General features: G+C 29.8%; 53 protein-coding genes (2 of these 53 running past the window's edge). 31 read left to right on the top strand and 22 right to left on the bottom strand.

Annotated features, from left to right (window positions below):
* Nucleotides 1-387, bottom strand: the 5' portion of a protein-coding gene (locus tag FDT66_RS04200; RefSeq protein ID WP_138535260.1) for a 1-acyl-sn-glycerol-3-phosphate acyltransferase. It extends 153 nt beyond the left edge of the window; 387 of the gene's 540 nt are visible here — the first part of the coding sequence; the start codon lies at nt 385-387; its stop codon lies off the left edge, out of view.
* Between the two features lie 92 nt (nt 388-479).
* Here FDT66_RS04200 and rmuC point away from each other — a divergent pair, with 92 nt between their 5' ends.
* The 3 genes from rmuC to FDT66_RS04185 all read left to right on the top strand — a co-directional run bounded on the left by rmuC (nt 480) and on the right by FDT66_RS04185 (nt 2,450).
* Nucleotides 480-1,823, top strand: a complete 1,344-nt coding sequence (rmuC, locus tag FDT66_RS04195) for a DNA recombination protein RmuC (RefSeq protein ID WP_138534906.1) — start codon at nt 480-482, stop codon at nt 1,821-1,823.
* Nucleotides 1,824-1,910: 87 nt separating this feature from the next.
* Nucleotides 1,911-2,150 (top strand): hypothetical protein, encoded by a 240-nt coding sequence (locus FDT66_RS04190; RefSeq protein ID WP_138534905.1) that lies wholly within the window; start codon nt 1,911-1,913, stop codon nt 2,148-2,150.
* Nucleotides 2,151-2,264: 114 nt separating this feature from the next.
* Nucleotides 2,265-2,450: a CsbD family protein gene (locus tag FDT66_RS04185; RefSeq protein WP_138534904.1), complete on the top strand. Its 186-nt coding sequence runs from the start codon at nt 2,265-2,267 to the stop codon at nt 2,448-2,450.
* A 105-nt stretch (nt 2,451-2,555) separates the two neighbouring features.
* Here FDT66_RS04185 and glyA read toward each other — a convergent pair whose 3' ends face one another.
* Nucleotides 2,556-3,830, bottom strand: a complete 1,275-nt coding sequence (gene glyA, locus FDT66_RS04180; RefSeq protein ID WP_138534903.1) for a serine hydroxymethyltransferase — start codon at nt 3,828-3,830, stop codon at nt 2,556-2,558.
* Between the two features lie 195 nt (nt 3,831-4,025).
* On the opposite strand from glyA, the gene fahA reads away from it, so the two are divergent.
* Nucleotides 4,026-5,303, top strand: a complete 1,278-nt coding sequence (gene fahA, locus FDT66_RS04175) for a fumarylacetoacetase (RefSeq protein WP_138534902.1) — start codon at nt 4,026-4,028, stop codon at nt 5,301-5,303.
* Nucleotides 5,304-5,384: 81 nt separating this feature from the next.
* On the opposite strand, the gene FDT66_RS04170 is transcribed toward fahA, so the two are convergent.
* The 3 genes from FDT66_RS04170 to FDT66_RS04160 form a co-directional block, all read right to left on the bottom strand.
* The gene (locus FDT66_RS04170) at nt 5,385-6,632 is read right to left on the bottom strand and encodes an aminotransferase class I/II-fold pyridoxal phosphate-dependent enzyme (protein WP_138534901.1); all 1,248 of its coding nucleotides are present in this window, start codon (nt 6,630-6,632) and stop codon (nt 5,385-5,387) included.
* Between the two features lie 75 nt (nt 6,633-6,707).
* Complete coding sequence (locus FDT66_RS04165; RefSeq protein ID WP_138534900.1) at nt 6,708-7,703, bottom strand: PLP-dependent cysteine synthase family protein; 996 nt, start codon at nt 7,701-7,703, stop codon at nt 6,708-6,710.
* A 103-nt stretch (nt 7,704-7,806) separates the two neighbouring features.
* Entirely contained in the window at nt 7,807-9,921 is a 2,115-nt protein-coding gene (locus tag FDT66_RS04160) for a S9 family peptidase (RefSeq protein WP_138535259.1), read from the bottom strand.
* 237 nt (nt 9,922-10,158) lie between these two features.
* Here FDT66_RS04160 and FDT66_RS04155 point away from each other — a divergent pair, with 237 nt between their 5' ends.
* The 4 genes from FDT66_RS04155 (at nt 10,159) to FDT66_RS04140 (ending at nt 15,390) form a co-directional block, all read left to right on the top strand.
* Nucleotides 10,159-11,475, top strand: coding sequence for an SGNH/GDSL hydrolase family protein (locus FDT66_RS04155; protein WP_138534899.1), 1,317 nt, complete (start codon nt 10,159-10,161; stop codon nt 11,473-11,475).
* 64 nt (nt 11,476-11,539) lie between these two features.
* On the top strand, nt 11,540-12,268 hold the full coding sequence (locus tag FDT66_RS04150; protein WP_138534898.1) for a T9SS type A sorting domain-containing protein: 729 nt from the start codon (nt 11,540-11,542) through the stop codon (nt 12,266-12,268).
* 19 nt (nt 12,269-12,287) lie between these two features.
* On the top strand, nt 12,288-12,611 hold the full coding sequence (locus tag FDT66_RS04145; protein ID WP_138534897.1) for a YbaB/EbfC family nucleoid-associated protein: 324 nt from the start codon (nt 12,288-12,290) through the stop codon (nt 12,609-12,611).
* 139 nt (nt 12,612-12,750) lie between these two features.
* Nucleotides 12,751-15,390 (top strand): AsmA-like C-terminal region-containing protein, encoded by a 2,640-nt coding sequence (locus FDT66_RS04140; protein WP_138534896.1) that lies wholly within the window; start codon nt 12,751-12,753, stop codon nt 15,388-15,390.
* A 75-nt stretch (nt 15,391-15,465) separates the two neighbouring features.
* Here FDT66_RS04140 and FDT66_RS04135 read toward each other — a convergent pair whose 3' ends face one another.
* From FDT66_RS04135 to FDT66_RS04120, 4 genes are all read right to left on the bottom strand, one after another.
* Nucleotides 15,466-15,906 (bottom strand): DUF5362 family protein, encoded by a 441-nt coding sequence (locus FDT66_RS04135; RefSeq protein WP_138534895.1) that lies wholly within the window; start codon nt 15,904-15,906, stop codon nt 15,466-15,468.
* 90 nt (nt 15,907-15,996) lie between these two features.
* Nucleotides 15,997-17,271: an ornithine--oxo-acid transaminase gene (gene rocD, locus FDT66_RS04130; protein WP_138534894.1), complete on the bottom strand. Its 1,275-nt coding sequence runs from the start codon at nt 17,269-17,271 to the stop codon at nt 15,997-15,999.
* A gap of 298 nt (nt 17,272-17,569) precedes the next feature.
* A complete protein-coding gene (locus tag FDT66_RS04125) occupies nt 17,570-17,947 on the bottom strand; it encodes a DUF6768 family protein (RefSeq protein ID WP_138534893.1) in 378 nt (125 codons plus the stop codon).
* Complete coding sequence (locus tag FDT66_RS04120) at nt 17,937-18,497, bottom strand: RNA polymerase sigma factor (protein ID WP_138534892.1); 561 nt, start codon at nt 18,495-18,497, stop codon at nt 17,937-17,939. Before FDT66_RS04120 ends, FDT66_RS04125 begins: the two co-directional genes overlap by 11 nt.
* Nucleotides 18,498-18,638: 141 nt before the next feature.
* Between FDT66_RS04120 and rlmD the strand changes: the two genes are divergently transcribed.
* The 10 genes from rlmD to FDT66_RS13990 all read left to right on the top strand — a co-directional run bounded on the left by rlmD (nt 18,639) and on the right by FDT66_RS13990 (nt 25,582).
* Nucleotides 18,639-20,093, top strand: a complete 1,455-nt coding sequence (gene rlmD, locus FDT66_RS04115; RefSeq protein ID WP_138534891.1) for a 23S rRNA (uracil(1939)-C(5))-methyltransferase RlmD — start codon at nt 18,639-18,641, stop codon at nt 20,091-20,093.
* A 19-nt stretch (nt 20,094-20,112) separates the two neighbouring features.
* Nucleotides 20,113-20,682, top strand: coding sequence for a hypothetical protein (locus tag FDT66_RS04110; protein WP_138534890.1), 570 nt, complete (start codon nt 20,113-20,115; stop codon nt 20,680-20,682).
* Nucleotides 20,683-20,759: 77 nt separating this feature from the next.
* Nucleotides 20,760-21,056, top strand: a complete 297-nt coding sequence (locus tag FDT66_RS04105) for a 4a-hydroxytetrahydrobiopterin dehydratase (RefSeq protein WP_138534889.1) — start codon at nt 20,760-20,762, stop codon at nt 21,054-21,056.
* Between the two features lie 4 nt (nt 21,057-21,060).
* Complete coding sequence (locus FDT66_RS04100; protein WP_138534888.1) at nt 21,061-21,546, top strand: DUF6452 family protein; 486 nt, start codon at nt 21,061-21,063, stop codon at nt 21,544-21,546.
* Nucleotides 21,527-22,246 (top strand): DUF6048 family protein, encoded by a 720-nt coding sequence (locus FDT66_RS04095; protein ID WP_138534887.1) that lies wholly within the window; start codon nt 21,527-21,529, stop codon nt 22,244-22,246. The genes FDT66_RS04100 and FDT66_RS04095 overlap by 20 nt, the downstream gene beginning before the upstream one ends.
* A gap of 103 nt (nt 22,247-22,349) precedes the next feature.
* Entirely contained in the window at nt 22,350-23,297 is a 948-nt protein-coding gene (locus tag FDT66_RS04090) for an isopenicillin N synthase family dioxygenase (RefSeq protein WP_138534886.1), read from the top strand.
* A gap of 67 nt (nt 23,298-23,364) precedes the next feature.
* On the top strand, nt 23,365-23,688 hold the full coding sequence (locus tag FDT66_RS04085; RefSeq protein WP_138534885.1) for a translation initiation factor: 324 nt from the start codon (nt 23,365-23,367) through the stop codon (nt 23,686-23,688).
* Between the two features lie 3 nt (nt 23,689-23,691).
* Nucleotides 23,692-24,561 carry a nucleoside phosphorylase gene (locus FDT66_RS04080; protein ID WP_138534884.1) on the top strand — a complete coding sequence of 290 codons (870 nt, stop codon included), beginning with the start codon at nt 23,692-23,694 and terminating at the stop codon, nt 24,559-24,561.
* On the top strand, nt 24,562-25,422 hold the full coding sequence (locus FDT66_RS04075) for a substrate-binding domain-containing protein (RefSeq protein ID WP_138534883.1): 861 nt from the start codon (nt 24,562-24,564) through the stop codon (nt 25,420-25,422). It abuts the gene before it with no gap.
* A 19-nt stretch (nt 25,423-25,441) separates the two neighbouring features.
* Entirely contained in the window at nt 25,442-25,582 is a 141-nt protein-coding gene (locus FDT66_RS13990; RefSeq protein WP_171032311.1) for a hypothetical protein, read from the top strand.
* Between the two features lie 207 nt (nt 25,583-25,789).
* Here the strand turns inward: FDT66_RS13990 and FDT66_RS04070 are convergent, their stop codons facing one another.
* Nucleotides 25,790-26,455 (bottom strand): uracil-DNA glycosylase, encoded by a 666-nt coding sequence (locus tag FDT66_RS04070; protein WP_138534882.1) that lies wholly within the window; start codon nt 26,453-26,455, stop codon nt 25,790-25,792.
* Nucleotides 26,456-26,553: 98 nt separating this feature from the next.
* Between FDT66_RS04070 and FDT66_RS04065 the strand changes: the two genes are divergently transcribed.
* The 6 genes from FDT66_RS04065 to FDT66_RS04040 all read left to right on the top strand — a co-directional run bounded on the left by FDT66_RS04065 (nt 26,554) and on the right by FDT66_RS04040 (nt 35,090).
* Nucleotides 26,554-28,761 carry an endonuclease MutS2 gene (locus tag FDT66_RS04065; protein ID WP_138534881.1) on the top strand — a complete coding sequence of 736 codons (2,208 nt, stop codon included), beginning with the start codon at nt 26,554-26,556 and terminating at the stop codon, nt 28,759-28,761.
* 267 nt (nt 28,762-29,028) lie between these two features.
* Entirely contained in the window at nt 29,029-29,259 is a 231-nt protein-coding gene (locus tag FDT66_RS04060; RefSeq protein WP_138534880.1) for a hypothetical protein, read from the top strand.
* Between the two features lies 1 nt (nt 29,260).
* Nucleotides 29,261-31,516 carry a hypothetical protein gene (locus FDT66_RS04055; RefSeq protein WP_138534879.1) on the top strand — a complete coding sequence of 752 codons (2,256 nt, stop codon included), beginning with the start codon at nt 29,261-29,263 and terminating at the stop codon, nt 31,514-31,516.
* Nucleotides 31,513-32,769: a DNA methyltransferase gene (locus FDT66_RS04050; protein ID WP_138534878.1), complete on the top strand. Its 1,257-nt coding sequence runs from the start codon at nt 31,513-31,515 to the stop codon at nt 32,767-32,769. The genes FDT66_RS04055 and FDT66_RS04050 overlap by 4 nt, the downstream gene beginning before the upstream one ends.
* Nucleotides 32,766-33,563 carry a hypothetical protein gene (locus FDT66_RS04045; RefSeq protein ID WP_138534877.1) on the top strand — a complete coding sequence of 266 codons (798 nt, stop codon included), beginning with the start codon at nt 32,766-32,768 and terminating at the stop codon, nt 33,561-33,563. The genes FDT66_RS04050 and FDT66_RS04045 overlap by 4 nt, the downstream gene beginning before the upstream one ends.
* Complete coding sequence (locus tag FDT66_RS04040; RefSeq protein ID WP_138534876.1) at nt 33,564-35,090, top strand: ATP-binding protein; 1,527 nt, start codon at nt 33,564-33,566, stop codon at nt 35,088-35,090.
* 281 nt (nt 35,091-35,371) lie between these two features.
* Here the strand turns inward: FDT66_RS04040 and FDT66_RS04035 are convergent, their stop codons facing one another.
* From FDT66_RS04035 to FDT66_RS04005, 7 genes are all read right to left on the bottom strand, one after another.
* Nucleotides 35,372-36,412: a glutathione synthetase gene (locus FDT66_RS04035; protein ID WP_138534875.1), complete on the bottom strand. Its 1,041-nt coding sequence runs from the start codon at nt 36,410-36,412 to the stop codon at nt 35,372-35,374.
* Between the two features lie 9 nt (nt 36,413-36,421).
* Nucleotides 36,422-38,260, bottom strand: coding sequence for a flavohemoglobin expression-modulating QEGLA motif protein (locus FDT66_RS04030; RefSeq protein WP_138534874.1), 1,839 nt, complete (start codon nt 38,258-38,260; stop codon nt 36,422-36,424).
* Nucleotides 38,253-39,089, bottom strand: a complete 837-nt coding sequence (locus FDT66_RS04025) for an N-formylglutamate amidohydrolase (protein ID WP_138534873.1) — start codon at nt 39,087-39,089, stop codon at nt 38,253-38,255. Before FDT66_RS04025 ends, FDT66_RS04030 begins: the two co-directional genes overlap by 8 nt.
* Nucleotides 39,090-39,091: 2 nt before the next feature.
* Entirely contained in the window at nt 39,092-39,418 is a 327-nt protein-coding gene (locus FDT66_RS04020) for a hypothetical protein (RefSeq protein WP_138534872.1), read from the bottom strand.
* A gap of 2 nt (nt 39,419-39,420) precedes the next feature.
* Nucleotides 39,421-40,260, bottom strand: coding sequence for a sulfurtransferase (locus tag FDT66_RS04015; RefSeq protein WP_138534871.1), 840 nt, complete (start codon nt 40,258-40,260; stop codon nt 39,421-39,423).
* A 111-nt stretch (nt 40,261-40,371) separates the two neighbouring features.
* Nucleotides 40,372-41,406, bottom strand: coding sequence for a glutathione synthase (gshB, locus tag FDT66_RS04010; RefSeq protein WP_138534870.1), 1,035 nt, complete (start codon nt 41,404-41,406; stop codon nt 40,372-40,374).
* A 56-nt stretch (nt 41,407-41,462) separates the two neighbouring features.
* Nucleotides 41,463-42,791: a dicarboxylate/amino acid:cation symporter gene (locus FDT66_RS04005; RefSeq protein ID WP_138534869.1), complete on the bottom strand. Its 1,329-nt coding sequence runs from the start codon at nt 42,789-42,791 to the stop codon at nt 41,463-41,465.
* Between the two features lie 123 nt (nt 42,792-42,914).
* Here FDT66_RS04005 and FDT66_RS04000 point away from each other — a divergent pair, with 123 nt between their 5' ends.
* A complete protein-coding gene (locus FDT66_RS04000) occupies nt 42,915-43,553 on the top strand; it encodes a DUF937 domain-containing protein (RefSeq protein ID WP_138534868.1) in 639 nt (212 codons plus the stop codon).
* Nucleotides 43,554-43,608: 55 nt separating this feature from the next.
* Here the strand turns inward: FDT66_RS04000 and bshA are convergent, their stop codons facing one another.
* The 5 genes from bshA to dnaB all read right to left on the bottom strand — a co-directional run bounded on the left by bshA (nt 43,609) and on the right by dnaB (nt 49,510).
* Entirely contained in the window at nt 43,609-44,742 is a 1,134-nt protein-coding gene (gene bshA / locus FDT66_RS03995; protein WP_138534867.1) for an N-acetyl-alpha-D-glucosaminyl L-malate synthase BshA, read from the bottom strand.
* 158 nt (nt 44,743-44,900) lie between these two features.
* Nucleotides 44,901-45,746, bottom strand: coding sequence for a transketolase (locus tag FDT66_RS03990; protein ID WP_138534866.1), 846 nt, complete (start codon nt 45,744-45,746; stop codon nt 44,901-44,903).
* 98 nt (nt 45,747-45,844) lie between these two features.
* The gene (locus tag FDT66_RS03985) at nt 45,845-47,029 is read right to left on the bottom strand and encodes an asparagine synthetase B (RefSeq protein ID WP_138535258.1); all 1,185 of its coding nucleotides are present in this window, start codon (nt 47,027-47,029) and stop codon (nt 45,845-45,847) included.
* Nucleotides 47,030-47,113: 84 nt separating this feature from the next.
* Nucleotides 47,114-47,923, bottom strand: coding sequence for a hypothetical protein (locus tag FDT66_RS03980; protein WP_138534865.1), 810 nt, complete (start codon nt 47,921-47,923; stop codon nt 47,114-47,116).
* Nucleotides 47,924-47,995: 72 nt separating this feature from the next.
* Entirely contained in the window at nt 47,996-49,510 is a 1,515-nt protein-coding gene (dnaB, locus tag FDT66_RS03975; RefSeq protein ID WP_138534864.1) for a replicative DNA helicase, read from the bottom strand.
* 138 nt (nt 49,511-49,648) lie between these two features.
* Between dnaB and FDT66_RS03970 the strand changes: the two genes are divergently transcribed.
* The 6 genes from FDT66_RS03970 to FDT66_RS03945 form a co-directional block, all read left to right on the top strand.
* Nucleotides 49,649-50,725, top strand: a complete 1,077-nt coding sequence (locus FDT66_RS03970; protein ID WP_138534863.1) for a DUF3810 domain-containing protein — start codon at nt 49,649-49,651, stop codon at nt 50,723-50,725.
* A gap of 97 nt (nt 50,726-50,822) precedes the next feature.
* Nucleotides 50,823-53,789, top strand: a complete 2,967-nt coding sequence (locus tag FDT66_RS03965; protein WP_171032310.1) for an amidohydrolase family protein — start codon at nt 50,823-50,825, stop codon at nt 53,787-53,789.
* 6 nt (nt 53,790-53,795) lie between these two features.
* Nucleotides 53,796-55,091 carry an amidohydrolase family protein gene (locus FDT66_RS03960; RefSeq protein WP_138534862.1) on the top strand — a complete coding sequence of 432 codons (1,296 nt, stop codon included), beginning with the start codon at nt 53,796-53,798 and terminating at the stop codon, nt 55,089-55,091.
* Between the two features lie 203 nt (nt 55,092-55,294).
* On the top strand, nt 55,295-56,092 hold the full coding sequence (locus FDT66_RS03955) for a TrmH family RNA methyltransferase (protein ID WP_138534861.1): 798 nt from the start codon (nt 55,295-55,297) through the stop codon (nt 56,090-56,092).
* A gap of 3 nt (nt 56,093-56,095) precedes the next feature.
* Nucleotides 56,096-56,839, top strand: coding sequence for a polyphosphate--glucose phosphotransferase (gene ppgK / locus FDT66_RS03950; protein WP_138534860.1), 744 nt, complete (start codon nt 56,096-56,098; stop codon nt 56,837-56,839).
* Between the two features lie 49 nt (nt 56,840-56,888).
* Nucleotides 56,889-57,671: the 5' portion of a M48 family metallopeptidase gene (locus FDT66_RS03945; protein ID WP_138534859.1), read on the top strand. Its footprint extends 450 nt past the window's final position; the window shows 783 of its 1,233 coding nt (coding positions 1-783); its start codon is at nt 56,889-56,891; its stop codon lies beyond the right edge, outside the window.

The following is a 57,671-nucleotide window of genomic DNA, read 5'->3' as shown; positions in this document are numbered from 1 at the left end:
TGCTCCTTTTGCTATGTAGTAAAAACCTGTTTTCCATTCAGTTACCTTTTTTCTAGTGCCTTCTGGAGACAATCCTAATCTAAATTCTTCTTTACTATCAAAAATATCAACAATAGCATCTACTAAGTTATTATTTTTAGATCTATCAACAGGTGTTCCTCCTAAAGCTCTAAAAAAATAGCCAAAAGGCCATTTAAAAAGTGAGTTTTTACCAATAAAATGTACCATAGTTCCTAAGCTCATTCTTGTTAAAATAGCTATAGGAAAATCTACCCAACTTGTATGTGGAGCAGCAATAACAACATATTTTTTAGGGTGCTTTGGAAACTCGTTCTCAATTTTCCAACCTAAAATCTTATATAAAATAAATTTAGCAAAACCTTTCATCATGATTATTAAAACATTTGTTTACAAAAACATTTTATTATGGTTTTATGTTGTGTTTTAAAGTGATAAATTTAAGGACTTAAATTTATATAATGACCGAATTAATTATTTACTTACTAATTGCCATTTTATTTGCTGTAATTGGCTTATTTATAGGGAAATTACTCTCAAAAATAAATTTTGAGAAAAATAAAACTTCTCTAGAAAAAGAAAAATCTACCTTAGAAGAACGTGTTGTTTTATTACAACAATCTAAAGATATGGTAGAAAATAATTATATAGAGCTACAAAAAGAGCTAAAAACTATTCAACAAGAAAAAGAACATTTAATAACTACAAATACAAGACAAGAAGCAGAAGTTGATAATTTACGCTTAAAATTAGATGAAAATAAAGGTGAAGTTGAAAAGCTAAATGAAAAATTCACCAAAGAATTTGAAAATCTAGCAAATAAAATTTTAGATGAAAAATCAACCAAATTTACAGAACAAAATAAAGAAAATATAAAAAATATACTAAGCCCTTTACAAGAAAAAATAAAAGGATTTGAGGATAAAGTAGACAAGACACACAAAGAAAGTATAGATTATCATGCAGCTTTACGTCAGCAAATTTTAGGTTTAAAAGAGTTAAATCAACAAATGAGTAAAGAAACTTTAAACCTTACCAAAGCATTAAAAGGTGATAATAAAATGCAAGGTAATTGGGGTGAATTGGTTTTAGAACGTGTTTTAGAAAAATCTGGTTTAGAGAAAGATAGAGAGTATTATGTACAGCAAAGCTTTACCAATGAAGATGGAAAAAGATTACTACCTGATGTTGTAATTCATTTACCAGATAATAAAAAAATGGTGGTAGACTCTAAAGTTTCTTTGGTTGCTTACGAACAATATATAAATGAAGAAGACGAACTTTTAAAAACTAGTTTTTTAAAGCAACATGTTGCTTCTTTAAAAAGACATGTAGAACAATTAAGTGATAAGAAATATGAAGATTTATATGGAATAGAATCACCAGACTTTGTACTTCTTTTTATACCTATTGAACCCGCTTTTGCTGTGGCTTTAAATTCTGACACAAACTTATATAACAAAGCTTTCGAAAAAAATATAGTAATTGTTACACCTTCTACTCTATTAGCTACTTTGCGCACAATTGATACTATGTGGAATAATGAAAAGCAGCAAAGAAATGCATTAGAAATTGCAAAACAAGCTGGCGCTTTGTATGATAAATTTCAAGGACTTTTAAATGATTTAATAGGAATAGGAAAAAGAATTGATGATAGTAAGAAAGAATATTCAAATGCGATGAACAAATTGGTTGAAGGAAGAGGCAACATTATTAGAAGCGTAGAAAAGTTGAAAAAAATGGGTGCAAAAGCCAAAAAAGCTTTACCAGAAAAAATTATTGAACGTGCCAATTCTGACGATTAACTTCTTTTGAGTTCTTATTTCAATCGATATTGTTAATATATTTTATGTTTTGATAGTAATTTTACAATACATAAAATGTACAAGATTATGAATAAAAAAGATAGAAATAGCGCAGAAAACGAAACAAAAGGAAACTCAGGTGATGTTCATGAAAAAGGGCTACACCCTTTGAAAGGAACCGTAAAAAAGGATTCTTATAAAGATACAGATAGCAATAAAGAACTTTTGAAAGGTGAAGATAAAGATACCGTACAAAATCAAGTTCATAGTGCTACAGATGATAATGACAAAGTAGCTGATAAGATTCAAAATTCTGATAAAAAGTAAAATCGATTTAAAAGAGTTATTATTTAAATTGATACTGTTAAGAACCAACCTTAAATCGTTTTAAATTTGTAGTAATATTAACCAGTACAATTTTTAGTACATAAATATAAGACTATGAATACAGATACAAATGAAGGAAAGTGGAAACAAATCAAAGGAGAGTTTAAAGAAGAATATGGTAAAATTACCAAAAATGAATCTACAGAAGCAGAAGGATCTTTTGACAAGTTAGTTGGAAAAATTCAAGAAAAATACGGAGAAACCCGTGAGAAGATAGAAAAAGAAATAAAAAGTTGGTAAAACTTTTTTAATTATTGGGGATTATAAAAAAAAGCATCAAAATTTTAAATTTTGATGCTTTTTTATTTTTCTATTATAAGAATAAAATATCAAAAACTAGATTGATTACATTACGAACAATCTTTTAGCTTTCATCATATCAGAAACTTGCTCACCTATTTCGTGTAAAGCATCATCATCATCTGCATTTTTAATTGCCTCATCAATAAAATTAACAACAGCAACCATATCATCTTCTTTTAATCCACGAGTTGTAATAGCTGGTGTTCCAACACGAATTCCAGAAGTTACAAATGGTGATTTATCATCAAAAGGAACCATATTTTTATTTACGGTAATATCTGCTTTTCCAAGAGCAATTTCAGCATCTTTACCAGAAATGTTTTTATTTCTTAAATCTATAAGCATACAGTGATTATCTGTTCCACCAGAAATAATATCATAACCTCTAGCAACAAATTCTTTTGCCATTGCTGCAGCGTTTTCTTTCACTTGAATTTGATACTCTAAAAACTCATCTGTTAAAGCTTCACCAAAAGCAATTGCCTTAGCTGCTATTACATGTTCTAAAGGTCCACCTTGATTTCCAGGAAAAACTGCAGAGTTTAATAACATCGACATCATTTTTGGTTTTCCACTTTTTAAATTTTCACCAAAAGGATTTTCAAAATCTTTTCCAATCATAATCATTCCACCTCTTGGACCACGTAACGTTTTATGAGTAGTAGTAGTTACAATATGACAGTGAGGTAAAGGATCATTCAAAATTCCTTTTGCAATTAAACCAGCAGGATGAGAAATATCTGCCATTAAAATTGCGCCAACACTATCAGCAATTTCTCTAAACTTTTCAAAATCAATATCTCTTGAATATGCAGAAGCTCCTGCAATAATTAATTTTGGTTTATGTTCTTTAGCTTGTTGTTCTAAGTGATTATAATCTATTCTTCCAGTTTCTTTGTCTACTCCATAAAAAACAGGATTGTATAATTTACCCGAAAAATTTACAGGAGAACCATGTGTTAAATGTCCTCCATGAGATAAATCGAAACCTAAAATAGTATCTCCAGGCTTTAAACATGCTGCAAAAACAGCAGTATTTGCTTGCGAACCAGAGTGTGGTTGTACATTTACATATTCAGCTCCAAATAATTCTTTGGCTCTATCTATGGCTATTTGCTCAATAATATCTACAATTTCACAACCTCCATAATATCTTTTTCCAGGATAGCCTTCAGCATATTTATTTGTTAAGATAGAACCCTGTGCTCTCATAACTTGGTCGCTTACAAAATTCTCCGAAGCTATTAACTCCAAACCATTTAACTGTCTTTCTTTTTCTTCTTGAATAAGGTCAAAAATCTGATTGTCTAATTGCATTATTATTATTTTAAATAAGTAGTAAAAATACTAAAAAACAATGTTGTATGAATTAAGTTTTTTGTATATTTTCAACAACTTATTAAGATTTGTAGAATTCTAAAAAAAGGTGTGTTAAAAATAAGTTATTGATGATATTTCATTTTAAAAATGATAAAAAATTGCATAGCTTTGAACAAAATAAAGAACTAAAAAATGATCATAACCGCAAATAATCCAAACAGAAAGTCTTGGCTAAAAGTAGATGAAAATTCAGATTTTCCAATTCAAAATATACCATTTGGTGTTTTTATTACAAGAGATGATATCATAACAATAGGAAGTAGAATTGGTGATTTTGCAATAGACTTAGGTGCATTTCATCAATTAGGTTATTTTGAAGGTATTCCACTTACAGATGACATGTTTTTACAAGACAATTTAAATGATTTTATTGCAGATGGACGTAAAACATGGCGTTTGGTAAGAAATAGAATTGCTGAAGTTTTTGATGTTACTAATGGAAGCTTGAGAGATAATGCAGAACATAAAGATAAAATTATCTTTAGAATGGACGAAGTAGAAATGCTTTTGCCAGTTGCTGTTGGTGATTATACCGATTTTTATGCAAGTAAAGAACATGCTACAAACGTGGGTTCACTTTTTAGAGATCCAGAAAATGCATTGTTACCAAACTGGTTACACATTCCTATAGGTTATCATGGAAGAAGCTCTTCAATAATACCTTCTGGAACTCCAATTAGAAGACCTTATGGACAAACCAAACCTTCTGAAGGAAGTAACAAACCTAATTTTGGACCTTCAAAACTATTAGATTTTGAACTTGAAATGGCTTTTATTACTACTGATGCAAATGTTTTGGGTGAAAGAATACCTATTGAAGAAGCTGAGGAATATATTTTTGGGCTAGTACAATTTAATGACTGGTCTGCAAGAGATATTCAAGCTTGGGAATATGTACCTTTAGGACCGTTTTTAGGAAAAAGTTTTGCATCAACAATTTCACCTTGGATTGTAACTTTAGATGCTTTAGAACCTTTTAGAACTGATAATCCAAAACAAGTTCATGAGCCATTATCTTATTTAAAACAAAAAGGTAAAGGAAGTTATGATATTCATTTACAAGTTGGTATTCAACCAGAAAATGGTGAAGAAACTGTAGTTGCAAATTCGAACTTTAAATATATGTATTGGACAATGGCACAACAACTGGCACACCATACTGTAAATGGCTGTCCTGTTGAGGCTGGTGATATGATGGGTTCTGGTACAATTTCAGGACCTACAAAAGATAGTTTTGGATCCATGTTAGAATTAACTTGGAAAGGTCAAAATCCAATCACTTTAAAAGATGGTACAACTCGTAAATTTATCAATGATAACGATACTGTAATAATGCGTGCACATTGTAAGAATGACCAAGTTCGTATTGGTTTTGGAGAATGTGTTGGTAAAATTTTACCTGCTAAATAAACTCAATATTTTTTAAATAATTATTAAAAAATAAAAACCGAGCAAATTGCTCGGTTTTTATTATATCATGCATTAAAAATACTAAACTATTGATGCAGCAATTTTTTTATACGTTCCATCTTCCAGTTTTTCTCTAATTGCAGAAAAAGCAGTAATGGTTTCATCAATATCTTCTTGAGTATGTGTTGCTGTTGGAATCAATCTTAAAATAATTAATCCTTTTGGAATTACAGGATATACCACTATAGAACAGAAAATTCCATGATTTTCTCTTAAATCGTTTACCATTGCCATTGCTTCAGGAATGTCTCCTTTTAAAAATACAGGAGTAATACAGGTTTGTGTTGTTCCTAAATCGAAACCAGCATTTCGTAAACCAGATTGTAAAGCATTGGTATTTTTCCACAATTTTTCTTTTAACTCTGGCATTGTACGTATCATATCCAAACGTTTTAAAGCACCTTTTACCATTGCCATTGGTAAAGATTTTGCAAACATTTGTGAACGTAAGTTGTATTGTAAAAACTGAATTACGTCTTTATCACCAGCTAAAAAAGCTCCAATACCTGCCATAGATTTTGCAAACGTTGCAAAATATACATCAATATCATCTTGAACTCCTTGTTCGAAACCAGTTCCTCTACCATCTTTTCCTAAAGTTCCGAAACCATGCGCATCATCTACTAAAAGTCTAAAATTGTATTCTTTTTTAAATGCTACAATTTCCTTTAAACGACCTTGTTCTCCACGCATTCCAAAAACACCTTCAGAAATCACTAAAATTCCTCCACCTGTTTTTTCTGCCATTTTTGCAGCACGTTTTATGTTTTTTTCAAAACTTGCCATATCATTATGACGATAAACAAAACGTTTTCCTGAATGCAATCGAACACCATCTATAATACACGCATGCGTGTCCATATCGTAAACGATAATATCGTTTTTTGTAACCAAAGCGTCTATTGCAGACATGATTCCTTGGTAACCAAAATTTAGTAAATATGCTTTCTCTTTATCCACAAATTCAGCACATTCTCTTTCTAATTGTTCGTGAAAAGGAGTGTGACCAGACATCATTCTAGCTCCCATGGGATATGCCATTCCATGTTCTAGAGCAGCTTCACCATCAACTTTTAAAACTTCAGGATGATTTGCCAATCCTAAATAATCATTAATACTCCAAGTAACTACTTTTTTCCCATTGAAAGACATTCTATTGGAAATAGGACCTTCTAATTTAGGAAATACGTAATAACCTTCTGCTTGGTCCGCCCATTTTCCTAAAGGACCTTTATCTTTTATGATTCTATCAAATAAATCGTTCGCCATTTTATCAACTGTTTTTGAGCGTGCAAAGGTAAGAAATTTTAACAGTTATTCAAATGCGAAAAAATGAAGTATTTTTTATAGAAAACCTTGGGTTTTCATCCAATTATCATTGTAAATTTTATTCATGTAACGTGAACCGTGATCTGGAAAAATAACTACAACAAAACTATTTTCATCAAAATAATTTTGTGCTGCATATTGTTTGGTTGCTTGCATCACTGCTCCACTAGTATAGCCACAAAACAAGCCTTCTTTTTTTACAATTTCTCTTGAAGCAAATGCAGCATCTTTGTCGGAAACTTTTTCGTAAACATCTATAATATCAAAATCTGTTGCTGTTGGAATTAATGTTTTCCCTAAGCCTTCAATTTTGTAAGGTTGTATTTCATTGATATCAAACTCACCAGTTTCATGATATTTTTTTAAAACAGATCCTATAGCATCAACTCCTAAAATTTTAATGTTTGGATTTTGTTCTTTTAAATATTTTCCAACTCCTGAAATAGTACCTCCTGTTCCACTTGCAGCAACTAAATGTGTAATTTTTCCAGCTGTTTGTTGCCAAATCTCTGGACCTGTAGTTTTGTAGTGTGCTTCAATATTCAATTCGTTGAAATATTGATTAATGTACACTGAATTCTTAGTTTTTTTATGAATGGTTTTTGCAACTTCGTAATAAGATCTTGGATCGTCTGCAGCTACATCTGCAGGACAAACGTGTACTTCTGCCCCCATTGTTTTTAACAAATTAATTTTATCGGCTGAAGATTTATCGCTTACTGCTAAAATACATTTATACCCTTTTACTATACTTATCATTGCCAAACTAAAACCAGTATTTCCTGAAGTAGTTTCTACAATAGTAGCTCCTTTTTTTAGAATACCTTTTTTTTCTGCATTGTTTATAATGTGTAAAGCAATTCTATCTTTTGAAGAATGACCAGGATTAAAAGCTTCTATTTTAGCAAAATAAGCACCTTTTAAGTTTTTAGTAATTTTCTGAAGTTTTATTAGTGGTGTTTCTCCAACTAATTCTAAAATGTTATTATGAATTCCTTTGTTTTTATTCATCCTATCTTTTCATCAAAAAACCTCACAGATTACAGAAACCTGTGAGGCTTATCTTTTAACAGATTGCAAAAGTACATTTTCGTATTGAAATATAAAATTGATTTTAGTGCTTTATCAATTCTGGATCTATTTTGTTTTCTAGAGCTAAGAAAAAAGTATAATCTTTTGCTGTTTCTTTTAAGGCATCAAAACGTCCTGAAGCTCCACCATGACCAGCATCCATATCTGTTCTAAGCATTAGTAAATTGTTATCTGTTTTTAGTTCTCTTAATTTTGCAACCCATTTTGCTGGTTCCCAATATTGTACTTGTGAATCATGAAAACCTGTGGTGACTAACATGTTTGGATATGCTTTACGCTCTACTTGATCATAAGGTGAATAAGATTTTATGTAATCATAATATTCTTTATCATTTGGGTTTCCCCATTCATCATATTCTCCTGTTGTTAGCGGAATAGAATCATCTATCATTGTTGAAATTACATCTACAAAAGGAACTGCTGCAATAATTCCATTATACAATTCAGGATTCATATTTGCAATTGCTCCCATTAATAATCCACCTGCAGAACCACCCATTGCATATAAATGTTTTTCTGAAGTGTAATTATTATCAATTAAATATTTAGAACAATCTATAAAATCTGTAAATGTATTTTTTTTGTTCAGCATTTTACCATCTTCATACCATTCTCTTCCTAAATATTGACTTCCGCGAATATGAGCCAAAGCAAAAACGAAACCTCTGTCTAATAAACTTAAACGAGTTGTTGAAAAATTATCTGGTATTGTATAACCGTAAGAACCATAAGCATATTGCAGTAATGGCGTGTTTTTATTTAATGGTGTATTTTTATGATATACCAAAGAAATAGCTACTTTTTTTCCATCTCTTGCTGTTGCCCATACACGTTTACTTATATAATTTTCTTTTTTGAATTTACCTCCTAAAACTTCTTGTTCTTTTTTTATTTCTTTCGATTTATCATTCATATTAAAATCGATGACAGAGGCTGGTGTTGTCATTGAATTGTACGAATATCGAATTATATGGGTATCAAAATCTGGATTATTGTAAACTCCTACAGAGTATGTTTCTTCATCAAAAGGTAAATAATAATCTTCTTTTGCATCCCAACGTATTATACGAACTTTATTTAATCCGTTTGTACGTTCTTCTAAAACTAAATATTCTTTAAAAATTGAAAAGTCTTCTAGCAAAGTATCTTCTCTATGAGGAATAACATCTGTCCAGTTTTCTTTAGTTGTTTTATTTACTGGAGTTTTCATTAGTTTAAAATTGGTTGCTCCATCTTTATTTGTTAGCAAATAAAAATCATTACCAAAGTGTGCTACAGAGTATTCTAAATCTCTTTCACGAGGTTGTAACATTTGCAAATTACTTGTAGGATTATTTGCATCTAAAAACTGAGCTTCTGTAGAAACTGTACTATAAGAACCAACGATTATATATTTATTAGATTTTGATTTTGTTACATAGGTACTAAATGTTTCATCTTTTTCATGATATACTTCTACATCTTCAGAAGAAGGTGTACCCAACACATGCCTATAAACTTTAGAGCTCCTTAAAGTTACTGGATCTTTTTTGGTATAAAAAAACGTTTTATTATCGTTAGCCCAAACAGAGCCTCCTGTGGTATTATCAATTATATCTGTATAAATTTTACCTGTTTCTAAGTTTTTTACTCTTAAAAAATATTGTCTTCTACTTATAGTATCTGTTGCAAAAACGGCTAATTTATTGTCTGGAGATATATTTAAACCACCCAATTGAAAATAATCAAAATCTTTTGCCATTTCATTTACATTGAACATTATTTGCTCTGTGGCATCTAAATTCTCTTTTTTGCGACTGTAAATAGGATATTGCATTCCTTTTTCATAGCTTGTAATATAGTAGTAACCATTATCTTTATAAGGTACAGAAGAATCATCTTCTTTAATTCTACCTTTCATTTCTTCGAATAATTTTTCTTCAAAATTTTTCGTATAACTTGTAACTGATTCGTAATAAGAGTTTTCTTCCTCCAAATAGCTAATTACCTTTTGAGTTTGTTTATCTCTTACTTCTGTAAGTTTTTGTTTATCAGATAAACGCATCCAAAAATAATTATCTATTCTAACATCTCCGTGTTTTTCTAGTTCAGTTGGTTGTTTGTATGCTATAGGTGCTTTTGCATCTGTACTTTTCATATGGTTATTTTTACAAGCGACTGCAAAAATAATACTTAATACAATAGTTAATAGATATATTTTCTTCATTTTTTTATGATTTAATTATTTAATAAAGTTAATCAATATTTTTCTTTAAAAATAGATTACTTGAGAAGTACTTTCTTAGAATTTAAAAAATATAGTCTATACTAAAGACATAATTGTCTATTTAATTTTCACATAAAACATATAATTTGGACATAAATTATATAAATAATGAAAACTAAAGTATTCTTTTTAACTGTACTCATAATTTTTGGATTTCAAACTAACTTTGGGCAAAATACGACGCTAAATGATTTTGAATCAGAAACATCTAATATTGTTTCAAGAAATGGTGCTGAATTTTCTATAGCAAACAATTCCAATCTTCAGCAAAATCAAAATTTAATGGTACAAAATTTTGAACCAGGGTCACCAAATGTCGTTTCAAGACATGGAGGTAGTTTTTCTATAGTTTCGAATCCAAAACCTAACGCAATTAATAATTCTGAAAATAGCTTAAAGTTTGGTAGAACTGGTACAAAATGGTTTGAGTTAATTGCCTTTCCTGTAACTAAAATAGTTGTTCCTGCAAATACTGTGAAATATTTAAATATTGCTGTAAATTTTCCTGCACAACCAGATGTAGTGATTCGTATTGATGGTGAGGATGAAAATTCTAATGGAGACCCTCAAGTAGCTATTAGAGCTATTAATAAATATACAGATTATGGGAATTGGGGAAATTTAATATTTCCTTTAGAAGGTGGTCCAAATGGAATAGAAATTAAAGCTATTATTGTTTTTCCAGATGCAGGTTTTGAAAATACACCAAATGGATTTGTACTTAATAATTCTGATAAATTTGGCTACATAGATGAAATTAGTGTAAGCGAAACAGATGGTGCTGCAGCGACCTATGATGATTATTTAAAAAATATTAAAACGGAACTCACCAAAAATTGGCCAAATAACAGAACAATCAACTTAGTTTTTCACGGACATTCTGTACCTTCTGGGTATTATCAAACTCCCACTGTTAATACTTTAAATGCATATCCACATCAAGTGTTAAAAAAATTATCAGCAAAATATCCTACAGCTGTTATTAACACTATAAAAACCTCTATTGGAGGTGAACACTCTATAAAAGGAGCTACAAGATTTGATACTGAAGTTTTAGTTCACAGACCAGATGTTTTGTTTATCGATTATAGTTTAAATGATCGCTCTCAGGGTTTAGCCGCTGCTTATGCTGCTTGGAAAGAAATGATACAAAAGGCTTTGGCTAGAGGTATAAAAGTTGTGTTGTTAAGTCCATCTCCAATAAAAGATATAAATATGTTAGCCACAAATACAGAGTTATACGAACATACAGAACAAGTTAAAAGATTAGCTTTAGAAAATGGAGTAGCTTTTGTAGATAGTTTTGAGCAATTTAAACAAGAGGTAATTAATGGCAATAATGTAAACGATTATTTATCAACTGGAAACCATCCAAATACTGCAGGTCATACTTTAATTGCTAATGAAATTATGAAGTTTTTTTAAATAGCAATCGCTATAAAACTTAATACAAAAGTCATAATACCTTTAATATGAATCATCTATAATAATGAAAAAAAAATATTTTTTAATCTTATTTTTACTTAGTAATCCTATTTTTATTTTCAGTCAAAACGATACTGAAAAATCTATAAAAATATGGAGAACATCCTCAAATACAGAGGCATTAATAACATTTCCAGTAAGCAGTTTTACAATTCCACAAAACACAACTATGTACATTCATGTAATGGTTAATTACGCTGTACAACCAGATATTGCATTAAGAGTTGATGCTGCAGATACTGATTCTAATGGAACTTCTGGAACTTACATAAGACCAATTAATCGTTATACAAATTATGGGGAATGGCAAAATTTGGTTTTTCCTGTCTCTGGAGGACAAAATGGACAGCAAGTTAACACAATAATAATCTTTCCTGATTTAGGTATAGAAAACGAACCTTCTGGTCAAGTACTAAACAACTCAAATTCTTTTGGTTATATTGATGAAATCATTCTAAGTTCAAATACTACCCTATCAAATGAAAATATTTTTGGTGAAAATAACAAATTCCTGCTATATCCTAACCCTACAAGAAATACGTTTAAATTTTCAACAGAAAAAAATATTATTGAAATTTCTTTATTTAATAGTTTAGGAAAAGAAGTTACTCAAAATATGTTTAAAATAAGTGAAAAGGAATATGACATAAGTAACTTGTCTTCTGGCTTATATTTTATTAAATTTGTAGATGAAAATGGTTTAAAAAAAACAAAGAAACTGTTGAAACAATAATTTCATAAAAAAATAAGATATGTTTGGAGATATTTCAGGAATGATGAGCAAGCTGAAAGAAGCGCAACAAGAAGTTGAAAAAACTAAAACTAGGTTAAATAGTGTATTAGTTGATGAAAGTTCTACTGATGGTAAGTTAAAAATTACTCTAACTGCAAATAGAGAAATTAAAGCAATCTCAATTGATGATTCTCTACTTTCAGACGCAGAAGAATTAGAAGACTATTTAATAATCACCCTAAATAAAGCCATAGAAAAAGCAACTAAAATTAACGAAAACGAAATGGCTAATGCAGCCAAAACTGGTATGCCAAATATTCCAGGAATGGATATGTTCAAATAATATTTATTGTTACTTCTAAACAATAATTAAAAAACTTAAAATAATTATTAAAATAAACTCATTTGAGTTCTTTTTAACATTATTTAAACTAAAATACCTCTTGTAAAAGAGGTATTTTTGTTGTAAATAATAACATACAATGAGTCAGAAAGAAAAAGAAAAAAAATCTATAGGTAAAAAAATAATTAAATGGGTTGTAATTACACTATTAATTTTAATAATAGGTTTAATTTCAGTTCCTTTTTTATTCAAAGATAAAATTGTTCAAATGTTTACAAATACCGTTAACAATAATATAAATGCAACACTTACTTTTAAAGAAACCGATTTAAGTTTATTTAGAAATTTTCCATCAGCAAGTTTAACGGTAAATGAGATTGCCATTATAAACAAGAAACCTTTTTTAGGAGACACTTTGTTTAATGCTAAGGAATTGAGTTTAAAAATGAAAATTACTGAACTTTTTAAAAGCGCCAATGAGACTCTAGAAATTAAGATTATTTCTACAAATAACGGAAAAGTAAACATCTTATTTAATAAAGAAAATATTGGTAATTACGACATTGCTTTAAAAAAAGAAGCAACTTCAAATTCTAATGAAGAAACCTCTTTATCGTTAAATATTCAAGAATATGAGTTGGAAAATATGGCTTTCAGTTATTATGACGAAAACTCTCAAATAAAATTAGTTTTAGACAGTATACATCATTCAGGTAAAGGAAACTTTGCAAAAGAAGTTTTGGACTTAGATACCAAAACAACAGCTAAACTTTCCTTTGATATGGAAAACACAAATTACTTACAAAATGTTGGTGTAAAACTAAATGCAGTTTTAGGAATCGATTTAAAAAACCTAAAATACACCTTTAAAGAAAACACAGGTTATATAAATCAATTACCTTTAGAGTTTGATGGTTTTATTCAATTAGTAGAAGAAAACCAACTGTATGACATTAACTTTAAAACACCAACATCATCTTTTAAAAATTTATTGGCATTAATACCAAAACAATACTCAGGTAATTTAGCAACAGTAACTACAGAAGGTAATTTTGATTTAAAAGGAGCTGTAAAAGGAACGTACTCAAAAACTACCATTCCAACATTAAACATTTCTTTTATTTCTAAAGATGCCATGTTTAAATATGCAGATTTACCAAAAGCAGTAAATAACATCAATATAGATGCAACTATTTTAAATAAAACTGGGTTTGTTAAAGACACTTACATAGATATTAATAACACTTCATTTAAAATTGATAAAGACATTTTTAACGCAAGTGGAAATATTTCAAATATTACAGAAAATGTAAAAGTAAGTTTAAAAGCAAACGGAACTATTAATTTGCAAAACATCAGTAAAGTGTATCCTGTAACTTTTGAAAACCAATTAGAAGGTATTTTAAAAGCAAATGTTTCCGCTAATTTTGATATGAATTCTATTGAAAGAAAAAACTACCAAAACATCAAAAACTCAGGAGAAATTTCTGTATCAAACTTTAAATATGCTGGAGAAGATGCTGCCAATACTTTTTATATCGATAAAACATCCATTGCTTTCAATCCACAAACTATAAAACTTAATGAGTTCAATGCAAAAACAGGAACTTCAGACATTTCTTTAAAAGGAGATTTGAATAATTTTTACGGTTTTTTATTTAAAGATGAGTTGCTAAAAGGAAATTTTACTCTAAACTCTAACAATTTTAAGGTAGATGATTTTTTAGCTAAAAATGAAGAAAAAACAACAACTACCAGCTCGAAAGCTTTAAAAATTCCATCTTTTTTAGATGTAAAATTAAATGCAAAAGCAAAAAATGTAGTTTATGACAATATTATTTTAAAAAACGTTTCTGGAGATTTATTTATAAAAGATGAAGCTGTTAGTCTGCAAAATGTAAGCTCAAACATTTTTGATGGTAAAATTGGTTTCAATGGAAATGTTTCAACAAAAGGAAATAAATCGAACTTTAAAATGGATTTAAAACTGCAAGAATTAAACATTGCAGAATCATTTTCTCAATTAGAAATGTTAAAAGCCATAGCTCCTATTGCCAAAAGTTTAGAAGGTAAAATAAATTCTACAATAAATGTTTCAGGAAATTTAACAGAAAACATGACACCTGTTTTAAACTCAATTTCTGGAGATTTGTTAGGTCAGCTTTTAAACACAAAACTAAAAGTGGCAAACTCTAAAGTTCTGAGTGCTATTGGCACTAAAGTAGATTTTTTAGATATCAGCAAACTTAACTTAAATGAAGCAAGTGCATTATTTACCTTTAATAATGGTGAAGTCTCTGTAAAACCATTCAACTTAAATTATAAAGATATTGGAATTACTGTTGGAGGTAAACATGGTTTTGACAATACAATGAATTATGATATTACTTTTAATTTACCAGTAAAATATTTGGGTACTACAGTTACAAATGCCATAGCAAAATTAACTGCGAAAGATGCAGACGAGATTAAAACTATACCTGTAAATGCGAACTTAACTGGTAGTTTTTCAAATCCTAATTTTACAACAAACATTAAAGATGCTACGTCTAATTTAATGAAAACTATTGTTGAGAAACAAAAACAAAATTTAGTTGATAAAGGAAAAGATAAACTAATAGATTTATTGGGTGGCAATAACGACAAAGCAAAAGATACTACAAAAACAAAAGAAACAACTAAAGAAACCACAAAAGACAAAGTAAAAAGTGTTTTAGGTGGAATTTTCGGAAAGAAAAAAGATACCGTTAAAAATGATTCTTTAAAAAAGAAAAATTAAAACTAAAGTGGAAAGAAAAAAGCCCTGTAATATTTCAAATATTACAGGGCTTTTTTAATTTTAAAAATAAAATTTTTAAGCAAAAGCAACACCTATCATTGCTAATAAAAAGAAAAGAAAATAAATTGATAAAATAATAATTGTAAAAACTCCTAAAAATTTATAGTGAGACTTTAATTTTTCAAAAGCATTTGCTAAATCTTCATCATTTTTTGAACGCAAAGCCATTTTCATTTTCGTAGAAAATTGAAATAAATAATAAACTGGGAAAAAGTAAATTAAAGCCATTATCAAATAAATAATTGTCATTACAGGTCCAAAATCAAAAGGCATTGCTTGTGTTTCTGGTAAGCTATTAAATAAAGCTCCAGCAAAAAAACTAAATACAACCATTAATGCTAAGCCAATAAATCCTAAAATAGATAAGAAATAAGTCCATTTTGCAGTTTCTCTTAAAAAACTTTTTGAAGCACTGTTTAAAGTTAATTGTTCTAATTGTGTAATTGGGTTTTCCATAATATTTTTTTTGGTTAATATTTTCAAAAATAGTAAAAAAAAAAGCCACAAATTTTAAAATTTGTGGCTAAATATAAATTCTTTTAAAAATTAAAATTCAGAAATTGTTTTCTTAATGATAGAAATACAATCCATTAATTGTTCTTCTGTCATTACCAAAGGTGGTGCAAAACGAATAATATTTCCATGAGTAGGTTTTGCTAACAATCCATTATCACGTAGCTTTATACAAATATCCCAAGCTGTTGAGCTATCTTCTGTATCATTAATTAAAATTGCATTTAACAATCCGCTTCCTCTAACAAAACTTACCAAGTCTGTAGTTTTACAAAACTCCGTTAATTCAGCTCTAAAGATTTTACCCAATTTATCAGCATTTATGGCTAATTTTTCATCAGCAACTACTTCTAAAGCAGCCATTGCAACAGCAGCAGCAATTGGGTTTCCTCCAAAAGTAGAGCCATGATTTCCAGGACGAATTACATTCATAACACTGTCATTTGCTAAAACTGCAGAAACAGGATATGCTCCACCAGAAAGTGCTTTTCCAAGAATTAAAACATCTGGTTTTACTTCTGGCGTACCAGAACAATTTTTTTCAGGACAAGAACAATTTCCACAAGTAGCTAATAAACGACCTGTTCTGGCAATTCCTGTTTGTACTTCATCTGCAATAAATAAAACATTGTGGTCTTCACACATTTTTTTTGCAGCGGCTAAATATCCTTCAGAAGGTACAAATACACCAGCTTCACCTTGAATTGGTTCTACTAAAAACGCAGCAATATTATTGCTACTTTCTAGTGTTTCTTGTAATTCTTGTAAATTATCATACTCTATTTTCAAAAAACCTTTGGTGTAAGGTCCAAAATTTTTACGCGCAATAGGATCATTAGAAAAAGAAATTATAGTAGTTGTTCTTCCGTGAAAATTATTTTCACAAACAATAATTTGCGCTTTATTTTCATCAATTCCTTTTACTTCATACGCCCATTTTCTAGCAATTTTTAAAGCAGTTTCCACTGCTTCAGCACCAGTATTCATTGGCAATAACTTGTCGAAACCAAAATATTCAGTTGCAAATTTTTCATATCTACCAAGCATATCATTATAAAATGCACGTGAAGTTAAACTCAACGTTTTTGCTTGATTTGTCATTGCATCTACAATTTTTGGGTGACAATGTCCCTGATTTACAGCTGAATAAGCTGATAAAAAATCATAATATTTTTTCCCTTCCACATCCCAAACATATACACCTTCTCCTCTACTCAAAACCACAGGAAGTGGATGATAGTTGTGTGCACCATATTTGTTTTCTAATTCAATTGCTTCTTGCGAAGTTAGTTTGTCTAAAACAGCCATTTTTTATTGTTTTAAATTAAATAATAACCATTCCTGTTCTACCTTTATCCTTTCAGCGAGAACTGAAAATTCAGCGTGGGAAAGAAATCATCCCCGAAGTTTTACAAAAGTAATAAAATAAAACTCCGAAATAAAAATTATTTAATCGCTACCTAAAAAGGTTGAGCCTTCACTAGTTTCTTTTTTAATGCTGAATTTATTTCAATATAAAAAAGTTAAAACAGTTAGCCTGTTTTGATCGAAATAGAAAGATTCAATCTATAACATAAATCACAAGTTTAAGAATAGTTTTTAAAAATTAAGGCTTTTGATTTGCTGTAATTAAAAGTTCTAGTCTTTTCATTTCTCTCAAAGTGGCATTTTTATGCATTTGCATCCACGCGAATATTTTAAGCATACTCATTACAATAAAACTAAAGAAAAAACCAGCTATCCATAAGATTAAATCATTGGTATTTTCGACATCAAAAGTTTGAATTAAGCAATAAATAAGAAGTCCAAATGCAACTACACTTATGAGGTGCATAACAATTGTAAGCCAAACATTTTTTCCTTTATATAAACCTCCAATCATTCCAAAAAGGTTTTGTTCTTGTAAACCATCGTAGAATTTCGCTTCTTCTTTAGATAATGTTTCTTTAATTAATTTGTCTATTTCTTCTATATTATCTTTCATAATTTCTATGTTTTAAAATTGTTTTTAACTTTTCTCTTGCGTGAAATAATCTCGATTTTGTGGTACCAACAGAAATCTTTAAAATTTCACTAATTTCCTTTAAACTATAACTTTCTTTGTAAAATAACTCAATTACCATTTGATGCTCTACAGATAATTTTTTAATAGATTTTAAAAGTTTTTTTTCTACAGAATCATCTTTAGTGATTTCAAAAATTGAGGTTGTTTTTTCACTTTCAAAATAAATTTTTTCAAGTTTTAAATGCTCTCTATTTTTGGCTCTAATAAAATCAATCGCTTTTCTATTTATGATGCTAATTGCCCAACTTTTAAACTTTTCTGGTTCTTTTAAAGATGGCAATTTTTTTAATATTATTCTCCAACTTTCTTGTGCAATATCTTTAGCAATATCAGCATCTTTTACAATCCACAAAGCAACTTTACAAAAAGATACATGCCATTTTTCAACCAAAAGAGAAATCATTTTTTTATCTCCTTTTTGGTAATTTTTAATCAAAATTTTATCAGAAAGAATGTTTTTTTTATTCATAATAGATTACACTGCATAGACGTGCAAAAAATGAAAAGGTTCAAATAGTTTTCAATCTTTAAAGATAAATTAATTATAAATGGATTTTTCAGTAATAAAAATTATCTATTTCCTTAATTTTGCAAACCAAAATAATTAAGAATGCCACGTAGAGAACGCAACAAATTTGTAAAAAAGAATCAAGTTTTAGAATTAAAAATTGAAGATTACGCTTTCGGAGGAAAAGGAATTGCCAGAATTCATACCGAAGATGGAAGTTTTGTAATATTTGTTCCAAATACGTTGCCTGGGCAATTGGTAAAAGCTCAAATTAGCAAGTCTAGTAAAAAATACGCAGAAGCTAAATTGATTGATGTTCTAGTACCTTCAGAAGATGAAGTGAAAGTTCCTTTTCAAGATATTCCTGGAGCGCCTTACATTCAATTACCTATTGAACTGCAACATGCATACAAAAAAGAAAGTACTTTATCTTTATTCAAAAGAATTGGAAAAGTTGAACATATAGAAGATTTATTTGATGAATTTGTAACATCACCAAACGTATTTCACTATAGAAATAAAATGGAATATGGTTTTTCTGCGATTGGTTATGATAGAAAAAATAAAACTGATAAAGACGAGTTTACATTAGGCTTTAAACGACGTGGAGTTTGGTGGATGGGAGATAATTTAGAAAAAGATTCTGGTTTGTTTGACAAGCAATTGGAAGATAACTTAAAAAACATCCGAAACTATTGTTTAGAAACAGGTTTAGCACCTTGGCACGGACCAAAAAGAGAAGGTTTTTTTAGGTATTTTGTAGTCCGTAAATCTTTTAAAACAGACGAATTATTATGTAATTTAGTAACCACTTCTGGTGATTTGGATAAGTTCGATTTACAAAAATTTGCATCTTTCTTAAAAGATATTTTCGGAGAACGTTTAGCAGGTCTTTTACATACCATTAATGATGAAACTGGAGACAGAACCATTGCTACTTCTGGAAGTTTAGAGTTGGTTTACGGAAAAGATAAAATTGTTGAAGAATTATTAGGATTGAACTTTGAAATTAGCATGAAAAGCTTTTTTCAAACCAACCCAAAATGTGCAGAAAAGCTTTACTCTAAAGTTGTTGAATATGTGTTAGAAGATAAATCTAAGGTAGATAATACTGTGGTTATGGATTTATTCTGTGGAACAGGAACTATTGGGCAAATTGTAGCATCTAAAAGTGAAAATGCGAAAATTGTTGGTGTAGATATTGTAGCATCTGCCATTGCAGATGCTAAAAAGAATGCCCAAAGAAATAATATTGATGGTTTAAAATTCTTTGCAGCAGACGTTGGAAAATTTTTAATTGCACATCCTGAATATCAAAATAAAATAAAAACCATTATTTTAGATCCTGCAAGAGCAGGAATTGCCCCAAAAACATTGCAAAAAATCATCAATTTAAATGCAGATAGAATGGTGTATGTTTCTTGCAACCCTGCAACACAAGCAAGAGATACAGAATTATTAGCAGCTGCAGGTTACCAAATGAAAAAAATTAGTTTGGTAGATCAATTTCCACATACAAGTCATATTGAGACCGTGGTTTTGTTTGAGAAAAAATAGTTTATATACCAAAAGGAAAATGAAAAAAAGCGTTATCATATTAATCCTCTTATTTATAGTGGTATCTTGTTCTTCATCAAAATTAATTGAGAAACCTACTGAAAAAATAAACGTAAAAACGCATAAAAGAAAAACAATTATTTATGATTACGTAGGTTTTATAGATATTGAAAAATTAAACTTCATTAAAAAAAATTACAAATGGAATAATGAAGAAGTTTTAATAATTAATTATTCTCAACCTGTTAAAAGTTGTCATTTTGATAACCATAAGATTAATTCTGTAACTAAAAAATTCTATAAAGAGTTTTATGAAAAAATTGATACTGAAAATTGTTTAAATATTAAAGTACTTGCAAACGGAGAAAGAGTTAGAAGAAAATTAGATAATATTAGTTATTTCGATGATAAAGATGACTTTTTGCAAACAATTTTTTTTGAAAGAAAAAAATCTTGTTTTGGTATTTTAGTAATTCATAAAAATGGTAATTACCTTCAATACAATGGGCATTATTCAGAAAGAGATGTTGCTCAATATATTTATGATTTAAAAAATAATTATTTAGAAAAATACTATCAAAAAAAATAATTCAAATTAGTTTTAACATCAATTTAAACAAAAATAGTATCAATAATTATATATTTAAAATCTTAAATTAAATGATTATGAAAAATACAAAACTATCAGATTCAGAAATAGAAAAAAGAGTAGAAAACTTACAAGATTGGGATTTTTATGATGACGCACTTCATACAGATTTCGAGTTTGATAATTTTAAAGATTGTATGTCTGCAATGAACAGAATTGCTTTTGAATGTGAAGCATTGAATCATCATCCAGAATGGACGAATGTGTACAATACATTAGACATTACGCTAACAACTCATGATGCTGATGGAGTAACAGAATTAGATTTTAAATTGGCAGAAGCTATCAATAAAATTATTGAAGTTGAAGAATAATTTCATGAAAAAAACATTCCTTTTTATTCTATTAATACTTGTATTTATTTCTGCCTGTGAAAAAGACGATTTCTGTTTGCAAAATCCTGTAACACCTAGTTTGGTCATTAGGTTTTATGATAATACAAATAGAGAAACTCCAAAAAGAGTACAACGTTTATCTATTATAGCAGAAGGTAGAACCGATAGTTTATTTGTAAACTCAGCTTTAGATAGTATTGCAATTCCATTAAATGTTTTTAGTTCAGAAACAAAATATATCCTTAAAAAAAATGCGACAAATGGCGCAACTGCAAATAATGAAATTGCCAACTTTACAATTACTTACGATACGCAAGAAGATTATGTTTCACGTTCTTGTGGCTATAAAGTAACGTTTAACAATGTAACATTTTCTGCAGATGCAAATAGTTGGATCACCGATTTTACACCAACAACAATAACAACAATAAACAATCAAAACACTGCTCATGTACAAATATTTCATTAGCCTTTGTTTCCTTTTTGTTTTTGTTGATACTTATTCGCAAACTCAAAAAAAAGACACTTTAGCCAACAAAACAAAAGATAGTATTGTTTACAAATCTAACTACGGTTTTAGGGTTGGAATAGATATTAGTAAACCTATAAAAGCGCAATTTGATGGTTCTTATAGTGGATTTGAAATTGTTGGAGATTATAGAATTAAAAAAAACGTTTACATTGCTGCAGAAGTTGGTTTTGAAGAAGAAACTACCAATGAAGATTATACAAACTCTACCTCAAAAGGTAATTATATACGTTTAGGATTAAATTATAACGCTTACACGAATTGGTTAGACATGAATAACGAAATTTTTGTAGGTTATAGGTATGGTTTTAGTTTGTTTGAACAAACCTTAAACAGTTACACGCCCAATACATCAAATGCAAATTTTGGTAATTATTTTCCACTTTCACCAACTACAACTCCACAAACTACTACTGGTTTAAATGCACATTGGTCTGAATTAATGGTAGGTGTAAAAGCAGAAACTTTTAAAAATATTTTTGTTAGTTTTAGTGTATCATACAAAGTTATGATGAGCGTAAAAGACCCTGAAAATTTCAAATCATTATTTGCACCAGGTTTTAATAGAATTTTTGAAAGCAATACTGGTTTTGGTTTTAATTACACAATTTCTTACCTAATTCCATTCTCAAAAAAATAACTTTTTAAGGTTTCAAAACTTTTTTAAATCAAAAAACACCAACTATAAATCAATATTCCTGATTTTTTAGTAACTTTAACTTTCATTTATCAAACTAAAAAAAATGAACAAAATACCAAGCGTAAACTTAGCAGACTTTTTATCTGATGATGAAAATAGAAAACAAAAATTTATAGATGAAATTGGTCATGCATACGAAAACATAGGTTTTGTGGCTTTAAAAGGTCACTTTTTAGACGATACATTAGTTTCAAACTTATATAGTGAAATAAAAAACTTTTTCGATTTACCAATTGAAACAAAAGAAAAGTATGAAATTCCTGGAATTGGAGGCCAAAGAGGGTATGTTTCTTTCGGAAAAGAATCTGCAAAAGGTAAAAAAGAAGGCGATTTAAAAGAATTTTGGCATTTTGGACAATATGTAGAAGACGATCCAAAAAGAGCCAAAGAATATCCAGATAATGTTATTGTTGAAGAACTTCCAAAGTTTAATGAAGTTGGTAAACAAACCTATAAAATGCTAGAAAAAACAGCAAAATATGTACTACGTTCCTTAGCACTTCATCTAGGTTTAGAAGAAACCTATTTTGATGAATACATAAAAAACGGAAACAGTATTTTACGTCCAATTCATTATCCACCAATAAAAACAGAACCTAAAGGTGCAGAAAGAGCTGCTGCTCATGGAGATATTAATTTAATTACTTTATTAATGGGCGCACAAGGTAAAGGTTTGCAAGTTCAAAATCATAAAGGAGAATGGATTGATGCAATGGCTGAACCTGACGAATTAATGATTAATGTTGGTGATATGCTTTCGCGTCACAGTAACAACAAACTAAAATCTACCATTCACAGAGTTGTAAATCCTCCAAAAGAAATGTGGGGTACTTCAAGATATTCCATTCCATTTTTTATGCACCCAATTTCAGAAATGAAACTAGATGTTTTAGAAAACTGTGTAGATGAAAACAATCCAAAACAGTTTGAAGACATTACTGCTGGTGAATTTTTAGATCAACGTTTAAAAGAATTAGGATTGAAAAAGTAGTTTTAAGTTTTCAGTCACAATTTGCAGAGTGCAACTGACTGAAAACTGCGACAGAAAACTGAAAAAAATGGATTTAAAAGATCAACTAAAAAACTTATTTCCAGATCACCAAGAATCTGAAGAACCTAAAAAAGAGCAATCTAATATTTGGTTACAAGACGATCCTATACTTTGTAAATACGAAAAAAGAAAAGGAAAACCAATTACTATTTTAGAAGGTTATACTGGTGCTACTTCCGATTTTAAAATTTTAGCCAAAGAAATTAAAACCAAATTATCTGTTGGTGGCAGTTTTAAAGATGATAAAATAATAATTCAAGGAGATTACAGAGATAAAATAATGACGATGCTTAAAGACAAAGGTTTTAAAGTAAAAAGAGTTGGAGGGTAATATATGAGTATACAACAATCTGAATTAATTTTAAACGAAAATGGTAGTGTTTATCATTTAAATTTAAAACCAGAAAACATCGCTAAAGATATTATTTTTGTTGGCGACCAAGATAGAGTTGACAAAATTACAAAACTGTTTGATTCTATTGAATTTACAACTCAAAAACGTGAATTTAAAACCACTACAGGAACTTACAATAACAAACGAATTTCCGTAATTTCTACAGGTATTGGACCAGATAATATTGATATTGTTTTAAACGAATTAGACGCACTTGTAAATATTAATTTAACTACAAGAAAACCTAAAACCGAATTAACTTCTTTAAACATTATTAGAATTGGAACTTCTGGCTCATTACAAAAAAGCATTCCTGTAAATTCTTTTTTAATGAGTTCTCATGGTTTAGATTTAAATGGAATGCTTCACTCCTATCAAATTGATGCTATTTCCAATAAAGAAATTGAAAACGCATTTGTAAAACATACCAATTGGAATCCCCAAAAAGCGCATCCAATTTTAATTGAAAACAGTAAAAAATTAGCTCAATTATTTCTTTCCGAAAAAATGTTTACAGGTATTACAGCTACTGCTGGCGGATTTTACGGTCCTCAAGGTAGGGTTTTACGATTGCAATTAGAAAATGCTCAGCTAAACAACAAAATAGATTCTTTTAACTTTAACGGAAATATCATTACCAATTTAGAAATGGAAACTTCTGCTATTTACGGACTTTCTAAATTATTAGGTCACCATGCAGTTTCCTTAAATGCCATAATTGCAAACAGAGCAAATGGTACTTTTAGTGAAAACCCTAAAAAAGTGGTGGAAAATTTAATTGAATATGCACTTTTAAAGCTTACTTCGTAAATGACAGATTTAAAAATTGGTGGTGTACCAGAACATTTTAACTATCCATGGTATTTAACACTTAAAAATAAAGAATATACCAAAGAAAACATCAACCTTCGTTGGCAAGATTATCCAGGTGGAACAGGGCAAATGTGTAAAGCTCTAAGAAACGGAACTGTAGATATTGCACTTGTTTTAACAGAAGGAATTATCAAAGATATTGCAGCTGGAAATCCATCAAAAATTGTACAAACATATGTAAAAACACCATTAATTTGGGGCATTCATGTGGGTGCAAAATCTTCTTTTAAAAAAATTGAAGATTTAGAAAAAGCCACCATAGCAATTAGTAGATTTGGTTCTGGTTCACATTTAATGGCAATTGTAAATGCCTACAACCAAGGGTGGAATATTAACGAACTAAAGTTTAAAGTTGTTGGAAATTTACAAGGTGGTATTGATGCTTTAACCAATGGTGAAGCAGATTATTTTATGTGGGAACATTTTACCACAAAACCTTTAGTAGACGATGGTACTTTTAGAAGAGTAGACAATTGTCCTACTCCATGGCCATGTTTCGTCATTGCTGTTAGAAACGAAGTTTTAGAAAATAATTTCGACGAAGTAAAAAAAGTTTTAGACATTATTAACAAAGAAACAACCGATTTTAAAGACATTGATAATATTGACGAAATCTTAGCAAAACGTTACGAACAAAAGCTAAAAGACATTCAAAAATGGTTAAAAATCACAGAATGGAATGATGGCAAACCCATGACAAAAAATTTAATTACCCGTATTCAAAATAAAATGATACGGTTCAACGTTATCGAAGAGAAGAAAAATTCAGGTGAGTTCATAAAAAATATGTACATTTAGGCCTTTAAAAGAATAAAAAATGAAAAAAGTAGTATTTGTTGCAATTTGTATTATAGGAATTATTTGTTTTTCTTCATGTAGAAGCACCTCTAAATCATGCGGTTTAGCAGATGCAAACACAACTATTCAAACAACATTAAAGCAGGCAGATTTGTTATAAAACCTGTTTGTTTCTTAATTTCAAATTCAATGAATCCGCTTTTTTTTTAGCGGATTTTTTTTTTGGAGCTATTTCCTGCTTTCATTACTCGCTTTTTCAATGCTGTGTTTTCAGCATTAAAAAGAGCTCAAACATGTCATTCAATCAGGGCTACACTTATTTGCTAGCAATTATAAATTACAGGTAGGTTTTTGTTACTTTAAAAAATTACCAATCAATCACATCTTTTCCTAAATCTTTTAAAATAGCATTGGTTTTAGAAAAATGTTTATTTCCAAACCAATAACCTCTATTGGCACTTAACGGACTTGGATGTCCAGATTCTAAAATATGATGTTTTTTGGCATCAATTAATTTGGCTTTCTTTTTTGCAAATCCGCCCCAAAGTAAAAAAATAACACCTTCTTTTTCTTTAGAAATTTGTTGTATCACAGCATCTGTAAACGTTTCCCAACCTTGTTTTTGATGGCTTCCAGCTTCGTGTGCTCTCACAGTTAACGTTGCGTTTAATAATAAAACACCTTGTTTTGCCCATTTTTCTAAATTGCCACTTTTCGGATATTCTTTACCTAAATCCGTAGCCACTTCTTTAAAAATGTTAATTAATGAAGGTGGATGCGCAATACCATCTTTTACAGAAAAGCACAAACCATTTGCTTGATTGGGTCCATGATAAGGATCTTGACCAATAATAACCACTTTTAAATCGTTTAAAGCACAAAAATCAAATGCAGCAAAAATGTCTTTTCCTTTTGGGTAACAAACATGATTTGAATATTCATCTTTCACAAAAGCTGTTAATTGTTTAAAATATGGTTTTTCAAACTCAGTTTGTAAAATATTTTTCCAGCTATCAGCTATTTTTACTTGCATTGTTTCTTATTTTTGTACTTAAGAATTCAAAATGTAATATTCTGAATTCAAAGTTACTTATTAGATTCCAAAAAACCTTGAATATTAAATTTTAAACTTTGAAAAATAACATTTCAGAAAAAACATTACAAGATTTAGAGTTTTCCACTGTTTTAAACCACATTTCAGAACATTGTATTTCTGGTTTGGGTAAAGAACGTGTGCATGAAATATTGCCCATTTCTAACAAAAAACTACTTTTTTCTGAGTTGCATTTGGTAGACGAATACTTAAAATCGTTTCAAAGTGAAAATAGAATTCCCAATCATGGTTTTGACAATATTACTGAAAGCATTCATAGGCTAAATATTGAAAACAGTTTTTTAGAAGCAGAAGCTTATTTAAAAATTGCAAGTATTTCTTTAACCGTAAATGAACATATCAAGTTTTTTAAAAAATTTAAAATCCAATTTCCTACCTTTTTTGAGTTGACTCAAAAAATAGAATTTACCACTTTTGTAGATGATGAAATAAAAAAAATCATAGAAATAAGTGGAATTGTAAAAAACAATGCTTCTGCCTCGTTAAAACAAATTCGAAAAGACATTAATAACGTTCGTGGTAAAATTGGTGCAAGTTTTTCTAGTGCTTTAAGTAAAGCCATTGCAGCTGGTTATTTAGATGATATTAAAGAAACCGTAATTGACAATCAACGTGTGTTAGCAGTTTTGGCAATGCACAGAAAAAAGGTTGCTGGTAGTTTAATGGGCGCATCAAAATCTGGAAATATTGTGTACATAGCACCACAAGCAACATTGGCGTATGCGCGTGAATACCAAAACTTATTGTACGAAGAAAAGCAAGAAATTGTAAAAATATTACGAGATCTTGCCAATACCATTCGTCCGTTAATAGGACTTATTAAAGAGTATTTAGAATACGTAACGCATATTGATGCTGTTGCTGCAAAAGCAAAATACGCCAAAGAAATTAATGGGTTATTGCCAGAAATTACCAGAGAAAAAAAGGTGTTATTTATAGATGCGTATCATCCTATTTTATGGAAAAAAAATACCGCAAAAAATCTTAAGGTAATTCCGCAAAGTATTGAGCTGAATGAACAACAACAAATTATTGTAATTTCTGGGCCCAATGCAGGTGGTAAATCTATTACTTTAAAAACCATTGGTTTGCTACAGTTAATGGTGCAAAGTGGTATTTTAATTCCTGTAGCAGAAAAAAGTAAAACCTATATTTTTGATACTATTTTAACGGATATTGGCGACAATCAATCTATTGAAAACCAATTAAGTACTTATAGTTATCGATTGAAAAACATGCGTTATTTTTTAAGAAAATGCAACGAAAAAACACTGTTTTTAATTGATGAATTTGGTACAGGTTCAGACCCAGAATTGGGTGGTGCTTTGGCTGAAATTTTCTTAGAAGAATTTTATCATAAAAAAGCTTTCGGAATTATTACAACCCACTACTCTAACTTAAAAGTTTTGGCGGCAGAATTAGAAAATGTAACCAACGCAAACATGCAGTTTGACGAACGTTCTTTAGAACCTTTGTACAAATTATTTGTGGGGCAAGCAGGTAGTTCTTTTACGTTTGAAGTGGCACAAAAAAATGGTATTCCTTACAGTTTAATTAACCAAGCAAAAAAGCGTGTTGAAAACGAAAAAATTCGTTTAGACAAAACCATTTCTAAATTACAGAAAGAACGCACCAGATTGCAAAAAAACTCCGACAATTTAGAAAAACAAAAAACCAAAGGAAAAGAGCATTTAGAGAGTTTGCAAGAAAAAGAAGACAAAATACAGGCAAAATTAGCTGGTTTTCAAGAATTGTATGACCAAAACCAAAAAATGCTTTCTTTAGGTAGAAAAACAAACGAATTACTAAACAAATACTTTCAAACCAACAATAAAAAAGAATTAAACACCAATTTTAACAAATGGGTTGCAGACGAGAAAGTAAAACATGCTAAGAAAAACCCAGTAAAGTTAAAAACAAAATCACAAAAGCAAAAAGCAAAAGTAGTTGAGAAAAAAATGCAAGAAGTGATACAAAAAGTAGAAAAAGAAGTGTTGGAAAAAGTGGTGGAAGTTCGTAAAGAGAAAAAAATTGAAGCTGCAAAAATAGCCAAAGAAAAAGCTGATTACAATTACAAAATTAACGACAGAGTGCGTATTACAGGCTCTAACTCTATTGGTACTATTGATAAGATAGACAAAAAAAGCGTTACCATTAATTATGGTGTTTTTACTACAAAAACTTCTGTAGAAAAGCTAGAATTAGTAGAAAAAGCCAAAAAATAGGTGTTTTCACCCTTTATTTTTTATTGTAAAAATACTAACTTCGCTAAGGTTGATGATTGATCATTAAAACGATGTCATAATCGTCTTAAGTTGAACACAAGCTATGAAAAGCCAACCGCACGTTCAAGCACATTTCATTTTGCTCGTGCCTCACGAAATAAAAAGAGCTTTCTCTTTTCCAACGCTCTGAAAAAATCAAACTATATTTACTAATATGTAGTTTATATTTTTATATTTGCAACTATATAACATCAGAAAACATAAATAATGGAAAATTCTGAACTAAAAAAAGACCGTTTTAAAAGAGTTGCTTCACGTAGAGTTGACAATATTCTCAAAGGAATACGAAGTCTTTCAAAGTGTTCAAATGTAAACAACTATGAATACAATGAAGAAGACTTAAACAAAATGGTCAAAGCAATTAAAGAGGAATTAAAAACAATGGAGACTCTTTATAAAAAGAATCTCAAAAGTAATACAGAATCATTCAATTTCTAATATGGACGAAATATTTAAAGAACTTATGACTGCCTATACTCCAAAGGCAGTAACTAATGTCATCAAAAAAATTGGAGCAAGTAAAATACTTTGGGAAAATGTTGGTAAACGTAGAAATAATCTTGCCACAATAAACATTGGTACAGACCCAGCAGCAGGTGTTACTGAAAGGATAACAAATGCAATAGATGCTGTATTAGAAAAAGAATGGAAAAATCAAGGAGAACCTGAAGGTTTTCGTTCTCCAAGAAAAGCAGTTGAAAATTGGTTTGATATAGAACATGGGAAAGTCTCGACAATAAAATCCGCAAGGGATAAAAAAATCGAAAATCTATCAGACAAAGTACAAGTAACTCTTTATGATTCAGGAAAGGACACAAAACCGACTGTTGAAATAAGAGACAAAGGAATAGGTCTAGAGCCAGAAGATTTTTCAAAGACTATTTTAGACTTAAACGGTAGTAACAAAATTGGAAAACTTCACTTGATGGGAGCATTCGGACAAGGTGGTTCTACTGCTTTAGCATATAATAATTACACTATAATTATTTCAAAACCACATTTTAAAAAAGATGGCAGAAGTAAAAGTAAAGTTTCATTTACTATTGTTCGAATTAATCCTGGAGATATCGAAAAGGACAAACACGAATGGTATGAATATATGCTTGATAAAACAACAGGTCAACCTTTTACTCTTGAAATTGAAGACGACAGCTTTGAACCTGGAACATTAGTGCGCCACGTTTTAATGGATTTAGGAAAATACAAAGGTAAGATAACAACACCATCAAATTCACTTTGGTATTTGGCACATAATTATTTATTCGACCCAATAATTCCATTTACAATATCAGACAGAAGAGGAGGAAGAAAAGAAAACAGAACCGTAACTGGTAACAATAGACTTTTAACTTATACCGACAATTTAGATTATCGAAATCAAGTTACACTAACATTTAAGACAGGAAAAGTAACCATTTACTGGTGGGTTTTAAATACTCTAGGAAAGGACCCAAGAGATAGAATAAAACACTATGCAAGTATTTCCAATCCAATTATAATCACTCATAATGGACAAAAGCAAGGAACCTTAGGAAATGGTCTTATTAAAAAAGAACTAAAATTGCCATATTTAGATAGGTACCTTATTGTTCATATTGAAGCTGATTATTTAGACAATGATTCAAAAAGACAACTTTTTAGTAGTACAAGAGAATCATTAAAAGATACTGCAATCGTAGATGAATTAAAAAAATTAACAGTTGATACTTTAAGTGAAGATGATAGATTGAAACAACTAGACAAAGAACGTAAACAACGCTATTTCACAAAAGATGACACGCAAGTACTTGATAGTTTAAAGAAAAGACTGGCGAGAAGAATAAATACATTTTTACAAAGTTCAGGCAGTGGAACATCAGTGACAACTTCTACAGTTGGCGAGAGTTCACCAACTAAAAAACTACCAGAAATACCTTTTGAAGACCCACCAACATTTTTCGAAATAACAACAAACTCGCCAAAAGAGGTTTTTGCTAACAAATCTTTTTCTATAAAATTCAAAACAGATGCTCACCCAAATTATTTTGCTAAAGTAGAAACTTTTGCAGCTTTTATTGACCCACAATCCCTTGGGTCTTTCACTGGAACAGCTAGAGTAAACAATGGTTATGGCATTGCCTATTTCAAGTCTAATGAAGAAGCTGAAATTGGAGACAAAGGAGAAATCACTCTTGACTTAAGACCTATTGGTCAAAAATCATTGTCATCATCAATTGAAATTGAGATAATAGAAAGACCTGAAGACTCTGGTAATGATGAAAAGGGTAAAAATAAATCTCCGAATATTAGAGTAGATTTTATCGGAGAGGAACATCCATTTTTCGAAGAGAACAATTGGAATGAACATAGTGTAGCAAGTGTTATTAGTGACCAAGACGAAGTTGTTATTTATGTTTCAGAAGAAAATAAAAATCTTCAAAAACTAGTTGAAAGAGCACAAAGGAAAAATGATGAAGCTGTTCAAAATATCAAGAATAAATATTTAGAACATATTTCGTTTCACGCTTTTGTTCTTGATAAAAATAGTCCGGATGCAGTTTTGACAAAAGATGACGAAGAAATTCCAACGGAATCTTATGAAAAAATTAAAGAATCTGAATTGAGGAATGCCAGTGAAACAGTATGTGGAATGATAAATGACTTTTTTGAATCGATAATCATTGAAAGCGTTGAACAAGAAAGCGTTGAGATATGATTGAAGAGAAAAAACATATAACACCTTGGGCAGATAAAAGTGATTCAGACCCTTTACATTCTTTATGCTCCTATTTGGGTGCGTTTCCTCCTTCTCTAGCTAGATATTTTATAAAATATTTTACAGATGAAAATGATTTGGTTTTCGACCCTTTTTCTGGACGTGGAACAACTATTTTAGAAAGTAGAATTTTAAATAGAAAATCTTTTGGTTCGGACTTAAATCCAATCGCATTGGCTTTGAGCAAAGCAAAGAGTCATAAATTAGTAAAAGAAGATATAATTACCAGAATTGACGAACTTGAAAATGACTATGATTATGTTCTTTATTTGCCTGAAGCTCAATCCGAATCTGACGAAATTCATTTGATTTTTCATCAAGCTACTCTCGCTCAATTATGTTATTTAAAAGATATTCTATTAACATCAAAAAATGATGTAGACGAATTTTTAATAGGAGCAATTTTAGGAATTATGCACGGTGGAGAGCGTAAGGATGGTACTTCTGGATATTTATCTATTAGTATGCCTAACACTTTCAGTATGTCACCTGAATATGTAAGACGTTTTGTTCAAACTAAAGAACTAAACAGAGTTAAACGCAATGTGTTTGATATTCTAAAAGAAAAAGTTGAGCGCGTTTTTAGTAAACATAAATCTCCGAAGAAGGAATCTTACATTTTAGAATGTGATGCAAAAGAAATTTCCAAATCGGAAGAACTTAAAAAATATCAAGGAAAAGTAGATTTATTATTGACATCTCCTCCATATTTAGGCATTGTCAATTATGCAAAACAAAATTGGATACGTTCTTGGTTTTTGGATTCTGACCCAATTGAAATTTCTAAAAAATTAGATGATGATTTAAATATTAATCAATGGGTTCAGTTCTCAAAAAAAACACTAACTGAATTTAAGAAAATGCTAAAACCAAATGGTGTAGCTGTATTTGTTATTGGAGATGTAGCTAAATCGAAGAATAATGTGGTACCTCTTGCCAGAGACTTTTCATTGATGGTTAAAGAGAATAAATTATTTAAAAATGTTTGGGTTTTTTCAGATTACATTGAAGGTGTAGATAAAACAACAAGAATTTGGGGAGAAACCAAAGGAAAGGCGACTGCAACTGATAGAATTGTAATTTTATCTGATATCAATCCCTTTGAAAACAATAATAGAATAAACGGTAAATCCGTCTTGACATATAAGCTGATACAAGAAAGTACAAAACACTTTTTAGGACAAATAAAATGATTGGTAAATCAAAAGTATTAGATACAAATATTGAATGGTATGATGAAATTGACCCATTGTCTTTCTATGAAAAGCATTTCGAAGATACATTTTTATCAAAAATGCACGAAGTTTATCCAGATTTCATTGGAATCCCATTTTCTCAAAAAATAAGTACAAAAAATGGAGAAAACTCGAAACCTGATTTAGCAATGGTCAGGAATGATTATAAAGAATGGTATATAATTGAGGCTGAAATGGGAAGACATTCTTGGGATGGTCACGTAGAAAAACAAGTCAGGGTGTTTTCAACAGGATATTACGCTCCAAAAAAAGTTGCGAAATATATTAACTCAAAAAATAACGCATTGGATTTGGTAGAGTTGGAAAAAATGATTGACAACATACAACCTAAAGTAATGGTTATTGTAAATGAGCCAAAACCTCAATGGGAAATTGAAGTAAAAAAATACAATTCTTATTTAAGTGTATTTCAAATATACAAGGGCTTAAATGGATTTGAGCTTTATAGGATTTCAGGAGATACTCCATTCATTTATAGGGATAAATCTCATAGTGCTTTTGTGAAAGGATTGAGTAATACAATGGAAATATATACACCAACCTTTATTGGAGAACCTAATGGTACTGACATAATAATTTTCTTCAGAGGCAAAAAAACAAAATGGAAAATTTTAAAAGATAAAGCAAAGACATATATAGTCATTTCTGGTCGGACTCATTTTTTACAACTAGAAAAAAAATATATGTTATACGTATCGAATAAAAACGAATATTACCTAGACATAAATTAAATGGAAAAAATAAATATAAACTTCACACCGGACATTATTAATTCTTATAAGCGATTAGCATATCGAATATGGTTTGCACTAGCTGAATATGTTGACAATTCAACTCAAGCGTACTTAAACAATCAGGAGACTTTGGATATAGTTTATGCAGAAGAACAAAGAAATTTAAGTGTTTATATAAATTATTTTAAGGGTAATAATATTAATGAGGATTTTTTTGAGATTATTGATAATTCAATGGGAATGTCTTTAAGTGAACTCAAAAAAGCGTTTCAAATAGGATTACCTCCTGAAGACAATTCAGGAAGGAGTCGTTATGGTTTAGGAATGAAGACTGCATCTTTTTGGCTTGGTGATGAATGGACAATAACTACAACTAAATTAGGCGATGATAAAGAATATTCCGTGACACTAGATATTGAAACTATTTCCAAAGGAGATTTAGCTTTAGACATCCAACCAAAAGATGTTGATAAAAATGACCATTATACGATTATTAAAGTCAAGAATTTGCGAAGAAGATTTAAAGGTATGACCATTGGTAAAATTAAATCTTATCTATCCTCGATTTACCGTTTTGATGTTTCATCAAATATGCTTGACCTATTTTGGAATGACCAAAAACTCGGTTGGAATGGTTATTCGGATGAGGATTTTGTTAAAAATTCGGAAGGAGTTCCATACAGGAGAGATTTTGAATTTGACATTGACGGCAAAAAAGTTACTGGTTGGGCTGGAGTTTTGAGTAGTGGAAGTAGAAGTAAAGGTGGATTTGCATTAGTTCAAGGAAACAGAGTTATTCAAAGTCCTCCAAATGGTTATAAACCTGAAACTATATATGGTGAGCAAGAAGGAGGTATAAATAATCTTGTAAATCAGAGATTAGTTGGAGAGCTTTTTCTAGAAGGGTTTGAAGTAAGCCACACAAAAGATAATATACTATGGGAAGGAACACAAATGGACGATTTAGATGATGCTATTTTAGAACAAATAGGCGATTTTAGAAAAGTGGCAAATGAGTATAGGAAAAATGCTGTTGATGAAAGAGCTCCATCAGATGAAGATTTTGACTTTGCTTTGGATTCATTATTAACAGAATTTAATTCAGGTGAGTTAAATGACATTGTTTTAACTAAAGTCGTACCACCAGATTCCTTAATAGTTGAATCTAATAAACAAATTGAAAAGGCAATCGTTGAATCGACCGAACCAACGATAATAAAACTTGATGGCTTAACAATCAAGCTTTATATTGATGACAAAATGTCTCCAAATGACCCATATGTGATAAATGATTCCATTTCGGATAAAAACACAATAATTGTAATTGTAAATAAAAATCATCCGTTTTGGAATGAATTAGATGGTGCGAATGGTATTTTAAATTATTTAAGACAATGTGTTTATGATGCAGTTTCTGAATGGAAAGCTTACTTTATGAAATCTACATTACAGCCAGATACAATAAAGCATATTAAAGATGACTTGATGCGAGTTCCTTTTATTATTGATAAAAATAATATTTGATTATGCCAACACTAAAAGCCAAGCACATTTACAATTCGCAACAGCCAATCCTAAAGCTAAAAATTGCAAAAGAGTATGGATCCTGCCTACGGTAGCAAGTTTGCGGAAAGAAAAGCCAGTGTACAACAATGTATAAAAATAATAGCGGTTTAATCGCTTAAATGAAAGTATGTAAATATAAAAAAGATCTGTATTTAACCGAAAAATTAGTGAGTGAAAATCCGCTACTATTCTTATACTAGACCGTTAGCGAAACCAAATAAAAAGCTATTTTTTTTAAATTACAATGTAGCTAATCTACTATTAAACAAGTAGTTGGAATACATACTTTTGTAGTATACCTTTTTTTCTATGGCTTCAATAATTGGAGTGGCAAAATCTTCATCATACATTTGGCTAATTACATTAATTCCTCCTGGGCTAAACACGTTAATTTCCATTAGTTTATCACCTACAATATCTATACCTACCAAAAACATACCATCTTGTACCAATTTTGGTCTTACAATGTCTGCTAATTCCATAATTTGGTCTGTCATTTTTACTGCTGCTGGTTTGCCTCCTGCATGAATGTTGCTTCTAATATCATTAGAGGCATTTATACGTTGCATAATGGCGTATTTTCCATTCACTTTTAAAGGTTTACCATTCATTAAAAACAAACGTGTATCGCCTTTAGAGGCTTCTTTTAAATATTCTTGTGCAATTACAAAACCATCTCGTGCAATGGCATCAATAGTTTGTGTAAGATTGTGTTCGTTTTTTTTGTCCATCATAAAAACGTTTGTTCCTCCAGAACCTTGCAAGGGTTTTAAAATCATTTTTTGTTTTTGTTTCTTAAAAAAATCTTTTATTTCTTGATGGTCTCTAGAAATGATGGTTTTAGGACGTAAAATTTCTGGAAAATGCTGAAAATACATTTTGTTAACAGCTCCTGCCAAACTTTTTGGATGGTTTAATACAATTACACCATTGTTCATGGCTATTTCACCAAAAATAAAGGCAGCATTTTGTGCCCAATCTCTTTCGTTAATTTCATCTGCAGGATTGTTTCTTAAAAACAACACATCTAATTCTTCTGAGGTAATGGTTGAAAAATCTTCTTTCTGCAACGCATTAAAATAGGTTTCTTGCGAATTGAATTTTTTACCATTAATTGTTTTACTTCTTACAGACAAATGTCCTTTAGAGGCATATGAAAGCTCACCCACTCCAATAAAATACACATCATGACCACGTTTGTAAGCAGCATATCCTAAAGCTGGAGTTGTATAATTTGCTTTTTCTGTTTTATGGTCGTTGATTATGAATGCGATTTTCATGAGTGTGTTTTAATTAACTAATTCTACAATTTCTAGTCCTTTATATAATTTTTTCAATCGTTTTTGGACACTTTTTCTTTCTAAAAAACGAGGTAATTCTGGTTTTTTCAAAACTTTACGATACAATAATTCTTCAATTAAAGCTGTGTGTGTAATGTTAAACTTACCTGTATATAAGTTTTCTAAATTCCCTCCATTTTTTAAGTACTGTAACAAATCTATCAAACCTGCTAAATACACAGCATCTTTTGTTAAACCACCACCTCTGTAAACTCTCATGGTAATGTAGTAGGCAATTCTTTCTGAAAACGAATACTTTTTACAAAGATTCTTAAAAGTTTCTATAAATGTTGCTCCATTTACCATAGATTGTACCGCAATCACTCTTCCTGCTAACAAACGCAACCTGTTTACGGTTAAACCACCTACCAAATATTCTGCAATTACTGCCAAACCTTCTTGCAATTGATCATAACCTTCAAAACCTTCAAACATTTGTTGTAAAGGTTGCCTTTTACCATTGCAATAGGTTAAAATGTGTGTACCAACTTCGTGTTGTATTAAGGCATCACACCTATTTGCATCTAAAGAAATTTGATCGTTAATTAACAGTTTTGTTTTGCTAACCATGATACCTGCAACATCATTTCTAATTTCTACAGATAAATTTAAGTTTGGAAACTTGCTGTTGTAATAATCAATTTCTTCTTGTGCGTGTTTGGCGAATTCTGTACAATTAAAACGATTCGCGCTTTTCATTTTTTCCCTTTTAGGAAATTTTTTCAGTATTTTTTTAGCTTCTTTTAACAGGTTTTTATTGATAACTCCATACAAACTCTCGCCTACAAATTTAAAATTTTGCGTACCACGTTCTTCTAACATAGTAAGCTGCTTTTCGATTTCTAAACGTTTTCCTCTTAAAATAAAAGCAATGGTTGGATCTTCAATCTCATCAATAGCAATATTATATAGCTTACGTTTTTCTAATTCTGGATCTATAGAAATTAAACGGTATTTAAAAGATGGTATTTTTTTAAATTTATTTTCTTTAAACTTTTCCCATTCTTCATTACTATTTACAGGAGTTGTTCTTAACAAAAAAGACATGCCTTCGCTAATACTTGCCAATTCAGCATCTGCTTTGGTGGTAATTTCATCGATATGAGTTTTACCCAACATTAAATAATTATCAAAATCATCTTTGGTTTGTACTCTTATAAATTCATACACAGCTCTTTTTATAGTTTCAGAAAAAACGCTGTAAAATTCTCTGAAAAAAAGTGAATACAATTCTCCTGTTTCTGAATTTTTATACAAAACAGGTACTTCTACTCCAATGAGTAACATTCCTGTTTTTTTAGAAGTCTCTACATCTGCAATGGGTTGTAAATGTTTTGGGTGTTTTAAACCGTTAGCATGAATATTTGCAGAAACATTTGGATATGTATTTGCCAACTTGCTAAAACCTTCTTTTAAAGCGATGGCTGTTTCTGAAGCCACATTTTCAGGGCAATTAATATTGAATTTTGTGTTTTCATTTTTAACATCTGGCCAAACTTCTAACACCAAAAAAGTGTCGAATTTTTCTGAAATAGTCAAACGAATTGCTTCTAAAAGCTTGGTAATGTCTATGGTTTCGTCTATAATTAAATACGAGGCTTGTGTTTTTAACAACCTTGAAAAATATACATCTGGTTCTTTAAATCTGTATATACAAATAAATGGTAAAAACTTATCAATATGCAACCACCCATTTTTTGGAAGTTCGTAATTTAGTGGAGCATCACTATTTATTTTCTCACAAATTGCTTCAATAATTTCTGAGTTTACATGTACTTTTTTACCCATTTAATTGGTGCGTTTTATAAAAAGTTGTTGCGTGTTTTTTTAGTTCGGTTTTTAAGTATTTTTCTACAGTAGCAACTACTTCTGGATATATAATTTGGCTTAATTCATCACAATAAATTTTGGCGATTTCTGTAGCAATAACCAATGTGTTTTGAAAATTTTGTGTGATGTATTTTAAAAAATATCCATTTCCTTGAAAAGTGTCGTTAATTTTTGCGGTAGATTTAATGTCTTTAAAAAATGGAGTTTCTGACAAGATTTTTCGCCAAGATTCAATATCGTTTCCAAACCTATGATTGTTTATATTTGAAGTACCTAAATTCCAAGTTGGCACTTCTCTTGTCCATCTTTTCCAATTGTAAGAATGCATGTCATACACTACACAAACGCCAAATTTTTCTTCTAATTTAGAAATTAAAGCTTGTACAACTTTGTAGAAATTTGCATGTTTTTGCAAACTTTTTTCATGCATTTCTTTTGGCAAAGGTTTTTTCCATAATTGCTTGCCCCAAGCATCTGTATAAATTGCTGTTTCTGGAGCTCTGTTTAAATCATACTCAAAACGAGAATCGCAACCTGCAATTACAATAGGATGAGATTTTACCATTTCTTTGGTTGCTGGATCTTCTTCAAACCAACGTTCATATTCTGTATGCAAACAGTTTTTCCATAATTCTTTTCTAAATTGATGTCCATCATGTACTGCTGCACAAGCATAATGTGTATATTTTTCTATTTTTAAAGTGAAGGAATAATCATTTGAAACAGCTTCAAATGTTTCTTCGTTTTGTATTTTTTTTATGATTTCTTCAACTGATAATTTTACCATAACTAACTAATCATTTTTTTCAAAATTTGGTACACGTTTTTCTCTAAATAATCTACAGTACCATCTGCAAAAAGCACCTTTTTTATGTTTCTAAGCAATGCTTCTTTGTCTTGCTGAGTAAGGTTGTTTTCACTTAAATATTGTTGAATTTTTTGTAAGTTTTCTTTTTCTGAATCTACAACAACTTCTGTATGAATTTTATGAAACGTTTTTTCATCTACAATGGTGTGAATATAGTCTTGCTCATTTTTATCTTCAATAAGATTGCAATGTGCTGCGTATAAAAGTACGTAAGCTTCAAATTCTTTTTGGGTCCAATTTAAGTTCATAATTATAATGTTATTGGTAAGTTTGGTGTACTTCCCCATTCTGTCCAAGAGCCATCGTACACTGAAACATTTTTAATATTTACAACTGTTGCAGCCAACGCTAAAACAGATGCTGTAATGCCTGAACCACATGTAAAAATAATTTGTTTTTTGTTTTTAAGAACTTTAAAAATATCATGTAATTCATCTTCGGTTTTCATTTTTCCGTTTTGAAGTACTGCTGTATAAGGAATGCTCACCGAATTTGGAATATGTCCGCTTTTTAAGTCGTTTCTTGGTTCTGGTTCTGTTCCATAAAAACGTCCTTTTGAACGAGCATCTGCAATTAAAATGGTTTCATTTTCTATGGACTGTAAAACGTCTTCCGTAAATTTTAGCTTGTTTGGTTGGTAATTTACTTTGAAGTTTCCTTTTTTAGGAATTGTGTATTTTGGAATTTCTGTAGGATAGTTTTTAGCTTTCCATTCTGGCAAACCACCATTTAAAACCGCTACATTTTTAAAACCCATTAGTTGAAACATCCACCAAACTCTTGGTGATGAGTACATTCCTAAATCGTCATAACAAATTACAATAGAGTTTTTATGTATGCCTAAATCTTGTGCTTTTTCTTCAAACTCTTTTGGAGATAAAACCGTATTTGGAAATGGTGCTTTATTATCAGAAAAAACATTTTTCAAATCAAAAAAAACTGCATTTTGTATTTGTAGTTTTTCTTCTGTTATTTCTGATGTTGCTGTTACTTTTGGAATGGTACAATCTAAAATTATTAGATTTTTGTTTTCTAAATTTTGGTATAACCAATCTACAGAAACTAACGGATTTTGTATGGTTAATGACATTTTCAAATAATTAATTTATAAATTTTCATTTTAAATTATAGCAGTATTATTACCGAAATTATAAGATAATTCATCAAAAACAGAACGCTAATAAAAATTAATTTATCTTATTTAAGCTTCGTCTACCATTTTTTTCAAACTAGATTTTCGCCTAAATGCAGCATCTTTTTCTAGCACTTTACTTTCCATAAAGTTCACGACTTTTTCTTGGATTTTTGTTTTGTAAACTTTGTTCATGTAGGTAATACCTCCTGGAGACATAACGTTTACTTCCACTAATTTTCCTCCAATTACATCAATACCCACAAAGTAAAGTCCGTCTTTTACCAACTTAGGACCAATTTTATCACAAAGCTTTTTTTCTTCTGCTGTTAATTTGTGTTTTGCTATTTTACCTCCAGCAGAAACGTTAGATCTATGATCTTTTTCTCCAGGAATTCTGCGCATTGCGCCTATTGGAACTCCATTTAAAATTAATACTCTAACATCTCCTTGATCTGCTCCTTCAATATATTCTTGAAGAATTACATAATCTGACGTTCCATCACTTTTATGAATATAAAAATCTAACAACGAATTGATATTTCCCATTGCAGATTTTTCAATTAAAATAACTCCAGAACCTCCAAAACCGTTTAATGGTTTTAAAATCATTTTATCCGAATTAGATTCTTCGATCATTCTTATCAAATAATCTTTATTTTTTGAAACATGTGTTACTGGAATAATTTCGTTGTTTGGATCTTCAAAAACGGCTGTATACAATTTGTTATTTGCTTCACGCATACCTTGTACTGAATTGATGATAAAAACATCGTCTTTTACAGAATCTAAAAAATTTAGCATTAAAGGATCTAAAGGTGGTTCTGCACGCATAAAAATAACATCAAAACCAGCTAAAGGAAGCATTTCTTCTCTTGTAGTTGTTTTGTTGTAAAACGACTTTATGTTTGAAGATACTTTTTCTGTTCTATTTAAAATTGTGCAAAACGCATTGGTTACACTGTTTCTAATTGTTAAATTAGAAGGTGTACAAATGGCAACTCCATGACCTCTTTTTACACATTCGTGAATTAAAGTTAGTGATGTATCGTTTTCTGGAGATTTTATATTTTCCCAAGGATACATTAAAAAACAAACATTCATATTATTTATTATTAATGGTTATCAATTTAAAATTGAACTTTTAAATTTTCTTTTCTTTATTTTACTTTTTCGTAATTATCATCCCAATTTTTTGGTTCAGGTTTGTCTTTTAATTTTCCTAAAGACTTAGCTACTAACATTGAAACAGTTGCATCACCAGTTACGTTTACTGTAGTTCTACACATATCTAAAGGTCTATCAACTGCAAAAATTAAAGCCAGTCCAATAGGCAATAATTCTGATGGGAAATTTATAGATTCTAAAACAATTACCAACATTACCATACCAGCACTTGGAACTGCTGCTGAACCAATTGAAGCTAACAACGCTGTAAAAATAATAACCAACTGATTTGAAAATGTAGCACCTTCAGGCCAAATTACTTGCATGATAAATACAGCAGCAATACCTTGATACAAGCTTGTTCCATCCATATTTATAGTGGCACCAACTGGTAATACAAAACCAGAAACTTCTTTATCTACCCCTAAATGTTCTTCTACTCTTTCCATGGTAACAGGAAGTGTTGCTGCGCTAGAACTTGTAGAAAATGCTAGCAATTGCGCTGGACTAATTTGTTTTAAAAACCACATAGGAGATTTTTTTGTGTACACACTTACTAAAATTAGGTAAAAAACAATCATTAATAACAAACCACCAACCACACATAAAGCATAAACCAATAGTTTTAAAAGAATCTCGGTATCGTCAAAAGCAATGATAACGTTTGCTAATAATGCAAAAACAGCATAAGGAGCAAAAAGCATGATTAAATCTACCATTTTCATGACCATTTCATTTAAGGAATCAAAGAAATCCATCAAAGGTTTGGCTTTTTTTTCTGGTATTAATAATAAAGAAATACCTACAAACATCGCAAAAAAGATGATTTGTAACATACTAGCATCTGTAAAAGATTGAAAAATATTACTTGGAAATATATCTACTAAAGCCTGTAATGGACCAGCATCTTTTTGAGCAGTTGCTTTTGTTAATTTATCAGTAACATCTGCTGAAGTTTCATATTTAGCTTTTATTTTTTCAATAGTGTCAGGAGACATTCCTGTACCTGGTTTAACCAAATTTACAATTCCTAAACCAATTATAATGGCTACTAAAGTAGTTCCTACATAAATAGAAATAGTTCTTAGTCCCATTTTTTTAATTTTAGAAATATCTTTTAAATCTGAAATTCCTTTTATTAAAGATGCCAATATTAATGGTACTGCAATTAATTTTAAAAGATTGATAAAAATGGTTCCAAATGGTTTGATCCAATCTGACACAAAACCTTTCCCTCCATCTATACTATTCATTATAAAACCAAAAATGATACCCAATACCATTCCTATTAAAATTTTCCAGTGTAATGCTAAATTTTTCATTAATTTATTTGAAATTATTTTGAACTTGAAAGATAAAAAAATAATTAAAAAGGGAAGTGACTTTATTTGTATATTGTGTCAAATTTTTAGAAAACAAGCATATTAATTATTAAAAACATAAAAATGGCAGGTATTTTAGATTTATTAAATAGTGATTTAGGAAAACAGATAGTTTCTGGTGTTGCAGGTTCTACAGGAAACGATTCTAACAAAACCAATAGTGTATTAACCATGGCTTTACCAGTATTAATGAAAGCAATGGAAAGAAATGCAGCAACTCCAGAAGGTGCTCAAGGTTTGCAAAGAGCCTTAGAAACAAAACATGATGGAAGCATTTTAGAAAATCTTGGTGGCTTGTTTGGAGGTGGTGTAGATGAATCTGTAAAACAAGATGGCGCAGGAATTTTAAGACATGTTTTAGGAGCTAAACAACAAGGTGTTGAACAAGTAATTGGTCAAAAATCTGGTTTAGATGCTGGTTCTGTAGCAAATATTTTAAAAGTAGCTGCTCCTATTTTAATGGGTGTTTTAGGTAAAGAGAAAAAACAACAAAATATTAGTGATAGTAATGGCTTAGGTAGTTTATTAGGAAATATGTTAGGTGGTAGTTCTGCTGCTAACGAGCAAAGTTTTTTAGAAAAAATATTAGATGCAGATGGTGATGGTAGTGTTGTAGATGATGTTGCTGGTATGTTTTTAGGCGGAAGTAATAAAAAATCTGGTGGCCTTGGAGGTTTGTTAGGTGGATTATTTGGGAAATAAGATATACTTTTATAAATATTAAAAAGCTCAAACTTTATAAGTTTGAGCTTTTTAATTATACTTTACTTTGATAACAAGATTTATAAATTTCTTCATATACTGGTAAAATATTTTCCAGTGAAAAACGCTTGGTATGTTCTTTTGCATTGTTTTTAAATTGTTCTAAAACAGCATTGTCTTTTAAAATAGAAATTGCATTTTTAGCCATATCGTCAACATCACCTAAATTACTTAAATAACCTGTTATTCCATTAATATTAACTTCTGGCAAACCTCCAGTATTTGTAGATATTACAGGAGTTTTTGCAGCCATGGCTTCTAAAGCAGCCAAACCAAAACTTTCTGTTTGTGAGGGTAATAAAAACAAATCTGAGTAACATAAAATTTTCGCAACTTCGTCACTATTTCCTAAAAATAAAACATCTTTAGAAATTTTTAATTTTTGTGCCAAATTTTCTGCTTTTGCTCTTTCTGGTCCTTCACCAATCATTAATAATTTTGCTGGAATTTCTTTTCTTACTCCTGCAAAAATTCGAATCACATCTTCTACTCTTTTTACAGGTCTAAAATTACTTATATGGGTTAGAATACGTTCTTCTGGTTTTGCTATCGCAATTCTTTTACATTTTTGTTGATGAGCTTTGTCGTACTTTTCTGTATCAATAAAATTATAAATTACTTGTATATCTTTTTTAATATTGAATAACTTATTTGTAGTTTCTTTTAAATTATTTGAAACGGAAGTAACTACATCTGAATTATTTATACTAAATTCTACTGCTGTTTTATATGTTGGGTGACTTCCAACTAAGGTAATATCTGTTCCATGCAAAGTTGTTACCACTTTTACGTTTAAACCTTTTTCTTTTAACATTTGTTTTGCCATAAATGCTGCATATGCATGTGGAATTGCATAATGCACATGTAAAACTTCTAGTTCATATGTTTGAACGACTTCTACCATTTTACTAGAAAGTGCTAATTCGTAAGGTTGATATTGAAATAAAGGATATTCTTCAATTAAAACTTGATGAAAATGTAAGTGATGAGATATAAAATCTAAACGAACTGGTTGATTGTATGTTATAAAATGTACTTCATGCCCTTTGTCTGCCAAAGCCATTCCTAATTCTGTGGCTACTACTCCACTTCCACCAAATGTTGGGTAACAAACAATCCCTATTTTCATAATAATTATTGAAAAATTAAAAAAATTAAAGTCAATAAAACTTTAATATCAGTTGTAAAGATAAAAGTAATCTTACATATTTATTCTAAATAAAAACACAAAAAACCCACAATTTAAATTATGGGTTTGTATTTTTAAAAAACTAAATTTACTTCGTTTTAATAATCGCCTAAAGTTACTGGATTTTGAGCCAAAGCACTTTCTAATTGCTCGTCATTTGGTGCTTTACCATGCCAAGCATGAGTATGCATCATAAAATCTACACCATTACCCATTTCTGTATGTAATAAAATACAAACAGGTTTTCCTTTACCTGTCTTAGCTTTTGCTTCTGCTAAACCTGCTAAAACTGCTTCAATATCATTTCCTTTTACAACTTCTAAAACATCCCAACCAAAAGCTTCAAATTTTGCTTTGATACTTCCCATTGGTAAAACATCGTCTGTTGCACCATCTATTTGTTTACCATTTAAATCAATAGTTGCAATTATGTTATCTACTTTTTTTGCAGATGCATACATGATTGCTTCCCAATTTTGACCTTCTTGCAATTCTCCATCACCATGTAAAGTATACACTAATTTATCATCTCCATTTAATTTTTTAGCTTCTGCAGCTCCTAAACCAACTGATAAACCTTGACCTAGTGATCCAGATGCAATTCTTATACCTGGTAAACCTTCGTGTGTAGTTGGATGACCTTGTAATCTAGAATCAATTAACCTAAAAGTTGACAATTCTTCCACTGGAAAAAAACCTGAATGTGCCAAAACACTATAAAAAACAGGAGAAATATGTCCGTTAGATAAAAAGAATAAATCTTCATTTTTTCCGTCCATAGTAAAATCTGTAGAATAATCCATTACTTCTTGATATAAACAAGTAATAAACTCAGCACAACCTAAAGAACCTCCTGGATGTCCAGAATTTACTTTGTGTACCATTCTTAAAATATCTCTACGAACTTGTTGCGTAAAATCTTGTAATTGTTGTGTTGTTGGCATTTTTGATTTTATTTTTATCTTGACAAAAATACAAAAGTGAATTAATTTGAAATGAATTTCTAAAGTATTTATTTTAGATTTATTAACATGTTATTATACTAGGTTTTTTGCTTCTTCTTTTTGGCTGCAGGAAACAACACATTATTTAAAATTAAACGATATCCTGGTGATGTTGGGTGCAAATCTAATTCGGTTTTTGGATCACCAACTCTGTGTGTATAATCTTCAGGATCATGTCCTCCATAAAAAGTAAACATTCCTTTTCCTTTGGTTCCGTGAATGTAACGTGCTTCTCTATTAACTTTGTTTTCACCTAAAACCAACACATTGCTTTTTACGGTATTTCTATCAAAAGAAGTAGTTTGTCCCATAAAACCTTTTACTAAAACAGTATGGTTTTGAGTGAGCATTGTTGGAACAGGATCCCATTTTGCTGAGAACTCAACTAGAGAAAAATAATCGGAAGTTTTTGGAATTTTACGTTTTCGAGTCATATCTATTGAAGAAAACTCATATGTAGATGGATTTTTAATTAAATCGAAATTTTTAAATGCAAATGTTTTATTGTAGTTAATTTGTGATTGATAATTAGGTGTAGTTGCATCTCCATCGAACATGGCTTCTGCAATATCCACACCTTCTGCAGACAATGCAATATCAAAACTATCGGTTGCAGAACACATAGCAAACATAAATCCTCCTCCTATAACATAATCTCTAATTTTTTTGGCGACTGCTAATTTTTCTTGAGAAACTTTAGTAAAACCTAATTCTTTTGCTAATTTTTCAGCTCTCTGTTTTCCTTCAATATACCAAGGTGCAGTTCTAAAAGATCCATAAAAGCGACCATATTGTCCTGTAAAATCTTCGTGATGCAAATGCAACCATTCGTAAATCAATAATTTATCTTCTAAAACTTCTTTATCGTAAATTACATCAAAAGGAATTTCTGCATAGGTTAACACCATAGTTACTGCATCATCCCAAGGCATTTTATCTTTTGGAGAATAAACTGCTATTTTTGGTGCCTTTTCTAAAGTTACTGCATCTTGATTAGAACTAGGAGCAGCTATTTGTTGCAAGATAATTTGTGCTTTTGCATCAGAAATTACTTGATAAGAAACTCCACGAATTTTACATTCATTTTCTATAATTTTATTGTTTTCAATTAAAAATGCGCCTCCATCATAATTCAATAACCATTTTGATTTCAAACCAGCTTCTAAACCAAAATAAACAATTCCGTATGCTTTTAAATGATTTTTTTGATTATCATTACTCATTGGAACATATATAAATGATGCCCAAATTGAGTTTGTAATAAATATTATAATAAGTGTTAGTAAGAGTTTTTTCATATTAAATGATTATATTTCTTTTAAATAGGAAGCGAAATATTTACCTTTTTCAGTGAGTTGATAATTACCAATTGTATTTTTTTCAATGATACCGAAATCTAAATATTCTTTAATTAATTCATTTTCAAAATTTGATAAATTTTCTTCTGTTTTAATCGCGTCAATTATATATGAAAACGCATCAAAAATCTTTTCTTTTTTAAAAGACCTATACTCAAGTTTATTTCGAAATTCAAAATTACTACTCGTTAACTCTTCAGTTATTTTTGATAATTCAATTTTGTATTGCTGGTTTTCCGTAGTAATTTTATTTAGTTGTTCGCCATAATCAGAAATTGCTTCATCTTTATTTTGGATTGTCACTTTTAATCTATCATTATCTTTATTAAGTAATTCAATTTTTTCACTTAATTGAGCAATATCTCTATTTCCGCTTCTAATATCTTCTAAAGTTTTTTCTTGTTCAGCTAATTCTTGTAAATAACTATTTTGTGTTCTTCTCAATTTATAATATTCATTTCGTTTAGACTCCTCTGCCCTAAGAGTTAACCAATGAATAAACTGATTAATATAAGGAAAGACAACAACATAAATAAAGCTTAGTAATAAAGGATATAAGAGTGAGTTTTGAAAAAACTCATATTTATCTTGAATTATGTTAATTTTAGTATTGATTTTATCATCAGATAATAAAAAATAAAATATTGGTTTCCAGTTAATAATTATCCATGAAAAAATAAATGAACCAAAAAAAGGGCTTTTAATTCTCTGGTTAGCAGTTGAAAATATTGTTTCTAATAATTCTGTTATCTTTTTCATATCAAAAACTAAAATACACAATTACTTTAAAGCAATTGTGTATTTATTAAATTTTATAAATTATTTAATATTCTAAAAAGGTACATCATCATCCCCAAAAGCATCTTTAGGGTCAATACCTCCTTCATTCGCAAATGGATCTTCTGGAAAATCAGCATTCATAGATGATTGAAATTCTGAACTGAAGCCTTCTTCTAAATCTGAGAATTTTGCTAAATGTCCTGTAAATTTCAAACGAATATTGTCTAAACCACCATTTCTGTGTTTTGCAACAATAAATTCTCCTTGACCTTCACATGGTGTATGCTCATCATCATCCCATTCTGTCATTCCATAGTATTCTGGACGGAAAATAAATGATACAATATCTGCATCTTGTTCAATTGCTCCAGATTCACGTAAATCAGATAATAAAGGTCTTTTTGAGCCTCCACGTGTTTCTACTGCACGTGATAATTGAGAAAGTGCAATTACTGGGACAGATAATTCTTTTGCTAATGCTTTTAAATTTCTGGAAATCATAGAAATTTCTTGTTCACGATTTCCCCCTGCTTTTCCTCCTGCAGTCATTAATTGTAAATAGTCAATTACAATAATTCTTACGTTGTGTTGTGACACCAAACGTCTTGCTTTTGCACGTAAATCAAAAATTGATAATGATGGAGTATCATCAATAAAAATTGGTGCGTCAGATAATTTTTTAACCTTTACATTTAATTGTTCCCACTCATGGGCTTCTAAGTTTCCTTTTCTAAGTTTTTCTGAAGTTAAACCAGTTTCCGAAGAAATCATACGTGTAATTAACTGAACAGAAGACATCTCTAGAGAAAATATGGCAACTCCATGATTAAAATCAATAGCCATATTTTTAGCCATTGAAATTACAAATGCTGTTTTACCCATACCTGGTCTTGCAGCTATAATTACCAAATCTGAGGGTTGCCAACCAGAAGTTAATGCATCTAATTTGGTAAAACCTGTTGCCAAACCAGACATTCCTTCCTGATTTCCAATTTCTTGTATTTTTTGTAATGCTTGCTTTACTAAAGAACCAGCATCTTCTGAACTCTTTTTTAAATTCCCTTGTGTAACTTCAAACAGTTTTGCTTCTGCATCATCTAGTAAATCGAAAACATCTGTACCTTCATCATAAGCGTTTTCAATAATTTCACTGGAAATAGAAATTAACCTACGCTGTATGTATTTTTGAAGAATTATACGTGCATGAAACTCAATATGAGCTGAAGATGCAACTTTTTGTGTCAAACGAATTAAGAAAAAATCACCTCCAACAAATTCTAGTTTTCCGCTTTTTTTCAATAAGTTAGAAACTGTTAAAATATCTATGGGTTCTGAATTTTGAAACAATTCATAAATTGCTGCATAAATTTCTTGATGTTTTGCATCGTAAAATGCATCAGCACTTAATATATCAATAACATCATCAATTCCCTTCTTATCAATCATCATTGCTCCTAAAACAGCTTCTTCCAACTCCACTGCCTGTGGAGGAATTTTCCCTTTTTCAAGACTTATAATTCTTGCTTTGTCTATTTTTTTGCCAGCAACAGCATTCGTTTTTTCCATGATTACAAAGGTACTTTTTTAGGTTGATTGTGCTTTCTAAAAAATAACTTTTATTTGTACACATTTATTGTAAACTAAATTGTTATTATCTTGTTAATAACCAGTGAACTTTTATTTCTAATTGCTATTTTTACAAAAATGAAAATAAAAAAAATACATCTTTTTTTCACTTTATTTCTTCCAATTCAGGTTTTGTTAGTACAATTTGCTGCTAAAAATCCTGTATTTATTGAAACTTATTATTCAAATGGAATTTACCCATATATATCATCATTTTTAAGAATTTTATTGGGTTGGATTCCTTTTTCTTTTGGAGATGTTTTTATTGCTTATCTTATTTATATTTTTCTAAGGTTTTTATATCGTTTGATAAAATTGAAGTTCAAAAATTTTATTCCGAAAATTATTCATTTTACAGCTATTTTATCTATTATTTATTTTTGTTTCTACCTTTTTTGGGGATTGAATTATTACAGAAAACCTTTAGCAGAAAATTTAAATTACCAGCAACAAAAATACACTACTCAACAACTTGAAAAAGTAACTGAAACCATCATTCAAAAGTTAAATTTTTATCAACTTAAAATTACAAATAACGACACAGTAAAGGTTGTAAATCCATATCATCAAAAAGAAATGTACCAAATGGCTGTTTTGGGTTATAATAATTTATCTAACGAATATCCAGAGTTAACATATAAGCATGCATCTATAAAAAGTTCGTTAATGAGTTTGCTACAAACATATAATAGTACTTCTGGGTATTTAAATCCGTTAACTGGTGAAGCACAAGTAAATGATTTGATTCCTAAAACTGGATATCCAACAACAATTTGCCATGAAATGGCACATCAAATAGGTTATGCAGCAGAAAATGAAGCAAACTTTATAGGGTTTTTAGCTGCAAATTATAATGATGATTCTTATTTTAAGTACGCAAGTTACAGAATGGCTTTTGCATATTGCATCTCAGAAATTAGAAAAAGAGATACTGAAATTTCAAAAAAACTATGGAAAAATGTACATAAAGGAGTTGTAAAAGATTTTAATGAGAGTTATTTATTTTGGGAGTCTTATAAAAATCCTTTTGAACCTATTGTAAAAAAAGGCTACAGTGCTTATTTAAAAGCTAACAATCAAACCAAAGGTGTAGCATCTTACAATTATGTTGTGGATTTGTTAATTTCTTATTTCGAAAATTTAGAAGAAATTTAGATTTCTTAAAATTATGTTAAAACCTTTTGTTTTAACAGTTTCCAATTCCCTTCTAATTAAATTTAGCAACTAATAAACTTAAATTAATTCAAACTATATGAGAAAATTACTCTTATTATTCTCGTTAATGTTGGCATTTTCTATGCAATCGCAAGACTATTTCCCAACGGATGCAGGAGTAAAAACCACAGCAAACACAATGGTTGCCTTTAAGAATGCTACCATATACATCACTCCAGAAAAAGTGATAAAAAAAGGAACTTTACTTATTAAAGATGGTAAAGTTTTAGATGCTGGTAAATCTGTAAAAATTCCTGATGGAACTAAAATTGTAGATCTTTCCGGTAAAACAATTTATCCTTCATTTATTGATATTTATTCCGATTTTGGTATTGCAAAACCAAAAAGACCTTCTGGAAATTTTAGAAGAACACAATACGAAGCTTCTCGAGAAGGTTATTATTGGAATGACCATATTAGACCAGATGTAAATCCGTTAAAAGATTTTTCTTTCGATTCTAAAAAAGCAACAGAACTATTAAAAGCTGGTTTTGGAGCAGTAAACACCCATATGAATGATGGTATTATTCGTGGAAACGGATTGTTAATTGCTTTAAATTCAAACTCTTCAGATGGTTATAGAATTTTAGATACAAAATCTGCTCAGTATTTATCTTTTTCAAAAAGTGCCACTTCAAGACAAGCATACCCAAGTTCAAGAATGGGTGCAATGGCTTTATTACGTCAAGTATACAATGATGCAGCATGGTATGCAAAAGGTAACATGAAAAATAAAGATTTAGCTTTAGAGGCATTAAATAACAATAAAAATTTAGTTCAAATATTTGAAACAGGAAACCATTTAGATGCTTTAAGAGCGGATAAAGTTGGTGATGAATTTGGAATTCAATATACCATTGTAGGTTCTGGTGACGAATTTGAAAGAATTAATGACATTAAAGCAACAAATGCAACTTTTATTATTCCTATAAATTTCAGAAATGCCTACGATGTTTCTAATCCATTATTAGCAAATCAAGTTTCTTTAGGAGATATGAGAAAATGGAACCAAGAACCTGCTAATTTAAAAATGTTATCAGACAATAATGTAAATTTTGCTCTTACAACTCATAAATTAAAATCAATAGGTTCTTTTCACAAAAACCTACAAAAAGCAATTAAGTATGGTTTTGATAAAGAAAAAGCATTGGCTTCATTAACTACAATTCCTGCAAACATTATTGGAAATAATAAATTAGGAAACTTAAATGAAGGTAGCTTTGCAAATTTCATTATTACTTCTGGAGATGTTTTTGATAGTAAAACTACTATTTACGAAAATTGGGTTCAAGGAAATAAGAATGTTATAAGTGATATGGATATTAGAGACATTACTGGTACTTATAACTTATCTGCAAACAACAAAAACTACACTTTAACGATTACTGGTAAAGGTGCAAAACAAAATGGAACTGTTACTTTGGGTGACAAAAAAATAAATTCGAAATTTTCCTTTTCTGATGATTGGATTGCTATCAATTTAAATGAAGATGGAAATTATACACGATTGGTTGGTAAAATTATGAATGCAGCCAATGTAATACAAGGTACTGCTTACGATAACAGTGGAAATGAATCTTATTTTTCTGCTGCTAAAATGGTTAAAAAGTCTCCTAAAAAAGAAAAAAATAAAGACAAAAAAGAGTCAGATACAACTTATGAAGTTGTTCCTGTAAGCTATCCAAATATTGGTTTTGGAAATTATGTACAACCAGAACAGAAAAATATTTTAATTAAAAATGTAACGGTTTGGACGAGTGAAAACGAAGGAATTCTTGAAAATACAGATGTACTTTTAAAAGATGGTAAAATTGCTGAAATAGGAAAAAACCTAAGAGCAAGAAATGCTACAGAAATAGATGGAACTGGAAAACATTTAACTGCTGGTATTGTAGATGAACATTCACACATTGCAGCGTCTGCTATTAATGAAGGCGCACAAAACTCTTCTGCAGAAGTTACTATTGAAGATGTTGTAGACCCAACAGATATAAATATTTATAGAAACCTTTCTGGAGGTACAACATCTGCACAAATTTTACATGGTTCTGCAAACCCAATTGGTGGTCGTTCTGCAATTATAAAACTAAAATGGGGTGAAAATGCTGATGCTATGATTTATAACAACTCACCTAAATTTATAAAGTTTGCTTTGGGTGAAAATGTAAAACAATCTCGTAGTTCAAACGGAACACGTTTTCCACAATCTAGAATGGGTGTTGAGCAAATGTTTACAGATTATTTTACGAGAGCTAAAGAATATGAAGCTTTAAAGAAAAGTGGAAATCCGTATCGAAAAGATGTAGAAATGGAAACTTTAGTGGAAATTTTAAACGGAGAACGTTTCATTTCTTGCCATTCTTATGTACAATCAGAAATTAATATGTTAATGAAAGTTGCCGATAAAATGGGCTTTAAAATTAACACATTCACACATATTTTAGAAGGTTATAAAGTAGCTGATAAAATGGCAGAACATGGTGTTGGTGGTTCTACTTTTTCAGATTGGTGGGCATACAAATACGAAGTAAATGATGCAATACCATACAATGCAGCAATAATGCATAATGCAGGTGTTTTAGTAGCTATAAATTCAGATGATAGAGAAATGTCTAGAAGATTAAATCAAGAAGCTGCAAAAACAGTAAAATATGGTGGAATGTCAGAATTAGAAGCTTGGAAAATGGTAACCATAAATCCTGCAAAACTATTACATATTGATGATAGAGCTGGAAGTATTAAAGTAGGTAAAGATGCAGATGTTGTATTGTGGAACAACCACCCAATGTCAATCTACGCAAAAGTAGAAAAAACAATTGTAGATGGTAAAGTTTACTTTGATAGTGAAATTGACAATCAAAAAAGACTTGCAATAAAGGCTGAAAAAAGCAAGCTCATTAATATGATGTTAAAAGAAAAAATGGGTGGAGGAAAAACACAAACACCTATGAAGCGTAAAGACAGAAACTTTCACTGTGATACTTTAGAAGAACTTAAAAGCTAAAAAATGATGAAAAAAATAATATATAGTTTGCTGTTTTTCTATTTAATAGGAAATATAAATGCACAACAAACCCCAGCAAATAAACAAACTACGCCATTTTCAATTGAAGGAGCAACAGCACACTTAGGAAATGGAACCGTAATTGAAAATTCGTTAATTATGTTTAACGAAGGTAAAATTACATTTGTAGGTTCTGCAATGATGAAAATTGCAAGACAAGGAACAATAATAAATGCCAAAGGAAAACATATTTATCCTGGCTTTATAGCAGCAAATGCTACTTTAGGTTTGGTTGAAATAGATGCTGTAAAAGCGAGTGACGACCAAAGAGAAATAGGAATTATGAATCCTCATATTAGAAGCTTAATTGCTTATAATGCCGAAAGTAAAATAATTGAGTCTATGAGACCTAATGGTGTTTTAATGGCTCAAATTACTCCTAGAGGAGGCACAATTTCTGGAACTTCTTCTGTAACGCAATTAGATGCTTGGAACTGGGAAGATGCTGCCATAAAAAAAGATGGAGCAATTCACATGAACTGGCCTAGTAGTTTTACTTCTGGAAGATGGTGGTTAGGAGAAGATCCTGCATTAAAACCAGATAAAAATTATCCAAAAAATGTTAATAGAATTATTTCTTACTTTTCAGATGCTAAAGTTTATTTAGCTGGTAATAAAACGCCAAAAAATCTTCCTTTCGAAGCTACAAAAGAGTTGTTTGATGGTAATCAGAAATTATTTATTCATGTAAGTGGAGAAAAAGAAATTACTGATGCAATTACAGAAATGAAAAAACTAGGTATCAATAACCTAGTAATTGTTCATGGAGTTGGAGCTGAAAATATTTCTGAATTATTAGTGAGTAATAATGTTCCTGTAATTTTAGACAGACCACATAGAAACCCTAACAGTGAAGACGATGCATACGACTACACATACACAATTGCAAAAACGTTAACCGATAAAGGTATTTTAGTTGGTTTAGGTATGGAAGGTCAAATGGAACGTATGAATTCAAGAAATTTACCTTTTTATGCAGGTACTTTTGCAGCTCATGGTTTAAGTAAAGAAGATGCCTTAAAATTAATTACACACAACAATGCAAAAATTTTAGGAATTCTAGATTTCACAGGAACTTTAGAAGTAGGTAAAGATGCAACCCTTTTTATATCTGAAGGAGATGCTTTAGATATGAGAACAAATATCATTACAAAAGCATTTATTCAAGGTAGAGATATTAGTTTAGAAACGCACCAAACAACACTTTGGAAACGTTATGCTAACAAATACAAAGCAAAATAAAATCTTTGCTTCTACTAAAAAAGGCTCGCAATTGCGAGCCTTTTTCTTTCAAAAACAGTTAACGAGAAATAAAGTCAACTAATTCTTTCTCATAGCAAATTTTTCTTTTTCAAATCATATAAGCTTAAGTAACTTTATTTACTTTACAAATATTGTAATAATTTGCTTTTATCCTATCCCTACAATTAGGTATATTTGTAATAATGAAACAAATTACCAGCATTCATAATTCTTACATAAAAGAGCTACAAAAACTCCAAGAAAAATCAAAAGAACGTAAAAAGAAAAAATTGTTTTTAATTGAAGGTAAAAGAGAAATTTCTCTAGCAATTAAAGCAAATTACGATTTTGAAACCATTCTTTTTGTAGAAGAAATTATTACAAAAAAAGAAGTTTTAGATCTTTTTAATGGAAAAACAAACAGCATAATTATTTCTAAAGAAGTATATCAAAAACTAGCTTATAGAGGCTCTACAGAAGGCATTATAGCCGTAGTAAAAGCAAAAGATTTTTCTTTACAAAACATCAAGTTTCAAACAAAAAACCCACTTATTCTCATTGCTGAAAGCATAGAAAAACCAGGAAATATAGGGGCTTTGTTAAGAACTGCAGATGCTGCAAATTTAGATGCTGTTTTTATTGCCAATCCTAAAAGCGATTTATACAACGCAAACATTATAAGATCTAGCATTGGTTGTGTTTTTACCAATCAAATTGCAATAGGAACTTCCGAAGAAATTATTACTTTTCTACAAGAAAAGGAAATTTCTATATACGCAGCAACTCTACAAAATTCAAACGAATATTATAAGGAAAATTATATAAAACCTACTGCAATTGTTGTTGGTACAGAAGCTACAGGCTTAAGTGATATTTGGCGAGAAAAAGCAACTCAAAATATTAATATACCTATGCAAGGTGAAATAGACTCTATGAACGTTTCTGTTTCAGCAGCAATAATTTTATTTGAAGCAAAAAGACAAAGAGAATTTAAAATTTAAGATATGAAAATGTTAGGAATAGACATTGGTGGAACAGGAATCAAAGGAGCAATTGTAAATACAAAAACAGGTGAATTACTTTCAGAAAGACACAGAATTCCAACACCAAAACCAGCCACTCCAGAGGCTGTTGCAAAAGTTGTAAAAGAAATGATACAGCATTTTAAGTGGAAAAAAGAAGTAGGATGTAGTTTTCCTACAACAATTGTTGATGGAAAATGCATTCATTCTGGAAATTTAAGTCCTAAATGGTTAAATGTAAAAGTTGATAAACTTTTTAAAAAAGAGTGTCAACTTCCTTTTTATGTTAGTAATGATGCAGATTTAGCAGGTTTAGCAGAAGTTAGTTTAGGAGCTGCAAAGAAAGAAAAAGGAGTTGTAATTGTAATAACTATTGGAACAGGAATTGGCTCTGGACTATTTTATAAAGGAAAATTAATTCCAAATATAGAAATTGGTAAAATGTTACATACCAATGGAGAAATTATTGAACTCTACACAGCAGATTCTGTAAGAAAAAAAGAAAATTTAAAACTGGGTGAATGGGCAAAAAGATTTGATATTTTATTAGAATACATAAGAGTTGTTTATTCGCCAAGTTTAATTGTTTTAGGTGGTGGAATTAGTAAAAAATACGACGATTTTAAAAAACATTTAACTACAGATGTTCCTGTAAAAGCTGCTGAATTTAGAAACAATGCTGGTATTATTGGTGCTGCAATGTTTGCTAGTAAAGAGCTTAAATAACAAATATTTACCACCACCTAATAGTGAAATTATATCTACTAAAAATTAAATGACTCCAACATTACTTTTTTACATACTTATAGCCATTTTAACTATAAATTTTATAATTGATAAAGTGTTAGATGTTTTAAATGAGAAACATTTTGATGATAAAATTCCTGAAAAATTAGCAGATGTTTATGATGCTGAAGAATACAAAAAATCGCAAGCATATAAAAAAACAAATGCTCAATTTTCTAATATTACATCGCTATTTTCGTTTGTATTAACGTTGGTATTTTTTTTCGCAGATGGCTTTAAATTAGTAGATGATTTTGCAAGAAGTTATAGCAACAACTCTATAATTATAGCACTAATTTTTTTTGGTGTTATCATGTTAGGTTCAGACATTTTAACAACACCTTTCTCTTACTACAAAACCTTTGTTATTGAAGAAAAATTTGGTTTTAATAAATCTACAAAAAAAACGTTTTGGTTAGATAAGTTAAAAGGTTGGCTTATAACCATTATCATTGGTGGAAGTGTTTTAGCAATAATTATTTGGTTTTACGAACAAACAGGTAAAAACTTTTGGATTTATGTTTGGATTTTAATGGGTGTTTTTTCAATATTTATAAATCTATTTTACACAAAATTAATTGTTCCTTTATTCAATAAACAAACACCTCTAGAAGACGGAGAATTAAAATTTGCAATAGAAAAATATGCAAAAAAAGTAGGTTTTAAAATAAATAATATTTTTGTAATTGACGGCTCAAAACGCTCTACAAAAGCAAATGCTTATTTTTCTGGCTTTGGTTCTCAAAAAAGAATCACACTTTTTGATACATTA

It is taken from the genome of Polaribacter aestuariivivens (genome assembly GCF_005885675.1).
GTDB classification, from domain to species: Bacteria; Bacteroidota; Bacteroidia; order Flavobacteriales; family Flavobacteriaceae; genus Polaribacter; species Polaribacter aestuariivivens.
Note: the sequence above shows the minus strand (reverse complement) of the source record. Positions and strands in the feature narration are given on the sequence as shown.

Bases quoted from the DNA above. Each gene is read 5' to 3' on its own strand.
- rmuC (WP_138534906.1), top strand. From the start codon at position 480: ATGACCGAATTAATTATTTACTTACTAATTGCCATTTTATTTGCTGTA.
- FDT66_RS04190 (WP_138534905.1), top strand. From the start codon at position 1,911: ATGAATAAAAAAGATAGAAATAGCGCAGAAAACGAAACAAAAGGAAAC.
- FDT66_RS04185 (WP_138534904.1), top strand. From the start codon at position 2,265: ATGAATACAGATACAAATGAAGGAAAGTGGAAACAAATCAAAGGAGAG.
- glyA (WP_138534903.1), bottom strand. From the start codon at position 3,830: ATGCAATTAGACAATCAGATTTTTGACCTTATTCAAGAAGAAAAAGAA.
- fahA (WP_138534902.1), top strand. From the start codon at position 4,026: ATGATCATAACCGCAAATAATCCAAACAGAAAGTCTTGGCTAAAAGTA.
- FDT66_RS04170 (WP_138534901.1), bottom strand. From the start codon at position 6,632: ATGGCGAACGATTTATTTGATAGAATCATAAAAGATAAAGGTCCTTTA.
- FDT66_RS04165 (WP_138534900.1), bottom strand. From the start codon at position 7,703: ATGAATAAAAACAAAGGAATTCATAATAACATTTTAGAATTAGTTGGA.
- FDT66_RS04160 (WP_138535259.1), bottom strand. From the start codon at position 9,921: ATGAAAAGTACAGATGCAAAAGCACCTATAGCATACAAACAACCAACT.
- FDT66_RS04155 (WP_138534899.1), top strand. From the start codon at position 10,159: ATGAAAACTAAAGTATTCTTTTTAACTGTACTCATAATTTTTGGATTT.
- FDT66_RS04150 (WP_138534898.1), top strand. From the start codon at position 11,540: ATGAAAAAAAAATATTTTTTAATCTTATTTTTACTTAGTAATCCTATT.
- FDT66_RS04145 (WP_138534897.1), top strand. From the start codon at position 12,288: ATGTTTGGAGATATTTCAGGAATGATGAGCAAGCTGAAAGAAGCGCAA.
- FDT66_RS04140 (WP_138534896.1), top strand. From the start codon at position 12,751: ATGAGTCAGAAAGAAAAAGAAAAAAAATCTATAGGTAAAAAAATAATT.
- FDT66_RS04135 (WP_138534895.1), bottom strand. From the start codon at position 15,906: ATGGAAAACCCAATTACACAATTAGAACAATTAACTTTAAACAGTGCT.
- rocD (WP_138534894.1), bottom strand. From the start codon at position 17,271: ATGGCTGTTTTAGACAAACTAACTTCGCAAGAAGCAATTGAATTAGAA.
- FDT66_RS04125 (WP_138534893.1), bottom strand. From the start codon at position 17,947: ATGAAAGATAATATAGAAGAAATAGACAAATTAATTAAAGAAACATTA.
- FDT66_RS04120 (WP_138534892.1), bottom strand. From the start codon at position 18,497: ATGAATAAAAAAAACATTCTTTCTGATAAAATTTTGATTAAAAATTAC.
- rlmD (WP_138534891.1), top strand. From the start codon at position 18,639: ATGCCACGTAGAGAACGCAACAAATTTGTAAAAAAGAATCAAGTTTTA.
- FDT66_RS04110 (WP_138534890.1), top strand. From the start codon at position 20,113: ATGAAAAAAAGCGTTATCATATTAATCCTCTTATTTATAGTGGTATCT.
- FDT66_RS04105 (WP_138534889.1), top strand. From the start codon at position 20,760: ATGAAAAATACAAAACTATCAGATTCAGAAATAGAAAAAAGAGTAGAA.
- FDT66_RS04100 (WP_138534888.1), top strand. From the start codon at position 21,061: ATGAAAAAAACATTCCTTTTTATTCTATTAATACTTGTATTTATTTCT.
- FDT66_RS04095 (WP_138534887.1), top strand. From the start codon at position 21,527: ATGTACAAATATTTCATTAGCCTTTGTTTCCTTTTTGTTTTTGTTGAT.
- FDT66_RS04090 (WP_138534886.1), top strand. From the start codon at position 22,350: ATGAACAAAATACCAAGCGTAAACTTAGCAGACTTTTTATCTGATGAT.
- FDT66_RS04085 (WP_138534885.1), top strand. From the start codon at position 23,365: ATGGATTTAAAAGATCAACTAAAAAACTTATTTCCAGATCACCAAGAA.
- FDT66_RS04080 (WP_138534884.1), top strand. From the start codon at position 23,692: ATGAGTATACAACAATCTGAATTAATTTTAAACGAAAATGGTAGTGTT.
- FDT66_RS04075 (WP_138534883.1), top strand. From the start codon at position 24,562: ATGACAGATTTAAAAATTGGTGGTGTACCAGAACATTTTAACTATCCA.
- FDT66_RS13990 (WP_171032311.1), top strand. From the start codon at position 25,442: ATGAAAAAAGTAGTATTTGTTGCAATTTGTATTATAGGAATTATTTGT.
- FDT66_RS04070 (WP_138534882.1), bottom strand. From the start codon at position 26,455: ATGCAAGTAAAAATAGCTGATAGCTGGAAAAATATTTTACAAACTGAG.
- FDT66_RS04060 (WP_138534880.1), top strand. From the start codon at position 29,029: ATGGAAAATTCTGAACTAAAAAAAGACCGTTTTAAAAGAGTTGCTTCA.
- FDT66_RS04055 (WP_138534879.1), top strand. From the start codon at position 29,261: ATGGACGAAATATTTAAAGAACTTATGACTGCCTATACTCCAAAGGCA.
- FDT66_RS04050 (WP_138534878.1), top strand. From the start codon at position 31,513: ATGATTGAAGAGAAAAAACATATAACACCTTGGGCAGATAAAAGTGAT.
- FDT66_RS04045 (WP_138534877.1), top strand. From the start codon at position 32,766: ATGATTGGTAAATCAAAAGTATTAGATACAAATATTGAATGGTATGAT.
- FDT66_RS04040 (WP_138534876.1), top strand. From the start codon at position 33,564: ATGGAAAAAATAAATATAAACTTCACACCGGACATTATTAATTCTTAT.
- FDT66_RS04035 (WP_138534875.1), bottom strand. From the start codon at position 36,412: ATGAAAATCGCATTCATAATCAACGACCATAAAACAGAAAAAGCAAAT.
- FDT66_RS04030 (WP_138534874.1), bottom strand. From the start codon at position 38,260: ATGGGTAAAAAAGTACATGTAAACTCAGAAATTATTGAAGCAATTTGT.
- FDT66_RS04025 (WP_138534873.1), bottom strand. From the start codon at position 39,089: ATGGTAAAATTATCAGTTGAAGAAATCATAAAAAAAATACAAAACGAA.
- FDT66_RS04020 (WP_138534872.1), bottom strand. From the start codon at position 39,418: ATGAACTTAAATTGGACCCAAAAAGAATTTGAAGCTTACGTACTTTTA.
- FDT66_RS04015 (WP_138534871.1), bottom strand. From the start codon at position 40,260: ATGTCATTAACCATACAAAATCCGTTAGTTTCTGTAGATTGGTTATAC.
- gshB (WP_138534870.1), bottom strand. From the start codon at position 41,406: ATGAATGTTTGTTTTTTAATGTATCCTTGGGAAAATATAAAATCTCCA.
- FDT66_RS04005 (WP_138534869.1), bottom strand. From the start codon at position 42,791: ATGAAAAATTTAGCATTACACTGGAAAATTTTAATAGGAATGGTATTG.
- FDT66_RS04000 (WP_138534868.1), top strand. From the start codon at position 42,915: ATGGCAGGTATTTTAGATTTATTAAATAGTGATTTAGGAAAACAGATA.
- bshA (WP_138534867.1), bottom strand. From the start codon at position 44,742: ATGAAAATAGGGATTGTTTGTTACCCAACATTTGGTGGAAGTGGAGTA.
- FDT66_RS03990 (WP_138534866.1), bottom strand. From the start codon at position 45,746: ATGCCAACAACACAACAATTACAAGATTTTACGCAACAAGTTCGTAGA.
- FDT66_RS03985 (WP_138535258.1), bottom strand. From the start codon at position 47,029: ATGAGTAATGATAATCAAAAAAATCATTTAAAAGCATACGGAATTGTT.
- FDT66_RS03980 (WP_138534865.1), bottom strand. From the start codon at position 47,923: ATGAAAAAGATAACAGAATTATTAGAAACAATATTTTCAACTGCTAAC.
- dnaB (WP_138534864.1), bottom strand. From the start codon at position 49,510: ATGGAAAAAACGAATGCTGTTGCTGGCAAAAAAATAGACAAAGCAAGA.
- FDT66_RS03970 (WP_138534863.1), top strand. From the start codon at position 49,649: ATGAAAATAAAAAAAATACATCTTTTTTTCACTTTATTTCTTCCAATT.
- FDT66_RS03965 (WP_171032310.1), top strand. From the start codon at position 50,823: ATGAGAAAATTACTCTTATTATTCTCGTTAATGTTGGCATTTTCTATG.
- FDT66_RS03960 (WP_138534862.1), top strand. From the start codon at position 53,796: ATGAAAAAAATAATATATAGTTTGCTGTTTTTCTATTTAATAGGAAAT.
- FDT66_RS03955 (WP_138534861.1), top strand. From the start codon at position 55,295: ATGAAACAAATTACCAGCATTCATAATTCTTACATAAAAGAGCTACAA.
- ppgK (WP_138534860.1), top strand. From the start codon at position 56,096: ATGAAAATGTTAGGAATAGACATTGGTGGAACAGGAATCAAAGGAGCA.